Annotated in this window: 57 protein-coding genes and 2 tRNA genes (2 of these 59 cut by a window edge); 31 read left to right on the forward strand and 28 right to left on the reverse strand. The window is 43.5% G+C overall.

The window, feature by feature from the left end; all coding sequences use genetic code 11:
• From HYN46_RS10645 to HYN46_RS10655, 3 genes are all read left to right on the forward strand, one after another.
• Nucleotides 1-304: the final stretch of a LysR family transcriptional regulator gene (locus HYN46_RS10645; RefSeq protein ID WP_114899367.1), read on the forward strand. The gene continues 587 nt to the left of window position 1, outside the view; the window shows 304 of its 891 coding nt (coding positions 588-891); its start codon lies off the left edge, out of view; its stop codon occupies nt 302-304.
• 256 nt (nt 305-560) lie between these two features.
• Nucleotides 561-2,561, forward strand: coding sequence for a lytic transglycosylase domain-containing protein (locus tag HYN46_RS10650; RefSeq protein ID WP_114899368.1), 2,001 nt, complete (start codon nt 561-563; stop codon nt 2,559-2,561).
• Between the two features lie 330 nt (nt 2,562-2,891).
• Nucleotides 2,892-3,668, forward strand: a complete 777-nt coding sequence (locus tag HYN46_RS10655; RefSeq protein WP_162818159.1) for a T2 family ribonuclease — start codon at nt 2,892-2,894, stop codon at nt 3,666-3,668.
• 46 nt (nt 3,669-3,714) lie between these two features.
• On the opposite strand, the gene HYN46_RS10660 is transcribed toward HYN46_RS10655, so the two are convergent.
• Entirely contained in the window at nt 3,715-4,368 is a 654-nt protein-coding gene (locus tag HYN46_RS10660) for a class I SAM-dependent methyltransferase (RefSeq protein WP_114899370.1), read from the reverse strand.
• A gap of 5 nt (nt 4,369-4,373) precedes the next feature.
• Complete coding sequence (folD, locus tag HYN46_RS10665; protein ID WP_114899371.1) at nt 4,374-5,228, reverse strand: bifunctional methylenetetrahydrofolate dehydrogenase/methenyltetrahydrofolate cyclohydrolase FolD; 855 nt, start codon at nt 5,226-5,228, stop codon at nt 4,374-4,376.
• 152 nt (nt 5,229-5,380) lie between these two features.
• On the opposite strand from folD, the gene HYN46_RS10670 reads away from it, so the two are divergent.
• The 3 genes from HYN46_RS10670 to HYN46_RS10680 all read left to right on the forward strand — a co-directional run bounded on the left by HYN46_RS10670 (nt 5,381) and on the right by HYN46_RS10680 (nt 6,976).
• Nucleotides 5,381-5,454, forward strand: a tRNA-Cys gene (locus tag HYN46_RS10670).
• 62 nt (nt 5,455-5,516) lie between these two features.
• Nucleotides 5,517-5,601, forward strand: a tRNA-Leu gene (locus HYN46_RS10675).
• A 166-nt stretch (nt 5,602-5,767) separates the two neighbouring features.
• Nucleotides 5,768-6,976, forward strand: a complete 1,209-nt coding sequence (locus HYN46_RS10680; protein WP_114899372.1) for a tyrosine-type recombinase/integrase — start codon at nt 5,768-5,770, stop codon at nt 6,974-6,976.
• A 387-nt stretch (nt 6,977-7,363) separates the two neighbouring features.
• On the opposite strand, the gene HYN46_RS10685 is transcribed toward HYN46_RS10680, so the two are convergent.
• Nucleotides 7,364-7,612: a helix-turn-helix domain-containing protein gene (locus tag HYN46_RS10685; protein ID WP_114899373.1), complete on the reverse strand. Its 249-nt coding sequence runs from the start codon at nt 7,610-7,612 to the stop codon at nt 7,364-7,366.
• A gap of 171 nt (nt 7,613-7,783) precedes the next feature.
• Here HYN46_RS10685 and HYN46_RS10690 point away from each other — a divergent pair, with 171 nt between their 5' ends.
• Nucleotides 7,784-8,098, forward strand: coding sequence for a hypothetical protein (locus HYN46_RS10690; protein ID WP_114899374.1), 315 nt, complete (start codon nt 7,784-7,786; stop codon nt 8,096-8,098).
• A gap of 12 nt (nt 8,099-8,110) precedes the next feature.
• The gene (locus HYN46_RS10695) at nt 8,111-8,734 is read left to right on the forward strand and encodes a hypothetical protein (protein WP_114899375.1); all 624 of its coding nucleotides are present in this window, start codon (nt 8,111-8,113) and stop codon (nt 8,732-8,734) included.
• Nucleotides 8,735-8,855: 121 nt separating this feature from the next.
• On the opposite strand, the gene HYN46_RS10700 is transcribed toward HYN46_RS10695, so the two are convergent.
• The 6 genes from HYN46_RS10700 to HYN46_RS10725 all read right to left on the reverse strand — a co-directional run bounded on the left by HYN46_RS10700 (nt 8,856) and on the right by HYN46_RS10725 (nt 14,343).
• A complete protein-coding gene (locus HYN46_RS10700) occupies nt 8,856-9,497 on the reverse strand; it encodes a hypothetical protein (protein WP_114899376.1) in 642 nt (213 codons plus the stop codon).
• Nucleotides 9,494-10,819 carry an ATP-binding protein gene (locus HYN46_RS10705; protein ID WP_114899377.1) on the reverse strand — a complete coding sequence of 442 codons (1,326 nt, stop codon included), beginning with the start codon at nt 10,817-10,819 and terminating at the stop codon, nt 9,494-9,496. Before HYN46_RS10705 ends, HYN46_RS10700 begins: the two co-directional genes overlap by 4 nt.
• Before the next feature lie 171 nt (nt 10,820-10,990).
• Nucleotides 10,991-11,632 carry a DUF6988 family protein gene (locus HYN46_RS10710; protein ID WP_210009133.1) on the reverse strand — a complete coding sequence of 214 codons (642 nt, stop codon included), beginning with the start codon at nt 11,630-11,632 and terminating at the stop codon, nt 10,991-10,993.
• Nucleotides 11,633-11,898: 266 nt separating this feature from the next.
• A complete protein-coding gene (locus tag HYN46_RS10715; protein ID WP_114899378.1) occupies nt 11,899-12,207 on the reverse strand; it encodes a hypothetical protein in 309 nt (102 codons plus the stop codon).
• A 69-nt stretch (nt 12,208-12,276) separates the two neighbouring features.
• Entirely contained in the window at nt 12,277-13,224 is a 948-nt protein-coding gene (locus tag HYN46_RS10720) for a hypothetical protein (RefSeq protein ID WP_114899379.1), read from the reverse strand.
• A 543-nt stretch (nt 13,225-13,767) separates the two neighbouring features.
• Nucleotides 13,768-14,343: a recombinase family protein gene (locus HYN46_RS10725; protein ID WP_114899380.1), complete on the reverse strand. Its 576-nt coding sequence runs from the start codon at nt 14,341-14,343 to the stop codon at nt 13,768-13,770.
• Between the two features lie 225 nt (nt 14,344-14,568).
• Between HYN46_RS10725 and HYN46_RS10730 the strand changes: the two genes are divergently transcribed.
• Nucleotides 14,569-15,291 (forward strand): hypothetical protein, encoded by a 723-nt coding sequence (locus tag HYN46_RS10730; RefSeq protein WP_114899381.1) that lies wholly within the window; start codon nt 14,569-14,571, stop codon nt 15,289-15,291.
• On the opposite strand, the gene HYN46_RS10735 is transcribed toward HYN46_RS10730, so the two are convergent.
• The 7 genes from HYN46_RS10735 to HYN46_RS10765 all read right to left on the reverse strand — a co-directional run bounded on the left by HYN46_RS10735 (nt 15,288) and on the right by HYN46_RS10765 (nt 25,713).
• The gene (locus HYN46_RS10735; RefSeq protein WP_114899382.1) at nt 15,288-15,938 is read right to left on the reverse strand and encodes a YagK/YfjJ domain-containing protein; all 651 of its coding nucleotides are present in this window, start codon (nt 15,936-15,938) and stop codon (nt 15,288-15,290) included. The genes HYN46_RS10730 and HYN46_RS10735 overlap by 4 nt on opposite strands.
• 353 nt (nt 15,939-16,291) lie before the next feature.
• Nucleotides 16,292-18,115 (reverse strand): DUF927 domain-containing protein, encoded by a 1,824-nt coding sequence (locus HYN46_RS10740; RefSeq protein ID WP_114899383.1) that lies wholly within the window; start codon nt 18,113-18,115, stop codon nt 16,292-16,294.
• Between the two features lie 10 nt (nt 18,116-18,125).
• Nucleotides 18,126-18,377, reverse strand: coding sequence for a helix-turn-helix transcriptional regulator (locus tag HYN46_RS10745; RefSeq protein WP_228254798.1), 252 nt, complete (start codon nt 18,375-18,377; stop codon nt 18,126-18,128).
• Between the two features lie 917 nt (nt 18,378-19,294).
• Nucleotides 19,295-21,064, reverse strand: a complete 1,770-nt coding sequence (gene herA / locus HYN46_RS10750; protein ID WP_114899384.1) for an anti-phage-associated helicase HerA — start codon at nt 21,062-21,064, stop codon at nt 19,295-19,297.
• Nucleotides 21,061-22,299 carry a DUF4297 family anti-phage-associated protein gene (locus tag HYN46_RS10755; RefSeq protein WP_114899385.1) on the reverse strand — a complete coding sequence of 413 codons (1,239 nt, stop codon included), beginning with the start codon at nt 22,297-22,299 and terminating at the stop codon, nt 21,061-21,063. The genes herA and HYN46_RS10755 overlap by 4 nt, the downstream gene beginning before the upstream one ends.
• A gap of 321 nt (nt 22,300-22,620) precedes the next feature.
• On the reverse strand, nt 22,621-24,258 hold the full coding sequence (locus HYN46_RS10760; protein WP_228254799.1) for an OFA family MFS transporter: 1,638 nt from the start codon (nt 24,256-24,258) through the stop codon (nt 22,621-22,623).
• Between the two features lie 264 nt (nt 24,259-24,522).
• Nucleotides 24,523-25,713, reverse strand: a complete 1,191-nt coding sequence (locus HYN46_RS10765) for a GGDEF domain-containing protein (protein WP_114899386.1) — start codon at nt 25,711-25,713, stop codon at nt 24,523-24,525.
• A 285-nt stretch (nt 25,714-25,998) separates the two neighbouring features.
• On the opposite strand from HYN46_RS10765, the gene HYN46_RS10770 reads away from it, so the two are divergent.
• From HYN46_RS10770 to HYN46_RS10780, 3 genes are all read left to right on the forward strand, one after another.
• The gene (locus tag HYN46_RS10770) at nt 25,999-26,862 is read left to right on the forward strand and encodes an SDR family NAD(P)-dependent oxidoreductase (RefSeq protein ID WP_114899387.1); all 864 of its coding nucleotides are present in this window, start codon (nt 25,999-26,001) and stop codon (nt 26,860-26,862) included.
• 256 nt (nt 26,863-27,118) lie between these two features.
• Complete coding sequence (locus HYN46_RS10775; protein WP_114899388.1) at nt 27,119-27,607, forward strand: DUF3015 family protein; 489 nt, start codon at nt 27,119-27,121, stop codon at nt 27,605-27,607.
• Nucleotides 27,608-27,622: 15 nt separating this feature from the next.
• Nucleotides 27,623-29,422 carry an Lnb N-terminal periplasmic domain-containing protein gene (locus HYN46_RS10780; RefSeq protein ID WP_114899389.1) on the forward strand — a complete coding sequence of 600 codons (1,800 nt, stop codon included), beginning with the start codon at nt 27,623-27,625 and terminating at the stop codon, nt 29,420-29,422.
• A 29-nt stretch (nt 29,423-29,451) separates the two neighbouring features.
• Here the strand turns inward: HYN46_RS10780 and HYN46_RS10785 are convergent, their stop codons facing one another.
• Nucleotides 29,452-30,168, reverse strand: a complete 717-nt coding sequence (locus tag HYN46_RS10785; protein ID WP_210009135.1) for a DNA-3-methyladenine glycosylase I — start codon at nt 30,166-30,168, stop codon at nt 29,452-29,454.
• A gap of 111 nt (nt 30,169-30,279) precedes the next feature.
• Entirely contained in the window at nt 30,280-31,233 is a 954-nt protein-coding gene (locus HYN46_RS10790; RefSeq protein ID WP_114899391.1) for a LysR family transcriptional regulator, read from the reverse strand.
• A gap of 116 nt (nt 31,234-31,349) precedes the next feature.
• Here HYN46_RS10790 and HYN46_RS10795 point away from each other — a divergent pair, with 116 nt between their 5' ends.
• The 6 genes from HYN46_RS10795 (at nt 31,350) to HYN46_RS10820 (ending at nt 37,189) form a co-directional block, all read left to right on the forward strand.
• Complete coding sequence (locus tag HYN46_RS10795; RefSeq protein ID WP_114899392.1) at nt 31,350-32,594, forward strand: acyl-CoA dehydrogenase family protein; 1,245 nt, start codon at nt 31,350-31,352, stop codon at nt 32,592-32,594.
• Nucleotides 32,595-32,612: 18 nt separating this feature from the next.
• Complete coding sequence (locus tag HYN46_RS10800) at nt 32,613-33,446, forward strand: SDR family oxidoreductase (protein WP_114899393.1); 834 nt, start codon at nt 32,613-32,615, stop codon at nt 33,444-33,446.
• Between the two features lie 71 nt (nt 33,447-33,517).
• Entirely contained in the window at nt 33,518-34,585 is a 1,068-nt protein-coding gene (locus HYN46_RS10805; RefSeq protein ID WP_114899394.1) for a phosphotransferase family protein, read from the forward strand.
• 3 nt (nt 34,586-34,588) lie between these two features.
• Nucleotides 34,589-35,284: a histidine phosphatase family protein gene (locus tag HYN46_RS10810; RefSeq protein WP_114899395.1), complete on the forward strand. Its 696-nt coding sequence runs from the start codon at nt 34,589-34,591 to the stop codon at nt 35,282-35,284.
• Between the two features lie 25 nt (nt 35,285-35,309).
• A complete protein-coding gene (locus HYN46_RS10815; RefSeq protein WP_114899396.1) occupies nt 35,310-36,053 on the forward strand; it encodes an SDR family oxidoreductase in 744 nt (247 codons plus the stop codon).
• Between the two features lie 62 nt (nt 36,054-36,115).
• The gene (locus HYN46_RS10820) at nt 36,116-37,189 is read left to right on the forward strand and encodes an amidohydrolase family protein (RefSeq protein WP_114899397.1); all 1,074 of its coding nucleotides are present in this window, start codon (nt 36,116-36,118) and stop codon (nt 37,187-37,189) included.
• A gap of 89 nt (nt 37,190-37,278) precedes the next feature.
• Here the strand turns inward: HYN46_RS10820 and HYN46_RS10825 are convergent, their stop codons facing one another.
• Nucleotides 37,279-38,436 (reverse strand): acyl-CoA dehydrogenase family protein, encoded by a 1,158-nt coding sequence (locus tag HYN46_RS10825; protein WP_114899398.1) that lies wholly within the window; start codon nt 38,434-38,436, stop codon nt 37,279-37,281.
• 287 nt (nt 38,437-38,723) lie between these two features.
• Between HYN46_RS10825 and HYN46_RS10835 the strand changes: the two genes are divergently transcribed.
• The 5 genes from HYN46_RS10835 to fnr all read left to right on the forward strand — a co-directional run bounded on the left by HYN46_RS10835 (nt 38,724) and on the right by fnr (nt 43,283).
• The gene (locus tag HYN46_RS10835) at nt 38,724-39,446 is read left to right on the forward strand and encodes a Bax inhibitor-1/YccA family protein (protein ID WP_162818161.1); all 723 of its coding nucleotides are present in this window, start codon (nt 38,724-38,726) and stop codon (nt 39,444-39,446) included.
• A 36-nt stretch (nt 39,447-39,482) separates the two neighbouring features.
• Nucleotides 39,483-39,959, forward strand: coding sequence for a universal stress protein (locus tag HYN46_RS10840; protein ID WP_114899401.1), 477 nt, complete (start codon nt 39,483-39,485; stop codon nt 39,957-39,959).
• Nucleotides 39,960-40,059: 100 nt separating this feature from the next.
• On the forward strand, nt 40,060-41,778 hold the full coding sequence (locus tag HYN46_RS10845) for a SulP family inorganic anion transporter (protein ID WP_228254800.1): 1,719 nt from the start codon (nt 40,060-40,062) through the stop codon (nt 41,776-41,778).
• Nucleotides 41,779-41,914: 136 nt separating this feature from the next.
• Nucleotides 41,915-42,385 (forward strand): universal stress protein, encoded by a 471-nt coding sequence (locus tag HYN46_RS10850; protein ID WP_114899403.1) that lies wholly within the window; start codon nt 41,915-41,917, stop codon nt 42,383-42,385.
• 169 nt (nt 42,386-42,554) lie between these two features.
• A complete protein-coding gene (fnr, locus tag HYN46_RS10855; RefSeq protein ID WP_114899404.1) occupies nt 42,555-43,283 on the forward strand; it encodes a fumarate/nitrate reduction transcriptional regulator Fnr in 729 nt (242 codons plus the stop codon).
• Here the strand turns inward: fnr and HYN46_RS10860 are convergent.
• On the reverse strand, nt 43,242-43,748 hold the full coding sequence (locus HYN46_RS10860; protein WP_114899405.1) for a hypothetical protein: 507 nt from the start codon (nt 43,746-43,748) through the stop codon (nt 43,242-43,244). The genes fnr and HYN46_RS10860 overlap by 42 nt on opposite strands.
• Nucleotides 43,749-44,004: 256 nt before the next feature.
• Here HYN46_RS10860 and HYN46_RS10865 point away from each other — a divergent pair, with 256 nt between their 5' ends.
• From HYN46_RS10865 to HYN46_RS10875, 3 genes are all read left to right on the forward strand, one after another.
• Complete coding sequence (locus tag HYN46_RS10865; RefSeq protein ID WP_114899406.1) at nt 44,005-44,277, forward strand: DUF3562 domain-containing protein; 273 nt, start codon at nt 44,005-44,007, stop codon at nt 44,275-44,277.
• A gap of 202 nt (nt 44,278-44,479) precedes the next feature.
• On the forward strand, nt 44,480-45,259 hold the full coding sequence (locus HYN46_RS10870) for a DNA/RNA non-specific endonuclease (RefSeq protein ID WP_114899407.1): 780 nt from the start codon (nt 44,480-44,482) through the stop codon (nt 45,257-45,259).
• 29 nt (nt 45,260-45,288) lie between these two features.
• Nucleotides 45,289-45,537, forward strand: coding sequence for a hypothetical protein (locus HYN46_RS10875; protein WP_114899408.1), 249 nt, complete (start codon nt 45,289-45,291; stop codon nt 45,535-45,537).
• A gap of 90 nt (nt 45,538-45,627) precedes the next feature.
• On the opposite strand, the gene HYN46_RS10880 is transcribed toward HYN46_RS10875, so the two are convergent.
• Nucleotides 45,628-46,014 (reverse strand): lectin, encoded by a 387-nt coding sequence (locus HYN46_RS10880; protein ID WP_114899409.1) that lies wholly within the window; start codon nt 46,012-46,014, stop codon nt 45,628-45,630.
• 383 nt (nt 46,015-46,397) lie between these two features.
• On the opposite strand from HYN46_RS10880, the gene HYN46_RS10885 reads away from it, so the two are divergent.
• Nucleotides 46,398-47,168, forward strand: coding sequence for a hypothetical protein (locus tag HYN46_RS10885; protein WP_114899410.1), 771 nt, complete (start codon nt 46,398-46,400; stop codon nt 47,166-47,168).
• A 79-nt stretch (nt 47,169-47,247) separates the two neighbouring features.
• On the opposite strand, the gene HYN46_RS10890 is transcribed toward HYN46_RS10885, so the two are convergent.
• Together HYN46_RS10890 and HYN46_RS10895 are read right to left on the reverse strand one after the other, a co-directional pair.
• On the reverse strand, nt 47,248-47,685 hold the full coding sequence (locus tag HYN46_RS10890; RefSeq protein ID WP_210009137.1) for a hypothetical protein: 438 nt from the start codon (nt 47,683-47,685) through the stop codon (nt 47,248-47,250).
• A 181-nt stretch (nt 47,686-47,866) separates the two neighbouring features.
• The gene (locus HYN46_RS10895; RefSeq protein WP_162818162.1) at nt 47,867-48,361 is read right to left on the reverse strand and encodes a YMGG-like glycine zipper-containing protein; all 495 of its coding nucleotides are present in this window, start codon (nt 48,359-48,361) and stop codon (nt 47,867-47,869) included.
• Between the two features lie 403 nt (nt 48,362-48,764).
• On the opposite strand from HYN46_RS10895, the gene miaB reads away from it, so the two are divergent.
• Nucleotides 48,765-50,216: a tRNA (N6-isopentenyl adenosine(37)-C2)-methylthiotransferase MiaB gene (gene miaB, locus HYN46_RS10900; RefSeq protein ID WP_114899413.1), complete on the forward strand. Its 1,452-nt coding sequence runs from the start codon at nt 48,765-48,767 to the stop codon at nt 50,214-50,216.
• A 100-nt stretch (nt 50,217-50,316) separates the two neighbouring features.
• On the opposite strand, the gene HYN46_RS10905 is transcribed toward miaB, so the two are convergent.
• Together HYN46_RS10905 and HYN46_RS10910 are read right to left on the reverse strand one after the other, a co-directional pair.
• The gene (locus HYN46_RS10905; RefSeq protein ID WP_210009139.1) at nt 50,317-51,192 is read right to left on the reverse strand and encodes a pirin family protein; all 876 of its coding nucleotides are present in this window, start codon (nt 51,190-51,192) and stop codon (nt 50,317-50,319) included.
• 175 nt (nt 51,193-51,367) lie between these two features.
• Nucleotides 51,368-52,126, reverse strand: coding sequence for an alpha/beta hydrolase (locus tag HYN46_RS10910; protein WP_114899414.1), 759 nt, complete (start codon nt 52,124-52,126; stop codon nt 51,368-51,370).
• 290 nt (nt 52,127-52,416) lie between these two features.
• Here HYN46_RS10910 and HYN46_RS10915 point away from each other — a divergent pair, with 290 nt between their 5' ends.
• Nucleotides 52,417-53,514, forward strand: coding sequence for a PhoH family protein (locus tag HYN46_RS10915; protein WP_114900723.1), 1,098 nt, complete (start codon nt 52,417-52,419; stop codon nt 53,512-53,514).
• Nucleotides 53,515-53,573: 59 nt separating this feature from the next.
• Nucleotides 53,574-54,116, forward strand: coding sequence for an rRNA maturation RNase YbeY (gene ybeY, locus HYN46_RS10920; protein WP_114899415.1), 543 nt, complete (start codon nt 53,574-53,576; stop codon nt 54,114-54,116).
• Between the two features lie 62 nt (nt 54,117-54,178).
• Here the strand turns inward: ybeY and HYN46_RS10925 are convergent, their stop codons facing one another.
• Nucleotides 54,179-55,132, reverse strand: a complete 954-nt coding sequence (locus HYN46_RS10925) for an energy transducer TonB (RefSeq protein WP_114899416.1) — start codon at nt 55,130-55,132, stop codon at nt 54,179-54,181.
• A gap of 226 nt (nt 55,133-55,358) precedes the next feature.
• Between HYN46_RS10925 and HYN46_RS10930 the strand changes: the two genes are divergently transcribed.
• Nucleotides 55,359-56,075: a hypothetical protein gene (locus HYN46_RS10930; protein WP_114899417.1), complete on the forward strand. Its 717-nt coding sequence runs from the start codon at nt 55,359-55,361 to the stop codon at nt 56,073-56,075.
• Between the two features lie 54 nt (nt 56,076-56,129).
• Here HYN46_RS10930 and HYN46_RS10935 read toward each other — a convergent pair whose 3' ends face one another.
• Entirely contained in the window at nt 56,130-57,404 is a 1,275-nt protein-coding gene (locus tag HYN46_RS10935) for an MFS transporter (RefSeq protein WP_114899418.1), read from the reverse strand.
• A gap of 184 nt (nt 57,405-57,588) precedes the next feature.
• A protein-coding gene (locus HYN46_RS10940; RefSeq protein WP_114899419.1) for an SDR family NAD(P)-dependent oxidoreductase crosses the window boundary here: on the reverse strand, nt 57,589-57,671 show its 3' end. The gene runs 748 nt beyond the window's last position; only the last 83 of its 831 coding nucleotides appear in the window; its start codon lies off the right edge, out of view; it ends in the stop codon at nt 57,589-57,591.

Consider the following 57,671-nt stretch of genomic DNA (forward strand, 5'->3'; position numbering starts at 1 on the left):
GATTTTGCCAGCAGCAACCACCTATACCAGCCAAATTACCTTAGACGCTTTTCATCAAGCAGGGTTGAGTCTAAAAACAAGCATGAGTACAAATCCTCTGGACTCGATTCGTATGCTCGTTTCAATTGGTCTGGGTTGGTCGGTTTTACCCCGAACCCTTGTCGACGATGATTTGACGGTCTTGAGCATCGACCAAGTACAGCTCAATCGTACGCTGGGCATGGTCTGGCACCCTAAGCGCACCCTATCCAAAGCCGCAAGCATTTTAAAACACGAGTACTTCAACGCTTCGCACAATGTATGATTTTTTTGAAAGACATTACGGAAATGTTTGGATAAGATCACGCTGCGCAAAATTGGCCATTTTTTTACACGAGCCATCTTTTTATTTATTGTCCGAACACTTTAGACTTGAGATGTGATCAGGTCATGCTATAAGTAGTCGGCTGATGGTGTGATCATGATGTGCGACTCTAATCACTTTACAGACATCACGGCGCAGTAATAACGACTTATTGTCTTTTTATTCATTATATTTATACCCTTTGAGTTGAGTGGCAATGCCTGAATTTCAAATCTCCACAGCGACACTGGCAATGCGTGCTTACGCGAATGCGGCAATGAAAGGTATTCTTTTACCCCTTTTCATCTGTACGGCATTACAAGCACAAGCTGCGGATAGTGACTTTCAAGCTGCGCAAAGAGCTGCGCAATCAGGCAATCTGACGGCGCTAGATATGTATCGCCAGCAGATGCAAGACAGCGTACTTGCCCCTTATCCAGAATATTGGCAACTCAATAAAGATCTCGTCTTACAGCCCGCAGATGCGATTCGTGATTTTGCGGATCGTTATCCAAATGCGGCGATCAGTGAAAAACTACTCGGGGATTACATCGAGGCAAAAGCACGTGCCGGTGATTACGCATCCATCCGCCAAGTTGCATCCCGCCTGACCAATCCCGACAGTGATGAAAGCTGCGCAGTCGCTCAAGCCACGGCAACAGGGGGTGATGTACTCGCCTTGTCATCATTACGCAATGATGTCTGGCTAAAAACCGGTAAAATATCTGACCTTTGCTCAACCATTGCCGATCAACTGCTCAGCAGTCCTTTAATCAGTGATGATGATCGTGTGCAACGACTCCGCACAATGCTTCGAGCCGGTTTAGTCAATCGCGCACTGCCCGTAGCGAGTCGTTTAAATATTCCTTTAGATGCCAGCAAACTCGCAAGTATTGCGACATCGCCTTCGATTTACCTCGCAAGTGCACCAATTGTGACACTCCAAGATCAAATGTATTACTTTTATGCGCTGGGGCAATTGGCTACAGATAATCCAGACGCAGTGAATGATCAGCTGACACGCGATCAAAGTCGCCTCCCTCCTGCAACATTGCAATATGGCTACCGAATTCTTGCGATGGCTTATGCAACTAACATCATGAAATTTGGCTTTGATCAGCGTGTCGTCACTTGGTTTGATCGCAGCGTGGGCATGCCCTTTAGTGATGAAGAAGCCGAAGCCTACGCTCGTACCGCTATACGTTTTAGTCAATGGAATAGCCTACTGCGCGCATTAGACGCGATGGGCATCGAAAAACAAAATGAACGGATTTGGCGCTACTGGTTTGCACGCGCTACAGAACAACGCGGCGATGCGCAGGGCAAGCAAGTTTCTAAAACATTTTATACCGCACTCGCCACGGACGATGACTACTACGGACTACTCGCTCGCGATAAACTGGGGCTGGCATTCAATGAGCTTCCCCCTAGTTACCAGCCTTCTTCCGCTGACTATCGCCGTATGCAGAACGATATCCACTTCCAGCGTGCATTTGCCCTGCGTGCGATCAATGCTGATCCGCAGTACGCAAACCGAGAATGGAACTGGGCCGTTCGCCAAGCCTCGCTTAAACAAGACGATGGCATGATTTTGGCGGCGGCAGACCAAGCCAACAAAATCAGTTGGTTTGACCGCGCCATCTACGCTGCAGAACGTACATCGACACTGCACAATGACCGTCTGCGTTATCTCACCCCATTTCGCGATCTCACCGAAAAATACAGCAAGCAAATCGGACTTGATCCAGCTTGGGTATATGGCCTAATCCGTCAAGAAAGTCGTTTTGTCATTAACGCACGCTCCAATGTTGGTGCTGGCGGCCTAATGCAAGTTATGCCATCCACAGCACGCTGGGTTGCTGCACGGATTGGTGAACCTTTCCGCGCGGCACAGCTCGGCGATATGGATACTAATATTCGCTATGGGACGTTCTATTTGAACCATATTTTTGGTCAATTGGGTGGACAGGCTGTCTTGGCCACCGCAGGCTATAATGCCGGACCATTACGCGCAAAACGCTGGCAGCCGCCAAGCTCTCCGCTTGCAGCTGACCAATATACCGAGACCATTCCCTTTTTAGAAACCCGCGACTATGTAAAAAAAGTCATGACCAATGCCGTTCATTATGGTCTGATTTTCAACCAAGGACAGCAGTCCTTAAGTGCTCGAATGGGGACCATTGCCGTTCAAAATGGTCAGGAGATCGTCGGGCCCTGATATTTCAGTGATTTAAGACCCTCTGATGCAACACATGAACCGTCAATAAAACAATATTGGCGTTCGGAGATTACGGTTTAAAAACAGGGTGATGAGAAGTGTACTGTTCATCAACAAACCCTTGCTACTGTTTAACAATGACATATCTTAGAATACGCATAGAAGTTGAGACCACACAAATCGAACGGAACGCGACAAGGAGGTCTGCGAACTATGCGTGATAGGTGTAATGAGACCTGGTGCTATATGCGACAAATTATGCAGCAAGCTTTGCAAACATCTATGCATCGACACGTGCAAATACTTAGGCGAGAGGTAATGAGGTTTTTTTTGCATAACAATCCACTGTTCGTCACTCAAGGCTTAATCACAGAGCAACCGCTGCTGTCGATCGGTCAGATGATTGCGCGCATCCATAACTCATTCGACCCTTTCAAAGAAGGTATGCGGACTCACGCCTTATATCTTTTATTCATTAGCATGTTGTGTGGTTTGGTCACGATTAAAGCCTATGCTGAAGATAACAATCAAAATACACCATCAAACTTTACCCTGATCATCACCATGACCCCAGCAGCCTGTGCGCTGGATCCTGAATTACAAAAACTGCGCCAATGTCAGGATGGATTCACCCTTACGATTTCAAGCTTACAGGCCGAATGGCCCAATGGAAAACGCCTAGAGAACTGTAGCCGAGAACCGACTAACCTCTCGCCGCTGCAAGAGCGTGTGGTAGAGCGTGTGATGCCGGATAAACAATTGCGGGATGAAGACTGGCAGCGTAATGGTTCGTGTACAGGGATGACCCCCAATGTATACTTCCGTACCATCGCCACCTACGCAAAACGTTTGGTTGTACCACCAGAACTGGCGACACCGCGCGATACGGTATTGGCTAAGAGTTTTATTATCAATCGACTCCAGCAACTCAACCCTGGATTGACAGAGAAAAGTTTGCTGTTACGTTGCACGCCCTATGCAGGTCATGAACTGCCAATCCTGACGACTGTACGCTCATGCTACAACAATCAAGGTCAATACGATGCGTGCTTTGCAGCACCGAAATCAAATTGCCCTGCCAATGTTATCATCCATGGGGCGCCATAAAAGCGGCCCATGCAAATCTGCATACTTTAGTAAAGAACCTACACCTTTAAATCGTGCGATAAAAACTCACATTCCGAAACTCATGTGCCTCATCCAGATCAGGCCATGTAGAGGCGCTACGCTCGCCTTCTTTGACATACTTTGCATGGCTAAAGTTTTTGACCCGCGAATCAGCAACCCATACCTCATGCCCAAAACGCAAGAACTCATCCAAGAAGAAGCGATTACTCTGGTCATAGAGCACATCGGCGGCCAGCAATACATCAACCTGCCCTTGCAAGGCATAAAGATCATCCAGATACTCAAGTTCAACACCATTGAGTAAGGCATTCTCACGGCAAGCCGCTAAGGACACTTGATCAATGTCACAGGCGATCACCCGCGCCGCACCCGCAAGCTTCGCTGCAATCGCAACCACACCCGACCCTGCCCCAAAATCAAGGACTGTCTTACCGCGTACCCGCTCCGGCTCAGCCAGTAACCACTGCGCCATCGACAAACCCGATGCCCAACAGAAAATCCAATAAGGCGTTTCATTCCAGATCCGCCGGATGACCTCGTCATCCATTTTCTCGGTTGGCAAATTAGGCGGGATCAACCATAGCTCAAGTAAAGTCTCAGGCAACACCTGACGCGACAACCCTGCATCAGGGATGACCGCGTGCAATGCATCAAGAAGATGTTGAGGCGCTAAAGACATATAAGTTAAGCTGAAGCGAGGGCTTTTTCAGCAGCTTCTACCGTTTGACGAATCAAAGTCGTGATGGTCATCGGTCCTACACCACCGGGAACCGGCGTATACGCGCTGGCAATCTGTTCTATACCAACCAACTCGATATCCCCGACGCCGCCGCCTTCACGTGGGTGGAAACCGGCATCGACCACTACAGCGCCAGCCTTAATCCAATCTTTTTTAATCAACTCTGCTTTACCGACGGCACCGACTACGATATCGGCTTGCTTCACCAGTTCAGGTAAATTCTTGGTGCGTGAATGACAAATTGTCACCGTGGCATTGGCAGCAAGCAGCATCATCGCCATCGGTTTACCCAAGATTGCACTACGTCCAACTACAACTGCATGTTGGCCTTCGATTTGAATCTTGTTTTCAGTCAAGAGCGTCATGATGCCTTGTGGCGTTGCTGAGCCATACGCCGGCTCATCCATGCTCATACGACCAAAGCCAAGGCAGGTTACCCCATCCACATCCTTTGCCAATGCAATTGCATCAAAACAGGCGCGCTCATCGATCTGTGCAGGAACGGGGTGCTGCAATAAAATTCCGTGCACATCTGGATTGGCATTCAATTTTTCAATTTCAGCCAAAAGTTGTTCAGTCGTGGTCGATTGTGGCAACTCGACTTTAAGCGATTGCATACCAACACGTGCACAAGCATTCCCCTTCATGCGCACATAGGTTGCAGACGCACCGTCATCGCCGACCAGAATCGTTGCTAAAATTGGAGTACGGCCTGATTTTTCTTTTAATGCGGCGACACGCACCTTTAAATCCGCTTCAATTTGTCCTGCAAGCGCACGACCATCTAGCAACGTTGCCATGAAAAACTCCAATAAGCTCAAAATTTGGAACGTATAATACCGCATGCGGCTCACGATTTAATGCGATTCTGGTGCGAAGGTTGTTTTTTTGGACGATTTTAGACAAGGAGTCCCTTGTTTTTTTGAGATCTCCTGCTAATATGTGCCTCCTTGGCTGGATAGCAAAATGGTTATGCCGCGGATTGCAAATCCGCTGACGCCGGTTCGATTCCGGCTCCAGCCTCCAAAGTTTTGATTTTAGTGTTGAATGAAAATTCAACATAAAAATCGGTGGCAAAAAACCCATCTGCCCAGATGGTGAAATCGGTAGACACAAGGGATTTAAAATCCCTCGCCTTCGGGTGTGCGGGTTCAAGTCCCGCTCTGGGCACCATTTTATAGTTCAGACTCGTTCAAAGCAGTTCACAACTAGATAAAAAATAAAGACTTATTTCAAATAAGCAAATCACAGTAGTTCGCAGTAGTTCATTTTAATCCCTCTTCTATTGCGGTATGTTATACGGTATAAAGCATTTACTGCAAAACAGATACCGTAAAAAATGCCAAAACTCGTTGTACCTCTAACAGACCCCCAAATAAAAAAAGCCAAGTACGATAGCACTGGCTCTAATAAGCTACGTGACGGTGGTGGACTCTTTTTACTACTCGACAAAAATGGTAGCAAATATTGGCACATGGACTATACGCGCCCCGTGACCAAAAAAAGAAATACGCTGGCATTCGGAATATATCCTTACACCACACTAGCTAAAGCAAGAGAACTTCGTGATAGCGCACGAAAATTAATTGCTCAAGGCTTAGACCCTTCTGATCAGAAAAAGCAAGATGCAGCAGAAGCACAAATTAGTTTAAATAATAGTTTTGAAGCCATTGCTTTAGAGTGGCTTGAACGGCAGCAGATAGCAGATGTAACCAAGAATAAAGCTTTATACTTATTGAAATTCGCTTTTGCAGGCTTTGGTAAAAAGCCTATCCGAGATGTTCTACCTATTGACGTTCTAAAAGTTTGCCGTGCAGCAGAAGCCGAAGGACATTTAGAAAAAGCTCATCGCATTAAATCAAAATGTAGCCAAGTATTCAGATATGCCATAGCATCTACAATCCTAGAAACTGACCCAACTCGTGATTTACGTGGAGCATTAAAATCTGTCGAAGTCACACATCATGCCGCTATTATTGACCCGCTTCAAGTAGGTCAACTACTAAAAGCCATTGATAATTATTCAGGTCAACTCGTCACTATCGCAGCCCTAAAACTTGCCCCTCTGACCTTTGTTAGACCGGGGGAATTAAGAGCAGCTAAGTGGGCAGATATAAACCTAGAAAAAGGTTTATGGAGCTACACGCCACCTAAGACGAAAAAGCAAACCAAAGTTGAACTGATCGTACCGCTATCCACACAGGCACTTTCAATATTGAAAGATATGCATCTTCTTTCGACCAATAGTGAATATGTCTTCCCTTCCCTTTACACCAATCTAAGATGCATGTCCGAAGGTACAATTAACCAAGCCTTAAGACGCATGGGCTACGGCAAAGACGAAATGTGTGGTCATGGCTTTAGAGCAATGGCACGTACCATCCTTGAAGAAGTCTTAGAGTATCCAATAGAGATCATAGAACAACAGTTAGGGCATCAAGTCCGTGATATGCACGGCAGAGCATACAATCGAACTAGGCACTTAGATAAACGTAAGGATATGATGCAAGCATGGGCTAACTATCTCGACTCAATAAAATCTATATAATAATCAACAACGAATAGGAACCCCTAAAAATCAAACTCAAGCTAAAAATATTGATTTGCTAGTCAATCTCTATCAAATATTGATTAAATACACTGTATTTAATTGATTTATTAAGAATCAACTTGTTTGTATTATTGAAAATTTAGATTGGTAAAAATTAAATTTATTACACAATATCAATTGGTTACTATATAATAAATTTAAATTTTGAACTTTTCAGCACAAAATTATTATATAAATTAAACTCTTAATGTGCATATAGTATTGAATATCAGGTCATAAATCATCGTTAACCGCACCGCCCACCCTAACAACTCAAACGTATTTATATACAGGTATCAAAAAGGCTCATAGAAGCCCTAGATTTGATTTAAATGAATAAGGTGGTCATTCGCCACTCTTTTGTGTAGGTGGCTCTAATAGGCGTGCTGGCTCAATCTTTAACGCTTCAGCTAATCGATGAATATTCAAGATAGCAATGTTTCTATTCCCACGTTCAATATCCCCTAAGTAACTTCGAGCTAATCCACTGACTAGAGCAAGTTTTTCTTGAGATAGTGGCGGAGTCATTTGTAGTCTTAATTCTCGTACTCGATCCCCAAAAGCTTTTAATTTTGCTTTGTCTGAATCTTCCATTGTCATATCCCTGCAAATAAAAGCATGGTATGGCTACCCGTTCTTTCAGGCTACGCTGTATAAAGACACCCTTTTTATGGACACCCTATTTAATTACACCTGTTTTAAGTGACATTATTTAAATTTTAGAATATGATCCTTCTTGAAAAATAACGGTCTTTGGGAGGACATATGAATAAATTATCTAGTTTGATATTTGGTGTGGTTTTAACAGTTCTAGTTAGTGAGCATGCAGTGGCAGATCAAGCTCCCCCACCCGCTGCTCCACTTGAGCAAGGTGCTGGGGTAACAGAGAGTATGAAAAAACAGAAGAAGTTTTTAGCCTCTATGGTAGAGATGGTTCGCTCATACGGATATCGCTGCGATTCAATTAGTGGTGTTGTGCCATTTGCATTTAGTAAGGGCTATAACTTGTGGTGCAATCATTCCGACTATCATTATGAAATAGCGGATAAGGGCGGTGAATGGGTTGTGACGATTGATTAAAAGGATTTGATAATGAATCTACGATTAGCACTCCCCTTCGCTTGCTTGGTATCGATGACCGCATGTTCTGACCGTAATGAGAGCACTCAAACAACAAGCAATGACAATACATCTAATAGCTATGCTTCTGCTGTAAATACAGTGGCTGCACCAAAAGAACCAACGTTATCGCAGCTTGTTACACCAAATGATGTGTGCAAGCTATTTGCTACATTGAGCATGCCTACGCCCCAAGGTTGGGTGGATGATACCAGTGGTAGTGATACATCATTTGGGTGTATTGGAGATCCTATCTTTATAGGAGATCAAGCCGAAGGTGCAAGCAATCCTAACTCAGTTGAGTCTGCTGCTGTTGGAAGTGCAGTTGATGTGAAAGGTATAATGGTTGCCATGTGGATTCGTAATCGTGATGAATCTGACCAAGCTGTAAAGGTGTTCTTAAATAAGAGCACTGCTGTATTGAAGAGCACTGTGAAAGTTAATCATTTACCTAAAAAGATTGTTCAAGCGATACAAGATAATAGCAATATTAGTGCCGAGATACATGGTATCAATATCCAAGTTAAGTATGAGGAATGGACAAGTGGTCGAGGATATACTACTTATTTTATTATCGGGCAAGACCCTAATAATTAAACTAATGCACTGTTTAAGTTATGCTCCTTAGACTAGGAGCATTTTTAATGCAAATTAGTCTGTTTTATTTTTACCATTCACCTTTCTAAAATTTAAACATTCATTTCAAACATGACTCACATCACCTAATTGCAAATGCTATACGCACTATGGTTTTGAGATGCTCAGAGTTCTCCCCTAATGTATCTTTAAGATCTTCGGCTATTCTTAGAAGCTTATCTCGCTGTGTATTCAAAAGCCCACTATAACCACCGTATATCAAATGGAATCTAAAAAGGTTGCATATAGTAAATGTTTCAGAACCTTTCTTAGTTTTTGGGCATAATAAGTACTTCCCACCCCCCAAATCCTGAACATCTATATGATCCAAATAAACATCAAAAATTGGATGCACGATCTTATATCTGGCAGACGAACGAGGCAGTCTTGTGAATGAACGACTAACAGGTACCAACACATCAGTTTGATGTTTGAACTGATTGCATTCCTTACAAGATGCAGCTAAGTTTTTAGGCTCAAGCAAAAATCTTGAATAGCCTTCTTTATATAGAATATGTTCTATATCCCAGATAGCATGATGGTTAGATGCGTAATAATGATAACAGTAGCAGCACCTATTGGATTGAACTCTGATATAATGATCTTTGATTTTTGATTTTAAAGCAACGAACTCTGTATCTGTACATGCCCATCCCTTCCCTTGGTTTATATGATCACTTATATATTGATTTTCTTGATGAGAGAATGTCACATGAGCAATCACAATGGCACCTCCTTTACTGCCATGAAATTACCCATCTGTTTAATTAGAACCGCCGCCGTATCACTAGCATCAAGATTATCAACAAGTTTAAATAGCATCCGAATTTTTTCTTTTTCTTCTTCTTCAAAACTAACGAATTTATCATCTATAATCATAGCAATATAATTCATTGCCAGTCGAATTAAATATTCATTATTATAGCCTGGATAACCAAAAACCTCTGCAAGTTGGACATCTGCCGAACATTTATAAGAATCAGCTCTATGCAAAATGTCCGTCTCCAAGTCCAAAATAAAACCATTATCATTACGCAACCCAGAGACTATTTGAGGGGAATGTGTCGCAATTATGAAATGACATCCCTTATAATGACTGAAGTACTTTTGCAATACATACATAAAGTCCAATTGCCATTCAGGATGAAAGCTAATTTCAGGCTCATCAATACAAACTAAAGCATTATTCTCAAGAAAAACTGCCAAGGTTAAGAATATGCCAAGGAAAGAAATTTGCCCAGAACTTAAATCTGCTAGACCGATTCTGCTTTTAGTTTTTTTTTCATAAAATGATATTTTAGAAATACGTAAAACATTAATCTCGACCAGATAGATAAATAAATCTTTTGTTGAGCGAAGAAAGCTACTAAATCCATGACGAGATTCAATATTTACTGAAAAATTCTTATCCCTTGTCAAAAAAAATTCAATAAATTCAACCCTGATATTTCTGGGAACATCCTTCAATTTCGCTGGTTCATAGAAGAAGGAGGAGGAGCTATCTATCTCCTCTGATGTTTTAGATCCATAAATTTCATCAAAATATTGATCAAAAACTACTGAATTAATATTATAGGACACATTAAAATTTTCTGTTAACCCCAAGTGAGACAATATTCCCGATATAGCTTTGAAATTATATCTTACAAAATAATCCTCCAAAGCAATATAGTCAAAAATACGTTCTAAATGCAAGAAATCAGTTTTGAATAGAGGATTTCTTGTTGATAAAGGTCGCTTAGCTCGATCTATTTTATTTCTTGGACTATAAAACAAATAGCTTGTATTAATATCTGAAACTCTTGGAAACTTATCATTAGCTCCAGTAGAAATAGCAATTATCTTAGACGGTGGATAATATTGATAACGATCGGCACTTTTCTTGAAATCAGTAATAACAGATGCAAGCAACCGACTCTTCCCAGATGAATTTTTCCCTACTAATAGTGTAAAAATATTATCATCATTACTAACATATTTAGATAACTCAAGAATCTTAAAGTCCCCTCTATTTTTTACATCCTTATTAACAATCTGAAACCTCATATCCCCTTTTACTCCCTAAATTTATTTAACTTTTGCTTGACCCTATTGATAGCTCACAATTAAATATTTATTTTTATATATAAATCATAATACTTAGACTATTTAAACATAAAAACAGTCTTATCTGCATGCCACACAATACTCACTTAGATCAATTACCACCAAACATCATTAATCTTTGGAAACAGGAAAACAATCTGCATAACCCTTATAAAGCTTATGAATTCTTTCCATCATTTGCGGGACTCCTGTCAAAATAATAAACATTTGAGCTACCATTGCCAGCATACCATTAGAGTTTTTTAATACTTGTTCCAATAGACCGAGTGGATATCCTTCGGAGTGCCTATTTCTAGCATGAAGCCCCGCATGTATAAATGAGCTACTTGGCTTCCAAGAGTAATGTTTAATTTCAAGCAACTTTTCTAAAAGATGCTGTGGTGCTTTCCCCTCAATTTGCTTGAGCATGTCACCTAGCATCGGCAATTTATTCGCCTTATTTTCCGATTCTATTGTCAATTCATTTGAAATGATTTCTATTGATGCATCCAAAGCAGCATAAAGACACCATATACTTCTAACCAAAGATTCATATTGAAGCCTTATTAAGCAAATTGCAGAAGTGAAGCAGTCAGATGTTAATAGAACTGTAAAGCTAATAGCATGTTCTAACGAAATCTCACACATAACTCTGCTCGTTACAATCCTTTTAGACTGATCAAAAGTGCTCAACGACAACAAATCTATGATCTCATTTTGGAAATGAACAGATTTATTTAGCAAATTTTCAAATTCTAATGTAGTAATACTCATCAATCGTTTTTCAAAGGACTTTAAAAGGATAATAATTCAATCCTAACGAGATAGGCAATAGTCTATTCTTTTCTCATTCAGAATCCTGAATTAGCGCCCTTCTCACTCTTTTTTGGAACTAACCAAACAAAGACAACTTAGTAAGGGAAGTCATGTATTTCAAAAAAATTGGATATTACTATAATAGTTTTGATAGCTATCTCTTTACAGAGCTAGTTATTTCAAGACTTCCTATATTACAAACATGACATCGACATCTAAAGCCTTTACACATATTTCAAATAGAGACCAATAATTAAAAGTGCAATTGCTGCAATATAAGATAGATGTCTAATTTTCTTTGAATCTTGGTCCTCCAACTCCTGAAAGCTATTAAAAATAGCATCTGCTGTCTTATCATATAGTTCTGAGTTTTTAAATAGTGTTCCAATGTAACCAATTAAAATCGATAAATAGATAATGGCAGACCCAATTTTAGAATGACTTGATTCATCTATAAAACCAATGAAGAGTATTGACAATAAAAAAACATCTAAGTAAGTAAATTTAATTAGTTTATATGAAAAATACTTCATTTTATTAAATCCTCAAAACAACTTAAGATTAAATTAGCTCTTTACCCAAAGATAAAGAGCCAAGGGATATCAAAAACATGGTGTTGCATTTGTGATAACACCCACTCTGTTTGGTAAGGCATCATCAGGGTTGCAATTTGCCCCACCCATAAGAATAAATGACTCCATCGCCCCCATCACGCCATAGTCACCGCCCAGAACACCACTATCTTGAATCCAGCCGCCAAATACATCATCTACAGCCTTCTCATATTGTCCCTGTTGAAGACTAGTTGCTGCATTGTTCAAATTCCTAAGCGCAGAATCAAGCGTTCCTCCTATTTTGTCATCAATATCTGGGTCGTATGTTTCTATCAATTGATGAACTTGATTTCCTATGTAGTTGCCAACTCCATAAGCCCCAGCAACACGCACACCGACAAATGTTGCAGTTTCAACTAAGGCTCCGCCTACAGAAAGACTACCTACAGGAGCAGTACGGTATTCAAGATAGATTTCTGGAATTGTCATATCAATTGTCGGGCTTGCTAATGTATGCACACCACCAGTTTGAGGAACGCTCAACCTTTTTGCATTGACCTCAAAATAAGAGCGGACTTCAGGGCTGGCTTGTGCCGATACTGCAACTGAAACAGGCAAATAGCCAAAGGCTTTTTCAAGACGCAATAGACGTTTTCCATCTAATTTTTTTGCAAACGAATCAAGTGTATTTGCATGCTTACCATTCAATGCATTGGTATATGCTGTTGCTAAATCCTTTAGCTCACGATCAGATAAGTTATCAAATAACTTTCGCAAATGTGCTGGAGTTGCGTTTCCAATATTTTCATCAATCACTGCCGTAAAATTATTATGGATGGTTGTATGCAGTTGATCATATGACTGAAACTTATACGGAAGAATATTCGCACTAAATGCAGAGTTTTTGGGAATTTGAGTAATTGATTCAGCATGCCCATACGTAGATGAAAAAATTAGCGCGGGAATAATTGCAGCAACATATTTAAGTTTTAGCATTTAGTTTTCCACCTATAGTGACTAATGAATTGATGTATTAAAAACCATCGAAGCAAGTATTATTTAAAAATATATTTAATTGTTATGAAATTTAAATATATATTTATTAATTTTATTAAATAGTAACTAAATGATAAAAATAATTTAATTTTTCTTGATTTTTTAAGCGCAAATACTTGATAAAACTACACATGGAGATAATGTGTAGATTATTAATTTTTGATGTATATTTAATTTTTATCTAGACTCCACAGCTCTATATGAAAATAATATAGACCAAATGAAAAAATATATTTCAACAAATAGAGGCGTCCCAACAAAATTTATTTGATCATGATATTGGCTTTTATTAAATATAAATGCTGATTTTTCCAAAATTAATATGTACAAATTTTTATAAAAATTAGAGCCATATCAAGTCTTAATCTGACTTAAACTGGTAGTTTCAATGTGAAGAAAGCCTAAATCGTGCAAGTATCTCGTCTACTGGCTAAACCCATCACAATAGACAGAACAACCCATCTACGATTATTCCAAAATATCCTAAGCCGCATCTCGAACACGCATGATGGTTTGACGTGTGGTCTTAAATTCCCTAGCCACACTGGAAACATTCTCTCCATTCGCTAGTTTAGCCTTTACTTGCTGCTTTTGTTCACAGGTAAGGGCACTAGGTCGCCCTAATGTCTTTCCTTCTGATTTAGCGCGTTGTAGCCCAGCTTGAGTACGCTCAATCAATAAATCACGTTCGAACTCAGCCACAGCCACAATAACTGACATTGTCATTTTGCCACTAGCGCTTGTTAGATCAACCCCACCAAGTGCAAGACAAACGACCTTTACACCTGAGCGCTCTAGTTGTTCAACAGTGGCTCGTACGTCCATTGCATTACGTCCAAGTCGATCAAGCTTAGTCACGACTAAAACATCATCATGCTCTAATCGATCTACCAGTTTTCTGAATTGTGGACGTTCACTTGCAGCGACTGAACCACTGATACTCTCTGAAATGATGCGAGTGGAAGCAATAGTAAATCCTGCTTGTTTTATCTCTAAGATTTGATTGTCAGTGGTCTGATCAGCAGTTGATACTCGAACATATGCAAAAATGCGTGACATTGTTATTCTACACTGTACTAAAAGGATGTACTTATTATAAGTAGTGTACGTAATTATGTAAAGCTATATTTTGGACACCCAAAAACAAAATGTCCGTAAACGTTCGTTTTAGTACATCATCAAATCAACGCATAAGAGGGAGATTTAGATAGACTTACCTAATGATTATTTTAAGATTTAAAGGTATATTCTTATAAATTAATTATATTTTAGAGATCTCATAGTATGTCTAAAGATGAAAAGGAAGCACCTAAAGCAAAAGCTTATGGCAAAACTACCTATATAATTTTAATAACAATTTTTCTTTTACCAGTGCTCTTTTGGGGAATGGCATATGAGTTTTCATATTTTTATGTTTTAGGGATAGATGTATCAAACGTATTCACAGGTCTATTTACTCCTTTTTACTACCTTTACACACCACTGTCTTATATTTTAACTTTATTAATAGGCATGGTGGTAGTTACCAATATCAGTAAATTCTTTTCAAAGAATATTCAAAGAGATGAGTGGAAAAATGCAGTCGAGCAGTTAGAACAATTAGATATAAATGCATCTATTTTACAAGCTAAAACCGCCTCCACAATATGCTTTATTTATTGGGTATACGTCTTATTGGCTCTCCATTTTGGGTGGAGTACTCGAGTTGGTACGGTATTTCTTACAATGATTTTTTATTGTATTGGTTTCTTCATTGCTGGATTTTATAAATCCAACATTCACGGAAGAGTTCCTTTGATTCTAGCATTTATCATATCAGTAGGATTTTGCTTTTCTGCGGGAGGAATAGCTATAGCATCAATGGATAAAAAAAACCTAGGGATTATTAGAAGTGACATGGTGGTGATAGTCAAATCTGATGGCAAAAGCTATACAGCAAATGCCAATCAAATTACACCAGAAATTAGAGCGATAATTAAAGCACTCAGCCCGATCAAACTACCCTAAAACTTCAATGTATTGAGTTCTACAAATTCATGGATGATTCGTACATCTCTTCGAGAAATCTTATATCTCTGATCCAGTTTACTACACCCGAAACTCCGCTCTTTAAAGCTTAAATTGACTTTCTGATTCATCTTGGCTTGGTACGTGAAACGTTTAATAGCATCAACATACTCAGCATCATCTGTTAAATCATGAAATTTTCCTAGATTATTATGACGAGGCTTAATAGCTGCACTGACCACCCCATCAAGTTGACTCAGTCGCCTCTGTAACACTCGCCAATGCGTGAATGGATTGAACTCGTCTCGACTAAAGATAATCATGATGTGGATGTGGTAGGTATCTTTCTTTGAATGCTCTATTGTCCAATGGTATGAATAAGAGTCGGCTATCAAAACGGTTTTTAACGACTTAACATCAAAGTTTGATGGCTGAATAATTTCATCCATGACAAAGGGAGGTTCGAGTATTAAAGTTGCTTCATAAACGCAAGGGCGGGAAATTGTGTCTCTCGCTTGAGTGAGCAGTCCTATAATATTATCAAGTTGATTGGTATCGTATTTATAATTCTCCTTGGCATTGCCTTTGTTTAATTTAAAACCTAAATACATTGGATTGTTACCGATCAGGTACGGCGAAGTCATCATTTCTCCTTATGAATTGATTAAATTTTTGGGACAAAATTGAGTTTTAAAGCATGCGAAATGTGTTAAGTTAAGATTTGGCACGAAGAAATTAGTATGTAAAAACGCATCTATAAATGCTCTGCATACTACCGATTTTCTCTATCGCAAATTCAGACATAAATATATGTTTTATATACTTATATAAAATTTAAACTCGCAACTTTTTGGCAAACTTACGCCCTAATACCGATAATATTCAGGCGTAAAAATTCCATAAATCAGATAGAGATTTGAAAAGTAACTGCTTACTGATTTTATGTTTGGGACATTGGGACAACATAAAAATGTCATCCCATTGATGAAACAATTAAAGATTAACCCTCCCCTTCTTCATCCCAAGCTTTAGGAGTCAGCACATACATTCTGGTTGGATTATTATGATCAGGAATCCTTATCTTTCTGGTTGCAACTCTCTCATTCTCAGGCTTTAACCAACCACGCTTGATCAACACCCTTTCAACAAGTTTAGGATCTAATCCTTTACAAACTTCATTTCTAAATGAATTCGGAAAGATACTATAAGTTGTTTCATAATCTTGATCAGAATGTGGAACTGGGAAAGTTGACTGAATACCCTCTTTAAGCTCTGTGCTATAGAAGCCTACTCGGTTATAAGTAGACTTAGTAGAGTCGCTTGTCATACTCTGAAAACGACTAGAACCATGAACTTGAATAAAAGACAGGACTTGTCGCAATATCTCTGTTTCTTCAAAGCTATTGTCACGACCAAAGCCATCTAACCAATCCTGAAAACAACGTGCAGTTGCCTGCATTGCTTCACCAAATTGCCAGCCTGTTATATTCGCTTCCCCTGCCATTTCGCCACCCGCAGCAACCACGGCAAAACGACGAGCAACACGCATAACTTGCCCATTTGATCCACTAGGGACATGTTCTTCCATAAACCGCCTTATAAGCTCATGAGCACGCCGTGTAGCCCCATTTAGATCTGAAGTGAGATATTTAAGCCATGCTTTCCCAGCAAGCCCGTAGTAACTTGCAGCGGCGACTTTCAAGTTATCAGCAAAAGTACTCGGACTTTCCGTACCGTGTAGTTGTTCAAAAATACCTAAACCAGCTCCAGCATCAGCGGGAATATCAGCTAAACGAATTTCCTGTCCTGCTTTAATAGCTTGCCGTCCTTGGCTCATTATCGATGCTAAAGACTCTTCGCCATTTGATAACACTAGTAAACGCCATGCGCTAACAGCTTTTGCTGAACCCTGTTTGGTTGCTCTGGTCTTTCCTTGACCATTCATCAACATATAAACCGCGTCCCCAATTGAACGCTGATCACATTGTTTAATCTCATCAAGGATAAGTAAGCCATCATTATGAGTAACAGCCAATCCTTCTAATCCATTATCTGTTGCTCGCCACTGGCGGCGGTATTTCTCTGGATTGCCCCAGACACTGGATGCAAGATCAAGAGCGACACTTTTGCCGATAGAACTAGACCCGCGTAAATGAAATCCACCATTACTCTCACTCACTAAATTCAATAACGATCCAGCAAATGACACCGATAAAGAAAAGATCAAACGACTATTGCCTTGAGATGGCTTAGATACATGCTCTATCCACTTATCTAAAGTTCCAGATTCAGCAAAAGCACAAACTACTCCTAGGGAACTCTGGAAAATAATTTCCTCCTCCCCACCAATCACACAATCAGGCAGTACAAATGCGCCGTCACACCACCCAATACGATCAACGCACAAAATATGCTGATCTGTAGGGTAGCCTTGCAAGTAGTTGACAAATTTATTAAGATCGGAGGGTCTTTGACTAATATGTAAGCCTTTACTCAATAGCTCACGACTAATTGCTGCGGTCGTGCCTGCCAATAGCTCAGTGGGCATTACCCAACGATGAATTGACCCTTGGGTGTCATGCCATTGCAGAATACGCCCCCAATTGTTTCCATCTTTACTACATGTTGTTGCAATGATTTGGACAGGAGAAGATAGCCACACAGTTTGTTTGCCATAAGTTGCATAGACTCCTTGATTTTCCCCATCAAGATGTAACTCATACGCTATCCCATTAATTGTAAAAGGACAAAATCGCTCTAGCTTCATTAGCTCAGAAAGAGTAATTTGATTAGAAATATCTGTTGCTGTCGTTGAAATCGTCATGTCTGTCAAATTACCGCCCTCCACTCATTGAAACTTGCCCAACGACTTGTTGATCAATCCATTGGTAAACTTCATCGTTTTTCCATGCAACCATATTCGCACCTAACGAATAAGGGGCTGGAAACTTCCCTTTTGCGACCAAATCGTAAAGCTTGGTTTTTCCAAATGGCAATAATGGCAAAATGTCTCTTAATCGACTCATTCCCCCTTTTGCTAGTTGCTTTACCTCTCCGTTTTGTGTATGATTCATACGATTATGCATAAATTGTTCTCCTTAGAGTAATTTTGGTTGAGTCCCTACAATCACCCGCATAGTGAAAATAGGGATATAAAACGCAAAAAAAAGCCAATGCCTATCAATAGGTGGTCTATTGAAGGGAATTGGTTATATTTGCGGTAGTTTTAGTTAAGTATCAAAATACAGAAAGTGTATCCAAATTCATGCATCACAATAATGTGACTTGATCTTGATTTACGCCCCCATACAGTAAATATTCAACTAAGTCTAGCATTATATCATATTTTTATAAAAATTTGAATCATTTTCTTACCATGACTAATGCCTGTCTACAACAACAAAAGAATATTTAGTTGTTTTTCAAAAACTTAATACATTGTCTCTACGAAACTTTATCTAAAAAAGATAAAACGGGCATCGTGTACTATCTAAAGTTACAAAATGGAGAACAGTAGCCTTGACCTCGCCTATATGTGCAGGTTCAATTCCTTCTTTAGAATTTTGAGGCTCTTTTTTTTGCTACATACAAAATATTAGCTCAAACGCTACAATAGGGTGATACTAAAAATACTCAACTCGATTTGTACGAAAATCAATCAAACGATCTATTTATTTCTATACGGTATTTAATGCGGTACTTTTCAGTTTTTAAATTTTATTTTAATATATATAACATCACCTTAAGTTAAAATAAACAGTCCCGCTCTGGGCACCATCTTCTGTTGTTAAACAAAAAGCCCCAATTCATAAAACATTGGGGCTTTTTGTTGTTCAATCCATAATAATGAGTACAGCTAGAAAAGAAGACCTATCCGCACAAAAAGATAAAACTTTAAATACTCCTAAACGTAAATTAATTCTCTTAGGTTTGCGCCCCCATCCTATGTATATTACGACAAAGCCAACTTGCTTTTATCCGAGTGATACAAACGGCATGCAAGCTATATTTTAAGCCATGCCTTTTTAATCGCCTCGAAATGTACATTTTTCCATTCTTCTTTCCATAGCTCAAAGTAAGGGATGTCGTTGGACGATGGCACTGGAAAACATGTAGCTATTTGAACCAACGATGGCATTACAACGGCCTCTCCAATAAGCAAAGCCTCTCCCGCTCCTAAGGTCGGTAACTTCTCACACAAATTTCCAAGCGTGTCTGGCAATAGTCTTGACACGTAACGTTGGTCATTCGAATTAGTCAAACGCATAGCTAAAAAGTTACTGCATTGTGAGAATATTGTCTCGGATATTTCAGAAGGTCTCTGGCTTGAAAGCAAAAGTGTGACTCCGTATTTACGACCTTCTTTCGCAATTCGCTCGATTGAAAGCTTGGATGCTCTAAATCTGGCTAAATCACTGTTAGGTACATACTTATGCGCCTCTTCATAGACAAGTAAGATCGGAGCGTCGGTATTTACAGTTTCTCCAGCAGCGCTTCGCAATACCTTATAATGATAGCCATATTCAAAGACTATTCTCGAAATGAGGGATACGGTGATACTCAGGACCTCAAAGGGTACGCCACTCAAATCAATAATGGTAACATTTGAGTTTGTCTCTCCATAGCCCATTAAGGTCATCAATGTGCTTTCTAAGGTCGCAGCATCAGCCGCGGACCCAAACAGAAAATCCAGTCTTTGTTGCGCAACCTTTGACTCGAAACGGGTGAAGAATTTATCTAGTGTTTTATCAGCATAACTGCCATTCGTGATATTTTGTGATTTAGTGGGATGGAATTCTAAACGACTCTCGAAATATTTATTAAGGCGCTCTTCTGTTGTTAATTGCAGACCGTGGGAAGTATCCGTTTTACCATCTGCTAATAAGCTGTAGGACGGGTCTACAATCATATAACGCATCTCATTTTTTGCGTTTATTGTCTCATTCTTGATATTGTATAATGCATTTAATACTTGATGAATATTAAATTTTAAGGGGCTGTCGTAGAAGACTGATGTCATTCCAGGATTGTGCATTCTTTTATTTTCAGTAATTAAATTACGAAACACAGATGATTGGTTGTAATTGTCTCGTTCCCCTGTATCCAATAGAACCTCTTCAAGCTCCTCACTGTTCAGCAGCCAATAAGGAAGATGAAGACTTGCTACGTCAAGAAAATTAGCGTTTGGAAATGCTGTTTTGTATTCGGAGTGAATATCAAATATAACAACATGGGAGTTATTCAGAGAAAAATTACCAGCCTTCGCCGCCACCGCATTTTGAATGATCTTAGTGATAGTGTGGGATTTTCCAGAACCTGTTGAACCGACAACAGCAATATGCTTATTGAAAAAACGATTTCCGTCTACTGGCACGGGGATACTAGAATTAGAAACCAATGAGCAAAACTCAAATTTCTTTTCTGGAGCAACGGAATCAGCAAAAATCATTCTGATGTCATCCTCCGTTGCTGGGGCCACTCCAGTCGGTGGAATGGTAAGTGTGTCACCGCCCCTAATGAACCTCCCCTCCTTAATAATGCCGAGCGGTAGGGCCTCGATGATGTGCCTACGCTCAAAATTACTTGTGACCTCGATACAGAAGTTTTCGATGATTGCGATAAGAGCACAATCCTCAGTGTCTGTAATTCGAAGATAGGATCCAACTTTGATACTTTTGCCATCGGAAAAAGCTGCTATGTCATCAACAGATATTTTTACCCTGTCTGGAAACACCGCAATTACTTCGGCTGTTATCTCTGGAACTTTGCTCATGATCGGAATATCTCATTAATAAAATAGGTATAGGGGATCTGAATCTCGTTGTAAGCTGCCCCTGCAGGTCTGAATTTACTTTTAATCGGCACCGTTTTAAAAAAATCGAAGAACTCTATACTAGAACCGTGTATGCCATTGAAGCATGTCACTAGATGATCCACTGACGGTATAAATTTTATTTTTATTAGGAATCTTTTTGACGGAAGAATAGCCAATTGATCTTGGTAAAAGTCAGCACCGAGAAACGGGTATCCATCTTGAAAAAGTACGCCTTGTCTGTACATTTCATTTTTTAATTTTGCCATGTCTATGGCTTCGATCCCATGCAAAAGTACATAGGGACAAAACCGATCCTCATCTGGAGTACGCGAGCGCTCCTTATGGGAGAAACGCTCCCCTATTTCACGTAAAAGTGTCATGGCCTCTGAAAGTTTGAAATCCATACTGATATCAATAATAAAAACGCGGGAAATTTTTGGAATATTGATACCATGGAAAGTGAAATATTTCCTTTTTATGCTTTTTGCATAGTGTTCCTTTCCAAACCTTTCTAACAGCCATCTGCTAAAAACGATTTCCTTCTGATCGACAAGAGATATGAAATCCCCCTTCGTTATTGTTCGCTTGCTCACATCGGCTTGAATCGCTAGTGTCTGAATGGCATTTATAGCTCTGGGATAATAGAAAGCCTCCGTATCAGCAACCTCACTATGCGGTAAGCAACGTTTAAGTGAGGCATGCACTAGCCTCTGTTGCTCGTTGTATTCTGGCGCCAGTAGATCGATCTTTAATAAATTTAAAAAAAGGATAAGTTCAGCATCGCTGACACCAAGTTCGTTATGAACTTCATGCCGAACACTTTTTTCCGTATAGCTTAAAAAATGTTTTTTGAGGAAAATCAAATCAAGGCTAGTAGGGAGCTTATCTTGACCTTCCTTATAATGCCCGTAGATGCAATATCTAAAGGTCTGGCTAGCAGGACAATTTGCTGCTTTAAAGTGGCGAAGCATGTGGATTACTGCGTCTTTAATTACTGAATGGACGTACTCCGTGCCTTCGTAGTATTTGCATTGGATTAGTGAGACAGCATGCCCATCATTTATATCGATATCCTCTATACCTTCTATGACAACTTTCGCGACCAGTGATGTTGCCTCAAGAATTTCTAGTATCGTTTTATCAAACTGGTAAAAATAACCTTTGATGGTTGCATGTGCTGAACGGTTGGCCATGTTCTTGATCTAATGTCTGGGTAAATTATAGAAATATCATAGAAATATTATTTAGAACTTATAACAAATATCGCTCTGTTTCAGAGCTCAGTAAAATTGACCAAAACTTCTTTTTTTATTCTCATTATTCCCTCCTATATCTTTAGGAGGAAACTTGAATTCAACCGACTCTATTACATCAAAGTAAGTTCGGCAAGTCTTTAAAGAAAAAATGAAAGCTCATTATTCATTCTCTGTGGTATCTCTATCATCTTCTGCAGCGACACATCCCCAATGCTTCAAACATTGGGGATTTTTATTGTCCAAACCAATCACTCTAGATTAATGAATCAGCACAATCGCCTTCTGAATCGTGATCCATATGCCAACCGCCAGCGGAATACCCACAGCCAGCCATGCCAGTAAAACAACAATCGCGGGTGTCGTCGTAGCTGAGCCATCAATAGTCACGGCAGTAGAAGAAGGCTCTTGAACACGGTCATGGGCAGTTTGTCGCTCACGTGCCAACTCTTCATCCGACATATACTTATCTTCACTCACAGGTCGAACCATTAAATTCAGGATAAAGCCCACAGCCAACAAACCCGCCAAAATATACATGGTGATGTCATAAGAATCTGCCTTGGCGACTCCATGCGCGAGTTGGTAATCGCGAATATTGGTAATCAATAGAGTGCCCAACACACCAGCCACCGACCATGCTGTTAGCAGGCGACCATGGATGGCACCGACCATTTGCGAGCCGAAGATATCGGCAAGATAAGCGGGAACCGTGGCAAAACCACCGCCATACATCGACAAGATAATGCAGAAGCACAGCACAAAAAGCGCCAAATTACCGGCATGGGTGATGCTTGGAATAGCGACGTACAGCAGTACGCCGAGGGAAAGGAAAATAAAGTAGGTGACTTTGCGACCAATCACATCAGAGAATGAGGCCCAGAAGAAACGTCCGCCAATATTGAACAAGGATAAGAGCCCTGTGAATCCAGCAGCGTACGTGGCAATTTGTTTTTTCTGATCAGCATTTAACTCATTGATCGATAGGTTCAAGCCGATCAAATGCCCGCCAAAGACCTCCTGTAGAAGTGGCGATGCCATGGCCAGAATGCCAATGCCAGCGGACACATTTAAACAGAGTACCCCCCAAATCAGCCAAAACTGTTTGGTTTTCCATGCCACGTTGAGATGTACGTGTTTGGTCGTGGTCAGGCTCTGTTTTTTGCTACTATACTCACTCCAGCCACTGGGTTTCCAGCCGGTTGCAGGAACACGATAGCCAAAGGCACCGCCAACCATGAAGATAAAGTAGATACCAGCCAGCACTAAGAACGTTTGCCAGACTCCTACAGAAGTTGGCGTTGCAAAATGACGCATGAGAAAATCTGCGAGTGGCGCACCGATCATCGCCCCGCCGCCAAACCCCATGATCGCCATGCCCGTCGCCATACCCCGCTTATCAGGGAACCACTTGATCAGTGTAGAGACGGGGGAGATATAACCAAGCCCCAATCCAATCCCACCAATCACTCCCCCACCCAACCACATGAGCCAAAGTTGATGCTCATAGACGCCCAATGCAGTCAGCAATAATCCACCACACCAACAAACCGCCGCCACAAGTCCAGCTTTACGTGGACCAGCATGCTCAAGCCAGCCGCCAAACAGAAAAGCCGAAGAGCCTAGAAACACAAAAAATAAGGTATACATGATACTGAGTGTGGAGACACTCCAATCGCACGATTGGGTAAACAACTGTGTCATTAAGCCACTGCCCGTGGGGCATGCTACTGCTTTATCAATGCCAATGGCCTTGGACAAAGGTAGCCAAAAGACTGAGAAACCATATGCCATACCAATGCACAAGTGAATCGCCAGCGCCGCTGGCGGAACCAGCCAGCGGTTGAATCCGGGCTTTGCGATGGTCCGTTCTTTTGAGAGTAACGTGTAATGATTCAAGATGAACTCCTTGTACAGGATTAAGCCGTTATTGTTTTCAATTGCCGATCCAGCAATGACGTTTATTGAAGACTGCAGATGAAACAAAGAATAGGGAGGTTGAAACAGAATTGCGTAAAAAGCGAATGACTTACTCAGAGCATGATCTGCAGATTAAGTTTAACCATTTGGAATATAAATTACCATTTTCAGGCGATCTTTCAACCTTCAAATAGTTCGGCTTAAAATTCTATTTAAAGGCGTATAGTTATTCTCTTTTAGCTCTCAAATCTCCGCCACGACAAAACCATTGCGCCCTTGGCTTTTTGCTTTATATAAAGCCTGATCGACCTTTTTGATGAAATCGACAGGTCGTTGGCCCATCTGGGGCACTGTGGAAGCCAGACCAATACTGATCGTGACTGACTTCGATATCGTACTTACAGGATGTGGAATCGCAAGATCATTGATCACCTCTAATAATCGTTTAGCCTGAAGTATCGCCTGTGCTTCCTCAGTCATGGCAAATAATAAAAAGAACTCCTCGCCGCCATATCGCGCCACAAAATCATCACTGCGCGTCGCGATTTTTGCGATGCCGTCTGCGATTAACTTAAGGCAATAATCCCCTTCGATATGACCTAAATGATCGTTGTAGTTCTTAAAAAAATCAACATCCACCATCATAATGGCAAGTGGCGTTTGATGTCGCATTGCACGATCCCACTCACGCTGCATGACCATATCCAGATAGCGCCGATTGGCAAGACCCGTTAGCACATCTTGATGGGACAGTACTTCCAACTGTTTGGCTTGCACCGCATTCAGCAGACCTTGTAAATAATTCTGTCGATGACGATGATCGGTAGCAAACACCAGACTCATCCCCAAAAAACTGCTGAAGGTATAAGTGCGATGCAGAATCGTCCAATCAATTGGGTGCTTAATATAGTGCGTCACCAAGATCCCCAGTAAACCACCGGACCACCCTGCTAACGTTGCCGTATAAAAACGCATGCCGACAAAACCATAGACGATCACGACCGCGTACATCATCGCAGCATGATAGAGAATGCTGCTTTCACCCGAGGCGAGAACAACAGTAATGACAAAGGTAATGGCGATCGCCAGTGAGCAGCATACACAGGTATAAACATCAAACCACTGCGAGAATCGCTTAAACAGGGACAAGACCCATCCGACAAAGACGCAGCTCCCCACCCAGCTATAGAGCACAAACCAATTCCAAACTTGAGAAGCTGGCAGTAGCTGATAAATCCCTAAGGACAGAAGAACATACAGCAAAAAGATGATCACACCACGAGTACGAAACTCCCGAGCAGCCTCATTTTGGTAGTGATAGCGGTATTCTTTTTCAAGTTTGTGCGGGAAACGAAGAAAATATTTTCGGCTATGCAAGAGTTTGGTGATTTTTTCATGTTCAAGCGTTAACACATCCGTGTCATTTAATTTCATGCCTTAGATCCTTGCGGCGAGGCGCCGCGTGTTTCTTATTATTTATTGGATGTTACTGTTTTGATTGTATTGCGTCTGAAGCTGAACTATGCCTCATTTTTCTAATGATGTTTCTACTCTTTTGTATCGTTTTATATCATAGCGAGCACTGATCTGATTTCCATTTTTTGCATTGTCTACTGATCACTTACGCCAATGCTGCAACGAACTCCCTCATGTTAGTCTTAAATTCTCAGACCATTAAATAACGTCGTTATATTAACAACGTCAATTCGGGAATATTGCATGAAAAAGCTTGACCTCAAAGACAAGGTAATTCTGATTACAGGGGCGTCTGGGGGAATTGGTAAAGCCGTCGCTGAAGGATTTTATAAATGTGGCGCGAAACTGGTATTAACGGATTTGTCTTTGGAAGCGCTGAATACCACTTTTGCTGAAATGGATCACAGTCGCGTTTTCATCGCAACGCTAAATGTGGTCAACATGGCCGAAACCAAAGCAGTTGTGGCAGAAGCCATCAAACGATTTGGTCGAATTGACGTGGCATTTGCTAATGCTGGAATTGGCGCAAAGACGCCTACCACGATGCTCGCTATTACGGATGACGAGTTTCAGCAAATTGTCAATGTAGACCTGTTCGGGGTTTGGAATACCATCAAAGCCACATTACCGCATATCATTGATGCTCAAGGACATATCCTTATTACTGCCTCTATTTATGCTTTCGTGAATGGCATGGCGAATGCGCCCTATGCGGCCTCAAAAGCAGCGGTTGAATCATTGGGCAGAGCTTTGCGCACCGAACTGGCTGGAACTGGCGCAACCGCTGGGGTCTTGTATCCGGGCTGGGTGGAGACGCCGATTGCAAAAGTTGCTTTTGGAGGACATCAAGAAGCGACCACACTTGTTAAGCATGCCATGCCCGGTCCTTTTGGTCGTGCGGTTCAACCTTCTGTAATCGCTGATGCCGTCATCGCAGGGGTTGAATCTAGAGCATCGCGTATCATTGCACCGAAGCGATGGATCCCTATGTCACTCCTGCGCGGCTTATTAAATGCAACCAGCGATGCCTTGCTTGATCGCGATCGTAAAGTTCATCAGCTCATTCGATCGCTTGAAAAACGGGCAATCGCTAAACACCTAGACTAATCTAAACAGGGCGATCGATCCCGTTGAATTGGTGCTCTTTTTTCCAAAAGAAATGCTAGTCCCCATGTTTTTAATTATGGGGATTTTTTATGGTCTTCAATTATTCAAATTTCACGATGACGCCCCATCTGCCCGTCATGACATTTGGTCATATAACTCAATAAGGTTTTGTTTTTTTAGTATAGTATGCGCATAAAATTTGCGTAAGTAATGATTACCACGCCTGATTTTTCAATTTTTAAACCCGGGGAATTCAATGTTAAAAAAAGCTTTTGCTTTACTAGTTATCTCTGCTGCGCTATCTGTAGCCGCACCTGCTCAAGCTAAATCCAACTATAGCCTGCAACACATCTATACCCAATGCGGTATTGGCGGCTTGATATTCGGAAAAATCAGCCCTGTTCTTGCAGTCATTTCGAACGTGACTTGGGACTTGGGTACAACAGCAGCACTTTCAGACTCACTGTCCCCAAACCTTTGTGGCGGTCAAATCGTTGCCAGAGCCGTGTTCATTAAAGAAAACTTTCCATCCATTGAACAAGATCTGGCAAGTGGTCGCGGCGAACATTTAACCGCGCTAAACGGCTTGATGGCATGTCCAGCAGCGAATAGCCATATTCGTGATGACTATGCACACTACACGCTAAGCCCAGCTTATCAGCAAGGAAAGACCACTGAGAACAGCGAAGAGTTATTCCAGATTGTGAATGACAATATGGAAGCAGCTCATTGCTCAATCGCTTAAAGTCTTTCACACAGAATGCTAACTAAATCATATGCCATATCTTTTTACGTTAGCATTCTGCTGTGCTGTTTACCGCAAGCCCATGCAACAGAACCCGTAGCGAGTATACAAAAGCTTCAACAAGAAGCCCGCGATCGGCATTTAGCCGACGCCCCGATCTGGCAGAAGCTGATTTTGTTTAGACAGCATGCCGAAATCACATCTCCAAACTTTTATTTCAGTGATTTGGCCGCAGCACACCTCAAACAGATCACCCCACAACAGGAGTTAGAAGCAACAATCGAAGCGCTACATGATGACCCAAAACTCATCTGCCAATACCCTGCACGCTATTATTGGTTAAGCCATCAATTAAGGGGGATGCCTTCTACGGCTTTAGACAGCTGTAAAAATCTGCCTAACCCAGAGCAAGACATCCGACTATTATTAGTCAGCGGCTATTTAAAAAATCCAGTCTCTACATTTGGACATGTTCTTATCACCATCGGTGGACAGGATGAGCGGCAAAATCTATTAGACAGTGCCTATAACTACGGCGCACAAATACCCAATCACGAAAGCAGTATGAACTATATCGTTAAAGGCTTATTCGGCTTTTATCATGCACGTTTTGCAAATAGTCAATATTTTAAGCAGGATGTGGTTTACGCTAAGACTGAGCAGCGGGATATCTGGGCCTACACTTTAAATCTCACAGCTGAACAAAAAGCGCTGTTGATTTATCACTTGGCAGAGATCCAGTCTCACTCGATAGACTATTATTTTATTAAGCAAAACTGCGCGTATCGTTCAGGCGAGCTGTTAGAACTAATTGCGGATATTCAAATCACCAACCGCATTACGCCTTGGTATGCACCGGAGTATATCTTTGATCAGATTGAGGAATATCGACACCTTCATCCTGATTTTATTAAAAGTGTGGAGTACCTGCCCTCCGATCAAAATAAGTTATATTTTACTTTCTCTAAAATGCCAAAACGGTATCAAGATGAAATTAATAACTATATCAAAACAGGTGAACTTCATCATATCGAACAGTTTGACATTCCAGATCAAGAAAAAATATTAGAATTTTTAATTGCTTATCTGAATTTAAAACAAATTGAAAAGAACAAAAAAGAGTATGACACGCAGAAAAAACAATTGGTCAGAATGCGCATTCAGCTTCCGATTGGTGAGGATGAGCAAGAGATGATACCCTCTCGTGCCTCTCCGGCTCTGGGTGAGAAGCCCAGTAAACTCGCACTGGGTCTAGGCGGTGATCAGGGATATCTGAACTTCATCGTGTTTAATAAAGATATGCTCAGTGCAAATAGTAATTTGCATGACGAGTTCAAAATATTAGATTTTTCTTGGAGATATCAGCAGCAAGAGCTCAAGCTACAGACAGCCGATTTCATTCATATTTTAAAGATTGAAGATCTGAGTCAAAAGCTGGCAGGAGAAAAAAAACTGTCATGGGAGCTCGCTGTCGGTGCCAAGCCTGATATCTATACGGGAGAGTTACATCGCCCTTATACCCGTGGCAGCCTAGGTGTCGGTTATGACTTTGCTCCGCACTGGGTCGGATATAGCTTACTGGGCGCGGAGCTCAATGACAGTCCTGACAAGTTAGATGCCGTCAGTGAAACGGCTGTGGTCTATCAGCAAGAGCCCTTTGCTGTGAAGCTTAGTCAAACTTTTCAGCAACGACGAGACCATGCTTTAGCGCATGAGACGCGCTTTGAGCTGCGATATCGGGTAGCAAAGAATATGGACTTCAAACTACAGCTTTCTAATCGCGATAATAATCTGGCCTATCAGTATTATTGGTAAGACTCTAAAAAATTAGGTTTAAGCTTGACTTAACTACCACCCATTCGCTCTACCACATAATCCGCAGGATAATTCTCTCCGACCGAATACGCAGCAATCTTACTCAAGTGACTATAAGGTAAGTTTGTTTCTACATGCCATTGGTCAAAACAACTTTGGATACGCTTTAAATCTTTTTGGCTGCTGGGCTCATCCGCGATATCAAGTCCCGCATGCTGTAATGCCAGTATCACATCACGACTCAGCAGATACATATCCTTGCCCATACGACGTAAAAAATAACGCCCCGTCATGCCACCTAAACGGCTGCCATGCTTTTTCAAATATTGCAGCAAGCCTAATTGATCCTGTTCATCCCAATTGGCAAAGAAATTAGCAGCACTGCCATGTTCCTCAGCAAGCTCTCGCAAAAAGACGGCATTCTTATAGACAGCTTCAATCTTTTGCCAATTACGCACAACTCTCGTATCGAACAGATAAGCATCCCAGACGGTATCGGGTAAGAGCGCTAATTTTTCCACATCAAAACCCAGAAAAGCTTCCTCAAACTGCGGCCATTTATTCTCGATCACTTGCCAATTAAATCCGGCTTGATTAATGCCTTTAGCAATCATTGAAAGATAGCAAGAGTCTGGTATTGCCGCGAGCTCATCACGGCTTAACACAACAGGCAATAGCTGATTCAATGCTTCGACGCCACCTTTGCGATCCAGTGCACGTTCATAGATTTTACTAAATGCTTGCATGAGTGTACTCCACAAGAACAAACGCTTTATTTAAATACGCGGGATGACTTAACACTTTCCCGATCCGTAGCTTTAAGGATAGTTTTATTAAATTGAGTGCGAAGAAGAATCTCATACCTCACTACTGCCTGCAATCTCATCGACTTTCTTTTCTTCTTTCTGATCAAACAGCCCCATCAACTCCCCTCTTAACCACTGATTCGCCGGATCGGCTTGCCGCTGTTGGTGCCAATACAGATGCAGCTCAATGCCGGGCAGAGATAATGGGAGCGGTAGGATGACATTCCCCAGCGCAGTATTCATGGTCATGGCTTGATGCAGGGGCATCGTCAGCAACAGATCACTCTGAGCAACCAAGCGACAAGCCGCCTCGTAATATTGGCAACGCACCACCACCTGACGCTCAATGCCTAAACGTGATAGAGCAATATCTTCAACCGACTTGCCTGAACGGCGTGAAGACACCGTGATATGACGCGCTGCCAAATATGCACCAGCATCAAGCTCACGCGGCTGTCGACTCACCACCGCAAACTCATCCTTGAGTAAGGACACATGACAAATATCAGGCGACGTTGGCTGCGCAACATCAATCGCAAAATCAATACGACCTGCCACAAGATCTGCACGTAAGTTCTCACGGTCTAGGCGGATACTGGAAAGCTCAAGATTGGGGATTTTGGCGTGCAGTGCTTGGGTGATGACCGGCAGAATGCTGGGTTCTAACTTGTCATTCATGGCCAGTGTGATATGGCTTATATCACGTGCGGGTTCAAAGCTTTGATTGCGCAGTACTGCTTGACGAAAGAGGGCTAATGCCTCTTTGACATCTGGCCAGAGGCGATCAGCAAGCGGTGTTGGCACCACCCCTTGCCCTTCCCGCACAAACAAAGGATCACCGAGGCTGACACGTAATCGCCCGACAGCATGACTGACTGCCGACTGACTTAAAGACAATATTTCAGCGGCATGGGTCAGATTACGTTCACGATAGACCGTATCAAAGACGCGGAACAAATTGAGGTCCAGACGATCTAATCGATTTAATTCATTAATTTCATGCATGACATACCATGAGAAATGATCATTTTCTACATCGTACGACAAACCTTAAGATACGGATATGCCTTCAGCGTGATAAATAACAAAGACGCATCATAAAATTTCCAAGGAGAGTATCCATGCAATTCGAACTGAGCAGCCGAGGACAGGACGTTTTAGAGCGCGTTAAAGCGTTTATTCGCGATCATATCGAACCTGTCGAACCTGCATTCTGGGCAGAAGTTCGTGCCACCAATCCCAGCGGTGACTGGCAACACTGGAAAGTTCCTACGATACTTGAAGACCTGAAAAACAAAGCAAAAGAACAAGGTTTATGGAATCTCTGGCTACCTGATGCTGAGCTTGGCGCAGGGCTTAATATTCAAGAATATGCACACATCGCCGAGCAAACGGGTCGCAGCCTCCTCGCTCCTACCGTATTTAACTGTAACGCTCCCGATACAGGCAACATGGAAGTGCTGTGGCGCTATGGCAGCGAAGAGCAAAAGAAACAATGGCTCTCCCCACTATTAGCCGGTGAGATTCGCTCCGTATTTTTTATGACAGAACCTGATGTTGCCTCTTCGGATGCGACCAATATGCAAGCCACGGCCATTATCGATCACGATGAAATCGTACTGAATGGTCGTAAGTGGTGGTCGAGCGGGGTCGGTGATCCGCACTGCAAAATCGGTATCTTCATGGCGCACACTCCTAACGAAGGAAGAGGTCGGCATCACCAGCACTCTATGGTTTTGGTACCACTCGATACTCCGGGGGTCAAAATTGAACGCATGCTGCCTGTCTTTGGTGAATATGATGCTCCGCATGGTCATGGTGAAGTCAGTTTCACCAATGTACGGGTACCGATCAGCAATTTTATTGTCGGCCCGGGTGAAGGTTTTGCCATTGCCCAAGGGCGTCTCGGCCCCGGTCGGATTCATCACTGTATGCGCTGCATCGGCGCTGCGGAAAAAGCGCTGGAACTTATGATTGATCGCGGTACACAGCGTGTGGCTTTTGGCAAACCAGTCATTAATCTAGGCGGCAATCTTGAGCGTGTCGCTGATGCACGCATCGCCATTGATCAAGCCCGCCTCATGACGCTCTACGCGGCATGGAAAATGGATACTTATGGTACCTCAGGCGCGATGACCGAAATTTCAGCTATCAAAGTGATAGCCCCGAATGTCTTGCAACAAGTCGTCGATATGGCGATCCAGATACATGGCGGTGCAGGCGTATCTCAGGATACTCCCCTTACGGGCTTCTTTATTCAAGCCCGTAGTTTAAGACTTGCGGACGGACCCGATGAGGTGCATAAAGGAGTCATCGCACGTATTGAGCTTGCCAAACGAAACACTGGCGAGACAAAATCTAAATAAGCAAAGGGATCATTGCGCATGTCAACACTATCATCAAAAACTAAACGCGTCTTTATTACTGGCGGTGCAAGTGGCTTGGGCCGAGCACTCGCTTTCCACTATGCCCATGCAGGTTGCCAGGTCTGCATCGCGGATGTCAGTGACGCACGCGGTGAAGAGACCCGTCAAGAACTACAGCGTATCAGCCCTTCGACGGAGATGCTTTACCGTCATGCAGACGTGACCCATGAAGAAGACCTACAAATCATCGCTGATGAGCTCAATCAACGTTGGGGAGGTCTGGATGTCCTCATCAATAATGCGGGCGTCGCTCAAGCGGGTGCGATAGAAGACGTGTTGCTCAGTGACTGGGAGTGGATTCTCAATATTAATCTGCTGGGTGTGGTACGCGGCTGCAAGGTCTTTACACCGATTTTCAAACGCCAAGGTCATGGTCATATCGTCAACATTGCTTCCATGGCAGGTTTACTCGATGTTCCTCGTATGGCCTCTTATAACGTTTCCAAGGCAGCCGTGGTCGCTCTTTCAGGAACGCTTGAGCAAGAGCTCATGGATGCAGGCATCCATGTCAGTGTCGTCTGCCCGTCCTTCTTCCAAACTAATCTTGAAGAAACCATGCGCACGACTGACCCAAGCCTCAAGAAAATGATGGGCAAGCTGCTCAGCAGCGGCAAGCTCTCCGCTGAACAAGTGGCGGAAAAAATCGTTCTTGGTGTGGAAAAGCATGAATCATATATCTTGCCGCATATTGCTGGTGAGCGCCTCTGGTTGGCTAAACGCTACCTGCCCCAGCGGCTCTACAGCAAACTCTTTCAGCGCAGTGTTAGTCGGATGAAGCCGCGTAAAAACTGACTAAACGTTACATGTATCACTACGCATTCAAATAAAAATGAAGATCAAAACGATCCATAGGAAAGAAAAAAATGGCACTCATTGATCAAGGCGGCTCCATCCGTCATGGCGAAGAACTGGATATCCAGAAAGTTGATCGTTGGTTACGGCAGCATTTACCCGATCTTGCGCAAGAACTGCCTGAGGTCACTCAATATTCTGGCGGCGCATCAAACTGGACCTATCATCTGAAGTACGCCAATCACGATCTGATTCTGCGTCGCCCACCTGCTGGCACCAAGGCCAAAGGCGCACATGACATGGTGCGCGAATACAATATTCAGAAGCAGTTGAAAGACGCTTACCCTGCAGTACCTGAGATGATTGCGCTCTGCCAAGATGATGCAATCATTGGCTGTGAGTTCTATATCATGCGCCGCATCGAAGGCATCATCCCGCGCGCTAACCTGCCTAAAGAATTGACGATGACCAAGGATGAGGTACACACCTTATGTACCAACACACTCGATCAGCTCATCGCTCTACATCAAGTGGACTATCGCGCGGCAGGTCTTGAATCGATCGGCAAAGGGAGTGGCTACTGTAAACGTCAAGTCGATGGCTGGAGCGGACGCTATGAAAAAGTAAAAACATGGAATGTCCCGTCCTACAAGGGTATTCGCCAATGGCTCGCAGACCATACCCCCGAGGACTCTGCAACCTGTGTCATCCATAACGATTGGCGCTTTGACAACGTTGTTCTTGACCCAACCCAGCCAACACAGGTGATTGGTGTATTAGATTGGGAGATGGCAACGCTTGGTGACCCACTGATGGAACTGGGTAATGTGCTCGCCTATTGGATTCAATCGAATGACGACATTATTCTGCGCAAGATGCGTCGCCAGCCAACCCATCTTCCTGGAATGCTCACCCGATCAGAAGTGGTCGATTACTATCAGCAAAAAACTGGTGTCGAAATCAAAAACTGGGCGTTCTATGAAGTTGCGGGTTTATTCCGTGTCGCCGTCATCGCCCAGCAAATCTATTACCGTTATCACCATAAACAAACAGATAACCCAGCGTTCAAAAACTTTTGGCTCATCAACTGGGCCATCTGGAGACGTTGTCGTCAAACCATCGCGGCAAGTCGAGGTTAAGCCATGTCTACCATTACCCTGATTCGCCATGGTCAAGCTTCGTTCGGAAAATCCGATTACGACCAACTTTCAGATATCGGTTATGACCAAGCACGACGCCTTGGTGTAGCCCTTGCCGAACGCGAGGAGTCGATTGATACCGTCTTCATTGGCGGCATGTTGCGTCATCGCCAAACTGCAGAGACTTGCCTTGAGTCGATGGGGCTCGACTTACCCTTACAAGTACTACCCGATTTCAGCGAATTTAACCACGAGCACATTCTTGAAAAATCTGAGCCGCGCTATCGTGACCGGGAATGGATTATTCAGCAAGCCATGCAGCAATCTGTTCGGCCTGAAGAGGTCTTTATGCAAATGTTTAAGGCTTCGATTACCCGTTGGGTCGATGGTCAACATGAGCAGGATTACGATGAGACATGGCCCCAGTTTCAACAGCGTGTGAAGTCAGGATTGGACACAGTCGCTGCATTGCTGAATCAATCCCAACATGCGCTGGTCTTTACGTCGGGTGGATGCATCTCGGTCATTGCTCAAGCGTTATTGGAACTCAACAATAGCGCGACCTTCCGTACCAACTGGACTCTCGCCAATTGCGGATTGACCCGTATCGCCCAAAGTGCTCGACATCGCAATCTGATGAGTCTCAATGAATATGGACATTTTAGCGGCCGTCATCACTCGCTTTTGACATTTCGCTAATCACTCAATCAAGGAATAATAAATCATGCGCAAAAATATCCTCATCACCGGTGCAAGCTCTGGAATCGGCGCGGGTATGGCTCGCGAGTTTGCCGCCCGTGGACATAACCTTGCCCTGTGTGCACGACGTATTGAACGTTTAGATGAGCTCCAGCATGAGCTGACCGAAAAATATGGCGTCAAGGTGTCGGTACGCGTGCTCGACGTGAATGATTATCCGCAAGTTTTTGAAGTCTTTGAAGCGTTTGCTGCTGAATTTGGTCAACTAGACCGCATCATCGTCAATGCTGGCGTGGGCAATGGGCGACGCATCGGTAAAGGTCATTTTGAGATTAATCGTCAGACGGCCGAAACCAACTTCATCGCAGGGCTTGCACAGTGTGAAGCTGCTGTCGGTATATTCCGCCGCCAGAATGCTGGTCATCTGGTGACGATCTCATCCATGAGTGCATTCCGAGGATTACCCCGCCACCTGACCACGTATGCTGCAAGTAAAGCCGCGATCGCCGCACTGACCGAAGGCATCCGTGCAGAACTCTTTGACACGCCGATCAAAGTCAGTACGATCTTGCCCGGCTACATCCGGACAGAACTCAACGCTGGAGCCAAAAAATTACCTTTTGAAGTCAGTGAAGAAGTCGGAAGTAAAGCCTTAGTTCGCGCAATTGATCGTGAACCGAGCACGGCATGTGTACCGGGCTGGCCTTGGACATTGGTCGGATTCTTTATGAAGCATTTTCCGCTCAAATGGGTAATTAAATTAGGCTAGCCTCTACAATGCTGATAACGATCATTCAAATCAATTAACGCCATTAGAACGGAATCTGTAGTATGAGTGTACTGTCCTTCCCGATCATTGATCCGCACATTCATCAGTGGAACCCTTACCATACCCCGCATAAAGCCGCGCTATTGGTGAAATTACTCGGGCGGTTTCCACGCCTCATGGACCGTACTGCACGTTTGGCACTGCCTCAAGCAACAATCGACTTTATCGGCCTGACCGAGGGGGCATTGTCGCCATATTTACCTGCCAACTATATGAAAGACAGTGCGCCATTTGCGGTTGAAGCGGTTGTTCACATTGAAGCCGATTGGCATCATCATCACGGACTAGGCGTCGTTGAGGAGACAGCATGGGTCTCCAAGCTGCCTTTTGGTCACGGTCATACGCCAAAGCTCGGCGCGATCATTGGTAAAGCCGATCCGCTGAGTCCTCACTTTGACGACATCCTCAAAGGACACATCGCCGCATCGCCTTTATTTCGTGGCATCCGCTGCATGGCTGCGCATCACTCAGACCCGGGTGTACATGGTTTTAGTGCCTACCCTCACATCTATACCAATCCTATATTCTTAAAGCGTTTTGAGAGACTCGCACACTATGGCTTGAGTTTCGATGCATGGGCTTACTCAACCCAACTGCCCGATGTGACGTATCTAGCCAAACAATTTCCTGAAATCAAATTTGTGATTGACCACTTAGCCACCCCTGTCGGCGTCTTCGGTCCAGTGGGTCGTTCAACCGGATACACGGTCGCACAACGTGCTGGGATATTGAGTCAATGGAAAGATGACATCGCTGAGCTTGCAGCATTGCCCCATGTCCAAGCCAAAGTGTCTGGGCTGCTCATGCCAGTATTAGGACATGACTTTCATAAACGGCATGAACTTGCCAGTGTGGAGATGATCGTGAATCTTTTAGGGCCATTGGTTGAACACGCATATAAAGTCTTTGGACCCGAGCGCTTGATCTTTGCATCCAATTTCCCGATGGATAAAGTCACAGCACGCCTGCCTGATGTTATTGAGGCGTATGCTCAGCTTATTGCGCCTTATGGAGAGTCAGCATTGAAGGCGGTTTTTCGGGAGAATGCGATTCGGTTTTATGGTCTTAAAATATAAGTCAAACTCTCAATATGTCAAAATCAAAAAAGTCCTCAAGCCAATCGCTTCAGGACTTTTTGATGATTTATAAAAATCTATACGATTGATTAACGCTTACGGCTCGGTAAAATATTCATATATTTGCAAATAATCCCCAGCATGATTTCATCTGCACCGCCGCCTATCGAGATCAGACGACTATCCCGATAAGCTCTAGCGACGATGTTGTCCCACATAAAGCCCATGCCGCCCCAGTACTGTAAGCAGGAGTCATTGACCTCCCGCAACAAGCGACCCGCTTTTAGCTTCGCCATTGATGCGAGACGCGTGACATCCTCCCCACTGATATGCGCCTCGCAGGCTTGATAGGTCAAAGCGCGTAATGCTTCAACCTCTGTCATGAGCTCAGCCATACGAAAATGAATGACTTGATTATCAATCAGTGGCTGACCGAAAGTCGTCCGCTCACGGCAATAATCAATGGTGGCATTGATAACCGTCTCACTACCCAGTAATGCGCCCGCCGCCGCACACAAGCGCTCCTCTTGGAACTGCATCATCTGCATCATAAAGCCCATGCCCTCAGCACCGACACGATTGCGCTGTGGCACGCGAACATTGTCAAAGAAAACTTGCGCAGTATCTGAGCTACGCATCCCCATTTTGTCCAGTTTCTTGGACAAGGTGATCCCTGGTGTCTTAGCCGGAACGATGATCATCGATTTATTGACATGGGGTTTGTCGTCGGATGTATTCGCAAGCAAACAGAAAAAGTCTGCTTGGGTAGAATTGGTAATCCACATCTTGCTGCCATTGATGACATAGTCGTCACCATCTTTCGATGCGTAGGTTTTAAGCGATGCAACGTCCGATCCACCACTCGCCTCACTCACGGCAATAGCCGCCACATAGTCTCCAGCAATTGCAGGTGTCAAAAACTCATCGCGAAGCTCTTTAGACCCAAATCGTGCCAATGCAGGCGTCGCCATATCGGTCTGCACACCGATAGCCATCGGCACTCCACCACAGGCAATACGACCAAACTCCTCAACAACCACCATTTGATAAGAATAGTCCAGACCCAAACCACCATTCTCGACAGGCTTATTGATGCCAAGTAGTCCCAGATTACCCATTTTTTTAAAGAGTTCATGGGCAGGAAAAATATCGGCATTTTCCCAGTCATTCACATGAGGATTAATTTCTTTGTCAACAAACTGTCGTGCGGTGCGGCGCAGCGCTTCGTGTTCAGCCGTAAATTTCATCACTCATTCCTTTAATCTGAAAATGGATTTCGCATTTGACTGTTCTTTCGCTGACAACACAGCGCGCAATCTTAAGAGGCTTCTCTTACACCATGCTTTAAAAATGCTCTTAAGTATGGACACAGCTTTAGCAAAACCACTCAGCAAAAAACAACAAATTGATATGTCTTTTTTTGCTAATCCATTTATCAAAAAGTGCCTTGAATTTGATCTGGGTCAATACCACGTCATTCATAAGGGGTAATCTAAATAGCATGCAGGATAAGCTGAAGCATTTGGAGGCGGCGATGAACATACTTCACGAGAAGCTATACGATCACCAAGAAGATGAGCCTTGGGGACTAGCGTTTGATGATGGGTTCCCCGAATACCTTTATGCCATTTATCGCTATATGACCTTTGGTTTATGTATGAGCGGGCTAGTTGCTTATTTATGTGCCAGCAGCTCTTTATATCGCACCCTTGCAACTGAGCCTTTTATTTTACCCACGCTGCTTGCCATCCCACTTGTGGTGGTCGTCACTTTAAGTACCCAAACTGAGCACATCCGAATATCCACCGCCAAGTTTTATTTCTTGATGTTTGCCGTGTTGATTGGATTCTCATTTGCTGGCATTTTTCAGATTTATCTGGGCGATAGCGTTGCCAAAGCATTCTGCGCCATTGCGGCCGCATTTTTTATTTTAAGTATCGTCGGCTTTTTTACCAAGCGTAGTTTGACCCGTATGGGGACCTTACTGCTCTTAAGTTTTGTCGGCATCTCCGTATTGGGTTGTATCAATGTCTGGGTGACCTCCCCCCCCATTGACCTGATCATTTCATCAGTTGGAATTGTGATTTTTTCAAGTCTGACTGCTTTTAATACTCCAAAAATTGAAAAACGTTACTACACCGTATGTCCTGATTGTGAACCACGAAATCGTGAACCGATTTTAGGCGCACTCGGTCTTTATCTCGATTTTATTAATGTTTTTCTAGCACCCTTGAGATTGACTTATTCCAAGTCATAAGTGTTTGCACGGATCCTCACTCAGGAGATCTAAATCATGTACAAGAATATTCTACTGGCTATTGATGGTAGCACGACATCTGATCTGGCACTGCACGAGGCGCTAAAGTTTGCAGGAACTGGCGTCATGATCACAGCGGTCACCGTACTCGACAATCCGCTACAAAGCTACAATACGCCAGATGCACTGGCATTCAACTTTGAGCAAGCACATGCTGAATTTGCAAAACAAGCAGAGCATATCTTAAAAAATGCCGAAACCTTAGCGTTACAGCACGCTCAGGTTTCACTCAAAACGCAACTGATCGATCTGGGTTTCAAGTCTGGACATAATGATATTGCTCGCGCTCTTTTGCAGGCTGCTGATGATATGAAAGCCGATTTAATTGTGATCGGCACACATGGTCGGCGTGGGATTAAACGGCTCTTCCTTGGTAGCGTCGCCGAACAAGTAATTCGTCGTGCAAATCAACCAGTATTGCTGATTCGCAGCCCTAATGATGCTACAAAATAGTTTAGATTTAGAATAGTTTTCGGGGCCATGCCGTAAACAGATACCAATCATCCGAAATGATGCTAGGCTGCTTCATGCTTATTTTTCGCTCAGGAGCAGTATGATGACTGCACCGATCTCATCCTTGCTCTTAGATAAAATCATAGATTGGTTACCTGGGCTATCGATGCTACGCCGCTACGAATCTAGATGGCTGGTATCCGATGTCAGTGCTGGACTAGTGCTCACAGCAATCCTTATTCCTGTGGGTATGAGTTATGCAGAAGCTTCTGGGTTACCTGCCATTTACGGGCTCTACACAACAATCTCTACCTTGTTGATCTATGCCCTTTTTGGGCCAAGTCGGATCTTGGTCTTAGGACCAGACTCTGCACTTGCTGGACTGATTGCCACTACGATCCTGCCCCTTTCCAACGGCTCCACAGACAAGGCGATCGCACTGGCCAGCATGCTGGCTCTGATGACAGGTGTGCTGTGTATTATCGCGGGTCTGCTGCGTTTAGGATTCATCACCGAACTCTTATCTAAACCCATCCGCTATGGCTACCTCAATGGTATTGCGCTTACCGTGTTGGTTAGTCAACTGCCTAAACTGTTTGGACTTGAAACAGAAGGGGGTAATCTGATCCAAGAGTTGATTGCATTCATCGATCAGCTCGTATCAGGTGAGGGGCATTGGTTGGTCGCAGCTATTGGTTGTAGCTGTCTTGTGATCATCAAATTGGGACAACGCTTTTATCCGCGCCTACCTGCCATCCTCATTGCGATGCTACTCGCCACCTTGTTCGTCAATCTTTTAAGCCCTCAAACCCAATCAGAAATTGCGGTCGTAGGTCGCCTACCTCAGGGGTTTCCTGCTTTTGTTTGGCCAATCTTATCGATGCCAGAAATACAAACCCTATTTGCTGCTGCAATCGCAATCACACTGGTCGCTTTTGCCGATATGAGCGTGTTGTCACGCACTTATGCGCAGCGTTTGGGGGATCAGCCTAAACCCAACCAAGAACTCATTGCCTTGGGTCTAGCTAATTTGGGATCTGGGCTTTTTCATGGATTCTCGGTTAGTAGCAGTGCATCACGGACACCCGTTGCAGAGTCTGCGGGTGCCAAAACCCAATTAACCAATGTGATTGGAGCAATCGGTATCGGACTTGTACTTTATTTTAGTCCAGCTCTACTTCAACATGTCCCACGTGCCGTGCTTGCCGCAATTGTGATTGCGGCCTGTTTGTCGTTAGTCGAGATTGACGGGCTCAAAAGACTCTATCGTATACGCCCCAGTGAGTTCTGGTTGTCGATCATTTGTTTTTTGGGCGTTGCGCTGATCGATGTGGTGCAAGGGATCTTTTTAGCCGTTGGCGTAGCGCTTATTGCTTTTGTCTGGCGAGCATGGCGACCTTATGATGCCGTATTAGGTGTTGTAATGAATCAAGGGTATCGTGATATACGCCGTCACCCCGAGGCTGAACAAATCACAGGTTTACTGATATTTCGCTGGGATGCTCCACTTTTCTTCGCCAATCAATCCACCTTCGATGAGCATATTCAGCAAGCTATTGAGGCTGCGAAAACACCGACTAATTGGATCATCATTGCCGCAGAGCCTATAACCGATATTGATGTAACTGCCGCAGACATGCTGCTTGCACTGAATACTCGTCTAAACAATCGACATATTGAATTGAACTTTGCCGAGATGAAAGGCCCCGTCAAAGACCGCCTCAAGGATTATGGCTTGTTTACTCTGATTGGTGCGGAGCACTTTTTCCCAACTATTGAAAGTGCAATTGCGCATTATCTGGCACGTCCGCAACGCTAAATTTCCCTCAAAGCCTTGATCTAGGTCAATACCGTACTTATGTATAACTTGTAGCATCATAAATAAGCACAGGGTTATTTCGAACCTCAAATTTGGTCCTGTATCCATGCAATTCCAACGGAAGACTTGGAGGTCTATGATGTATAAAAATATCTTGGTAGCTGTTGACGGTAGTCCAACCTCAAAACTAGCGCTACATGAAGCCTTGAGGCTTGCAAAAGAGGGGGCTCAAGTCAGGGCGGTGAATGTGGTCGAGAACCCTCTGGCCGGTTATATGACACTGACGATGGTGTATAGCTATGAGGTGATGCACGGCGCTTTCCTTAAAGTCAGTCAGGATATCCTCAAAGGTGCCCAAAAAGATGCTGAAAATCTCGGTCACATTAAACTGGAAACCAGCCTAATTGATTTAGGCGCGACTGCGGACTTTGATATCGCTCCCGCTCTGGTCAAGGCAGCGACAGACTTTCAAGCGGATCTGATTGTTATCGGAACGCATGGCCGACGCGGTATCAAACGACTTTTTCTCGGCAGTGTCGCAGAGAATGTCATCCGACAATCTCTGGTACCTGTTTTGCTGATTCGGGACGCTGAAAAAACGCATTGAGCGCATATCCCCCCCCCTTAAAGCGGGTCGCTCTGTACTATCCCCCTAAATGCTCTTCTTGACGAAAGGGCATTTAAAGTGATTTAAAGGATAAAATTCGATAAAAATGATAAGATGGTTCGGTTACTGATCAGCAAGGAGTGCTGGTGAGGTCAATGGGATCATCTTTATGGATATTAAACATTTAAATCTTCGTGAATCACGCGCAGCGCATTGTTCAGATTGCGCGCTTAATCCTATTTGTCTCCCGCCAGCATTAGCCGATGAAGATCTAGATCAATTAGAAAATATCATTGGTCGTAATCGCCCCATCCCTCGCGGTGGTGTTCTATTTCGCCAAGGCACCCCATTTGAAGCAATTTATGCTGTTCGTTCTGGGGCCATCAAAACATACTCAACTGCGGCAAATGGCGCAGAGCAAATTACAGGATTTTACCTCCCCGGTGAGATCGTAGGTCTGGATAGTATCGGAAATCCTGCCTATGAAAGTACGGCTACCGCACTGGGTACAACTGCCATATGCGCCATCCCATTTGATGCGCTGGAAGTGCTATCTATGAAGCATGTTAGCCTGCATCATCATCTATTTAAACTCATGAGCTCCGAAATCCGCAATGACCATCAAATCATGCAGATGGTCGGTAAACGCCCTGCAGAAGAAAAAGTAGCCACTCTACTATTGTCCTTTACCACCCGACATAAACGTCGCAAACTCAATGAAAATCACATTTATTTACCCATGTCTCGTGCAGATATCGGTAATCACTTGGGTTTAGCACTCGAGACAGTCAGTCGGATCTTCACCCACTTTCAAGAGATTGGGGTGATTGCCGTAAATGGCAAAGATGTTACGATTCTAGATCGAACGACGCTTTGTGCGTTGGCTGATCCTGTTTGAAGGTTGAGGCAGTTTGCTCACCTGAACCATCGGATGATATCCTCTGTACATCAAATACCCGCCATACATGATCAGCCCAACACCCAAGCCGTACCAAAGCAAAATATAAGATTGATCAAAGACAAAGGGATGAACAGCCAGAGGTTCAGGCAGCACCGCTTTCAGTGGACGAAGACCTGCAAAATTCTGCCAAGCTAAATCACCACCGCGTGCCCAGCTCTCCCAAAGTTCACGGCTCATAAACCATAGAAAACCAAATCCAACTGACAAAATCCCTACAACCCCCTGAATCGAAAATTCCTCTCCGTAGAAATACAAAAACGCCCCCACAGTCATGATAATCACCAGACTCACCGGACATAAGAAGTGAATGATCATCGACATACTGACACTCGCAAAATTGGCAATCGCGATACTGACTAGAAACAATATAGCTGCCAAACTCACCACATAGGATTTGCTCATGATTGACTCCAAACATTATTCTTCTCATGATCACTATATGAAAATCGAACAACTGGGTTATTGATCTAAGTCAATGTTAAGCAGAGATAGATCACCCATTAAAACAAGGGGGGAGTGATCATATTTCTTTAAGCGTCAGTGCTATTGATCTAGATCAATGCTGTGTGTCTGCCAATGACTAAAATACCAATGAACCAATCTTGTTGTGATTTGGATTTTTTATAAAAGCATAACGACATCATTTTGGAGAGAGAACATGAGTGGTCTTGATGATGTATTTCTGACAGAGATTGCCAACCATAATCATGTCAGCATTGATGAAGTGCGTGACACTTATGAAATGGTGATGCAGGGACTACATGAGAATGCAAAAATCCATGACTTTATTCCCGTCTTGGCGATGAATACTGTCCGGCAGTATTTTCATGACCGAGCCGTCAATATCACGTTTCAAGCAAACACGATTGAGCACCATTCAGACTCTATCGCGAATGATTTCATGTATTTTCAGGAAACCTTCGCTCGATAGCGAATTGAATAGAAACAGTCTACTAATGATTTATATATGATTTTATTTTTATCACTTAAAAAACCAATCAACCAACGCATATAAAAAAAAGATGTCATATATGAATACGGATAGTCATATTCACGAACCCGTATAAAGCTTGTCACGCCTCAGAAACATATGCCATATACCATGCTATAAATTTTATCATTTGGTATAAATTATGATTTCCCTACTGAAGACATCCACGTTTAAAGTTTCGTATAAAACTCTCCTCTCTGCTGCCCTGCTCAGTGCCTCTCTGGGCACTTATGCATCCTGTTTAGAGGATTATTATGGTGGACAAGAACCTGTCCTCGTCAACCAGAAATTAGCAACCCGCTTTACTGACCTTTGTTTCTCTGCGTTTGGCATCGGCTATTCTGGAGTCACCAAAACACCGTTATGGTCTGCAGAATACCTAACTCAAGCACACGTGCAGCAAGCGGCATCACTGGTTCGTGTTGATAGCTTTCATGAGGAAACAGCCCTGCCTGTCGCTGACCGCTCCACGCTTGCCGACTATAAAGGCAGTGGTTATGACCGAGGTCACAATACCCCGAATGGCGACATGTACGATACCACTGCTCAGCATGATAGTTTTTCTCTAGCCAACATCGTGCCGCAGGTTCCTAAGAACAACCAAGGTATCTGGGCGACACTTGAAAAACGCACTCGCGATTCGGTCACTAGAAATGGTAATGCCTATGTCATTACGGGCGGTGCTTATATCGGTAGCACACTGCAAACCATCGGCAATGGCGTTACCATTCCCACACATATGTATAAAGTCGTGTACTTTCCAAACAAGGATGCAGCAGGCGTATACTGGTCAACCAACGATACCAGTGGGACTTATAGCATCATCTCACTTGCTGATTTAGAAAGTAAAATTGGTATAAATTTAATGCCCACCCTATCTAATACGGTTAAGCAAACCGCATTAAACCTTGATGGGCTATAATCTCAAGACCGATAAAAAAAGGGATCAACATGACTGATTTTATACCTTATGCAGACGAAAGCTCGGTTCTAACCATAGGTGAGTTTACTGCTGAAAACCGGACGGATCGCATTAGTCTCTACGGTTCACTTACACTGACCAAAGATAAGGTGGGCTTAGGATATGCAAAGACATTACAAAGTCTGCTCAATGACATTGTGACGCAGCTCGAAAAGTCTGATCTACCTGATGAGATAGCGATTAAACCCACCAAAACGATTGCCAATCCGTTTAACTGATTCGTTTAATTAGCACATTAAATATTTTGGGCTTCGAAGATTTAAACGCATTGAAAGAGATATAGCAGATATCAATTCAGAAGACAGGGCTTATGCTCCTGTCTTTTTTGTTCTCACCAGTCCACCACTACTACTCCACACTGGAGTCGCATCCTCACTATAAATAACCAGATTACCGTCATCTTGCAGTACGATCTGCATCAGTGGGGCTGCATTGGTTCGTCCAGACTTCGAATGCCAAAGCGCATGATCACCTTTGCTGTTATACACGACAAAGTTCCCATCACTTTGTAAAACAGCCCAATTTCGATCACCCGAGGTATTCGAATTCCATTTTACGTTTCCATTTGATTGGTTATAGATCACCAGATTACCAGTCGGGTGCATGATCAAACGATACAGATCTTGTGGGGATGTCAGAAAATCACCCATGTACAGGACTTGCCCTATATCGAGTTTACTACGTTTAGCAACCATATTTCATTACCCCTAAGGCCAATAATTGAAGTCTCCTTTTTGGTTATCAATCGTTTAAGTTTTATTGTTTGATAAAATATCCTCGCTTTCGCTATTGACTCTACCTCAAACAAAAACCTTAATATTTAAGAATCGTTAAACAAAATCGATTTTCTTTAAACTCTAAAAACATTCCCCTTTTTTAAAGGAAACATCGCATTATTCTTGAATACAATCCTCTGGAATTAATCGATAATCCCGAGAGAGTCATTTGGGTATATCATCGACACAAATGCCTTTTCGCGCGATCTTGACCTAATAAAAATGATTAATTATTCAAATACTTTACATCAAGATTAAAATTGAACTTAAAATAAAATAGGAATACAAAAAAGGACTCTGCAATGACTCATATCAGCCTATTGCGCATCTCTGGCGCAGGTCTACTTCTTGGTCTCTCTCAACTGGCTGCCGCAGAAAGTGATTTGCAAGCAAATCCCTATCGTCCCAGTGTTGGTAGTCCTGCCACACTACCCGTACCTGGATATCTCGAAGTTGAATTTGGTGTTGCAAATGCCAATACCAGTGGCTCAAATACCAAAACCTCTCCCTTACTCTTGAAGTATGCCTTCAATGATCGAATTGGAGTGACCCTAGGCTTGGATCCTTTAACGCAAGTCAAAACAGATAGCGGTCGCACAAGAGGTTTTGGCGATGGTAATTTAACGTTGAAGTTAGCCCAGCCGATTGCAGAAGGCTTTAACATTGGCGAAGAGTTCAGTACCACCTTACCGATAGCGACCCATGATTTAGGGAGCAACCGCGCTGATCAGACCATTAATTTTATTGTCAGTAATGACTTCTCGGGCTTTCACAGTGATATCAATTTGAATATGACACACTATGGTGATCATCAAGATGAAGGGGTTTCACAGAATGCCTGGGGCTGGTCTGCTGGCTTATCACATCCCATTGTAGGTAAATTAAGCGGTGGAATTGAATTGTCCGGAACAGGTCAACGTGGCACAGACTCAACCATCCAAGTGCTCGAGTCTGTGGGATATAGCCTCAGCAATAAGACCGTCCTCGACTTTTATTTAGCCCAGCAGAAAATCAATAGTGATACCAACAACTATAGTTTCGGATTTGGGATTACCCACCTTTTTGCAAAATAATTTTTTTAAATAGCCCTCTACAATAAAAAAAAGCCTCAGATTCTGAGGCTTTTTTTGCTATCACTAGGAGTAGACTACATTAGTCATCCCAGCGATGATGTTTACGATGATGATGCTTATATCCACGATATGAACGACGGTTTTCGTAACGTGAATTGACTTCGGCATTATGACTCTTGGTCATTTCATTACCGATGGTTGCACCACCAGCACCGCCCAGACCCGCACCGATCAATTGTCCATTACGGCTACCACCACCCAGCGCCGCACCACCAGCACCGCCTAAGGCACCACCAATTGCTGAGCGACGACCGCCAACCATTTCACCACCTAAACCGCCACCTACACCAGCGCCAATAATACCGCCAGTTTTACCGCCCAGTTGCTGGCCTACAGCCGCACCCGCCACACCGCCTAATCCGCCTGCTACTGCATTACGCAAGCTGTCATCCGCAAAAGCAGACTGCCCAATCAAAGCAGCTGCACTTAAAGCCACAGTCACTAGAATTTTTTTCATAAGATTTTCCATCCAACTTTTCATTAAAACCGCATCGTATCAATCAATATTTGAATTAATAGGTCTGCACAGCACCGATTGCTATCGAATATATGATGTACATCCAGCCAATCTCAAAAAACAGCGACTACAAAATCGCTGCTGAATCTCTATAGGCTACTTAAATCAACTTAGAAATGACTTAGTAACGGTCATATCCGCGATTCCAGCCGCGATCGCCTCTATCTCCACGATCCCAACCACGATGCCAACCGTTGTCGTGATTATAGCCTCTATAGTAACCACGGTCTCGATAGCCGTCGCCGTAATAGACCACTTGGCGGACGGGATATGCAACTTCACGAACTGGGTAGTACGCTGGTGCTGGGTAATACGCAACCGGCGCAGGTTGGTTGTAAACCACCTCAGGGCGTTGATAAACTACCTCAGGACGTTGGTAAACAACACGGTCACGACCATAGTAGCCATCTCGTGAGTTCGCTGCGATAACTGCACCACTCACCCCGCCGATGGCTGCACCGACCGCAGCACCATTACGACCACCGACAGCATGACCAATCACCGCGCCAGCTACACCGCCTAAAACAGCAGAACCGACAGTGTCATAGTCTGCAAGCGCAGGTTGTGCAACTGCAGCACTTACCAGTAAAACACTAGCAATCATTAACTTATTCATCTTCGTTACTCCTACGAGCGATAATGACTCGCACAAACTACAATCAAACTGACGGCGAGATTCCATGATTGAAGATTAAGCGGATTATCGCGGGGTAACTACACATAAATTGTAGAAGCCTGTTACATCTCGAAACATTTGTATGCCCTGCACCATTTTTCCAGTCAAATATGGAGAAACGATGAAGGAAAGCCATGTTTGGTCAAATAACAGCAATACATTGATTTTAATTTTTCGCGAATCTCGCGCACAAAAAACAATCTTTCTGATTCCAACGTTCAAAAAATGCTAAAATATTCGTTTTCCTATTTCAAGCGGATTAGCTTTTGAATCAGACTATGATCTGATTACGAAGTTTTCAGCGCTTTTGCACTTTTGGTCACAACATTTTTTGGTAACACGCATGACTGTACAGACGTTTGATCCAACAACTTCCACACTCCAAGCAACCCACTCCGCCTCGCCAGCGCAGTTGCTTGTTGACGACTCTAAACCGGTTAAACGTCTGTATATCGAAACCCAAGGTTGCCAAATGAACGAATACGACAGTAGTCGTATGGCCGATCTATTGGGTGACTCCCATGGTTATGTTGTGACCGATGATCCAGCGCAAGCCGATATTCTGCTGATGAACACCTGCTCAATCCGTGAGAAAGCGCAAGAGAAAGTGTTTAGTGAATTGGGTCGCTGGCGCAAACTAAAAGAACAGAATCCAGAATTGATTATCGGTGTGGGTGGTTGTGTCGCATCACAAGAAGGCGACGGTATTCAAAAACGTGCACCCTATGTCGATATGGTTTTTGGACCTCAAACACTACACCGTTTACCGCAGATGCTGAATCAGCACAACGCTAATAAAGCAGACAAAACCACCAATCAAAAAATCTCTCTGGTCGATATCTCCTTCCCAGAGATCGAGAAATTTGACTTTTTGCCTGAACCCAAAGTGGAAGGCTTCAAAGCCTTTGTATCGATCATGGAAGGCTGCTCAAAATATTGCTCCTTCTGCGTTGTTCCATACACCCGTGGTGAAGAAGTTTCTCGGCCACTGGATGATGTGATTGCTGAGATTGTTAGCCTCACGTCACAAGGTGTACGTGAAGTAACACTGCTGGGTCAAAATGTGAATGGCTATCGCGGTGAAATGCATGATGGCGGTGTCTGTAATTTTGCTGACTTATTGCGTTTGGTTGCAAAAATCGAAGGCATAGGTCGTATCCGCTACACCACCAGTCACCCACTTGAGTTCTCCGATGAACTCATCAATGTCTATGCGGAATTACCACAATTGGTCTCTCATCTACATTTGCCAGTACAAAGCGGTTCAAACCCCGTTTTGGCCGCGATGAAGCGCAACCACACCATTGATGTCTATATCGAGAAAATCAAAAAACTACGTGCAGTACGTCCAGATATTCATCTCTCCAGTGACTTTATCATAGGCTTCCCCAATGAAGGCGATGCAGAGTTTGAAGACACACTGCAGTTCATCCGCGATTTAGACTTCGATCACTCTTATAGCTTTATTTACTCAAAACGTCCGGGTACCCCAGCCGCAGAACTGCCTGATCACACCCCTGAGGATGTCAAAAAAGAACGCTTGGCGCGTGTTAAAACCGTAATTAAGGCCTCTACCGTTGCCAAAACCGATGCGATGCTGGGTCAGACCTTAAAGGTGCTGGTTGAAAAGACATCTGATCGCGAAGAAGGTGCATTGATCGCCAGTGCAGACAATACCCGTTTGGTGCAATTTGTTGGCGATACCTCATTGATTGGCCAGTTTGTAGAGGTCAAAGTCACTGGCATTCGCAGTATGAATTTGGTACAGGCAGACTTGGTTGCGGTATTGGGTTAATTCAAGGTTAGAAATATAAACCCTGATTAAAAGCAGAATCTAATTAAACGAGGTGTATATGAAAGCGATACACCTCGTTTAGGATATAACGTCAAGCGCTTTAGATCACACCCATCCGTCCAGCATGATAGTCTCGGAATGCCTGCTCAAGTTCCGAGCGAGTATTCATCACAAATGGACCATAACGGACAATCGGTGCATCCAGCGGATCGCCGCCGATCAATAACAGCTCTGCAGCCCCTTCAGGATTAATGATGTGGAGTACATCTCCAGCTGTCAGTGTCGCAATTTGCCCAGCTTCAAGGTGTTGTCCTGAGTCTCCGATCTGAACCCTACCCGTCATCACATAAAGTCCGAGTTCCGTGGCTTGAGGAGTCGGGATCGTGAACTGCCCCTCTCCCAGAAAACTCGTATGGGCAACAACAGGATGACCATTTGATCGTACTGGCCCCGTCAGGCCAGCAACTTGCCCAGCAATGACACGCGTCTTGCTCTTTCCATCCTCGCTGACAAAGACTGGAATGACATCCGCACGGTAGTGTTGATACTCAGGCGCATCATGCTTTTTGCCTTTAGGCATATTAAACCAAAGTTGTACGCCATGATTTCGCCCACCCGTTTTTAGAAGCTCTGGATCAGGGCTTTCATCATGGATGATGCCCGCACCCGCGCGCATCCATTGGACTTCACCTGGGCGCATACTGCTCGTATTGCCCATACTATCCTTATGGACAGAACTGCCTTCTAAAAGCAGAGTCAGTGTCTCAATCCCTGCATGAGGATGAGCGGATGCACCTTTTGCTTCACCAGCCTTAAATTCGATAGGTCCAAAATGATCCAAAAAGATCACGGGACCTACTGACTCTGATGTATGCGATGGAATTGCGCGTAGTACATCAAAGCCATCGCCTTCGATAGTTTTGAACGCATCAGTAACTTGCGCGATTGATGTTATTTTTTGAACGATATTAGTCATCATCATCTCCTAAAAATGAACCCGTCTATAGTGATAGATTCATTGCTTATGAGGCATGATACTCGCTAATGATCATAAACATAGATAGGACAACTGCAACGCGTCGTTGCAGTTTTAATCCCTTTAAAAGATAAAACAGATGACATTCAACATATTTAGAACAACAAAGATAGCACTAATGCGCCTTCAACCACTCCGCCGCATACCCTGCCACATCCTGCCAGCCCTTCTCATGCAAGACGGAATGGGTATGATCTTCAAAGACCTTATAGGTTGCTTTATATTTCTTTGCAATATGACGCACGACTGATTCAGGCACAATACGATCAAGTCCTCCTGCGATCACCAGAACTGGGCATGTTACTGCATTCGTGTCTACAGAAGATGCTTTCTTGCGATCAGCGATCCAGAATGCAATTTCATATGCCGCCTGACCCGACTCAAAAGAATACTTGTCATAAGTTGCGCGTTGTTCTTCTGGAGACAAAAGCTCCAAAATTCCATACTGTGCCTCTTCAAACGTAATGCGCATCGGCTTACGCCAAAAACCCCATTTCGTGAGAACGGACAGGAAGGTTTTGGTTGAGGATGGACGCAGCGCCAGAATACCTGCCGGTGGTGCGCTGGTCAGGAGCACCAGTGACTGAGCCAATCCGCGGCTCGCCAAAATCTGAGCCAACAAACCACCCATCGAGTGCCCCATCAGAATCGGCTTTTCATCCAGTGCGCGAATCTGCGCTTCTAAATCTGCGACATAATCCAACAAGCTCACAGTGCCCAAAGCTTCTGGTGCAACTGTACGATACTGCTCTTCATGGAAGCGTAACGTCGGCGTTATCACACGATAGCCCTGTGCCTCAAAGAAGGGTTTGTAATGATCCCAGACATGGCCCCCACCCCACATGCCGTGAATCATAAAAATTGTTTTAGCCATTGTACGCTTCCCTTTTTTTAAAATAATCGACTGAAAAATCAACCCATGATAGACGCACGATAAAGTAAATCTAGATTGCCGTCTAGCAATGGATAATGAATGATCAGTTCGCCAAAAATATTTCCTTGTCAATCCAATCGTTGCTAATTTTATGCATAATATTATCGTGAAAACCACAAAAAAGACGCGCTGACCATGCTATAACATGCATGAATGTTGCATCATAAAAGATGTCACCAGATGCAATGATTGTGATCTTCCTCATCACTCATTTAGTAAAAGGAAATGCCTTGGTCGCATCCATCAGTCGTACCGTCGAATTCTCTGGCATTACGCTAGAACGTCTCAAAGCCATGGTTGGTGGGTACAACGCCCACCTTAAACTCATCGAACAACGTATAAACGTCAAAATATCCCATCGTGGTAGTTTGTTCGTCGTTGAAGGCGAATTAGACGCGGTGGAACGAGCGGAAAGCTTACTCGAACGGCTGTATCAAGAAACTGAAGAAACCCGAAATCTAACGCCTGAGCACCTGCACCTTTTGATTCAAGGCAGTCAGACGGATCGGACTTCGCACGTCGATGAAGATGACGACGATGAGGATCCAGAGGTTTTCCTCAACACCCGTAAAGGTAAGATTCTGCCCCGCGGTGCAAATCAGCGTCGCTATGTACAGCGTATATTAGAAAGTGACATTTCTTTCGGTATAGGTCCAGCGGGAACGGGGAAAACCTATCTTGCTGTGGCTTGCGCCGTTGATATGTTGGAGCGTAATGAAATCCAGCGCATTCTTTTGGTGCGACCAGCCGTTGAGGCGGGTGAGAAACTGGGTTTCTTGCCAGGCGATCTTTCACAAAAGATTGATCCTTACTTACGCCCACTCTACGATGCACTGTATGACATGCTGGGTTCTGAAAAAGTCGCAAAGCTGATTGAGCGACAGGTGATTGAAGTTGCACCGCTCGCCTACATGCGCGGTCGCACATTGAGTCATTCATTTGTGATCCTAGACGAAGCTCAAAACACCACGCCGGAGCAGATGAAAATGTTCCTGACGCGGATTGGTTTTGGTTCACGTGCAGTGATCACCGGCGACATTACTCAGGTCGATTTACCACGCGGACAAATGTCAGGTTTAGCACATACGTTAAAGGTCATTGAGAAAATCGAAGAGATTCATATCACCCGTTTCCACTCACGCGATGTGGTACGTCATTACCTTGTCCAGAAAATCGTTGAGGCTTATGAAGATCACGACCTGAATGAAATGGGCGAAAAAATCTCTGCACGACGCGAGCGTTTAGCGCTGCAAAAAGCTGCGATTGATGCCAATGACAAAGCCAGCGATGCACAATACCAAGAGCTCCTTGAAGAGCCCGTGGTATGAACCGAAGGCGCCGTCCTGTGTCATAATGCAGGATGGCACCTTTATGCAACGAGCGCTTAATGACAGCAAAACGTAAAGACGTCAGCACGAAAGACCGTGCCTCTAAACGTCGAAATAAAAAACTCAATATCTTACTGCAACGGGTATGCGAATCCCCTGCGCTCCATGTGCGCAAGCGAGATTTACAAACGTGGATTTGGGAAACGCTATCTGTCGTTGGTATCAAGAAGAAACGCAAATGCGAAGTGGCCATTCGTATTGTGGATACGCCTGAAAGCCAGCAGTTAAACTTTGCTTATCGTGAAAAAGACAAACCCACCAATGTCCTCTCCTTTCCTTCAGACCTACCCAAAGAAATTTTACTGATCCTTCCCAATAAACCGCTGGGAGATTTGGTGATCTGCCTACCAGTGGTGTTGAGTGAGGCGGATGAACAAGGCAAGACCCCCAAAGAACATCTGGCTCACCTCGTGGTGCATGGCGTATTACATTTACTGGGTTATGACCATGAAACCAGTGCAAAAGATGCTGCTGAGATGGAAGCGCTTGAAATTAAAATCATGCATCATTTGCACTTCCCTGACCCATACGCAGATCGCTAAGCAAGACACTTCAATCGACATCAAGATGGGTGAGTTGTAGCCCCATCTTGATATCTTGATCATCAAGTGCCAACATCCAGCTCATTTTCATCAGAAAAACGCCATGTACGAATAATATGCAACTGACTATAGCCCTTCATGGCGTCATCAAAACGGCCATAGGGTGCACCTTCTCGTACCGAAGCTTTAGCGGCTTCATCAAGAATGTGGTAACCCGAAGTCTGCATTAAACGAATCGCCCGAATCGAGCCATCACGCTCCAAAATTACCATCAAGCGAACATCGCCTTTGATTCCCCGATTTCGCGCTTCAATCGGATAATTATGATTACCAATTTTTTCAACTTTCCGGCGAAATTGGTTCAGATAGACCGCGCTTGGGTCGGCTTTGGTCGAAACACTATCAACCGTATGGATCGAACTAATCTTACTGTATTCTTGCTTTTGCGTCGCGTATTGCGCTTCAAGGGTAGCGATCATCGACGCTGTAGACGACGATGATTCTTTTTGTTTTTGCGCTTTGCGCATGCGGCGATTTTTCTCTTCCTGAGTCTCGGCTTTCCAGCTTGCTGCGGTCGTTACGGTACGCTCTCCCGCTGCGCTAGGTGTTAACTCTTCTTGTTCTTCTTTGATGATCTGAATCGTTACATTTTGCGCTTGGATCGACTGATTCTGATTTTGAACCTGTGCAGGGCTGGTCAGACGATGTGCAGAGCGCAATACACCCGAGCCCTCTTGGTTTGCTTGGGCAAGATAGTCCGCATCGGGATTATCTTTTTTTGAGTCACTCACCGCCAGCGCAATATCTTGCATCACCGCTTGGTCATCATGCGGTGCAGAAAAAGTAATGGCAAAAATAAAGAAGACATGAACAGCAACGGCCGCGAGAATGGATATCGTTAAAATACGATCAGTACGGCTTTTTTCAATCATTTGAGATGTTAGTTCAGAGAACCACTGCCCTATGACCTGAATTGGCTTTGATAAATAAAAACGCTTTAACTGCAGCTCAACCATGATCTGCCCTTCCAATTGGCTATTTACTGAATCGATTTAATCAGAGTGAATTAATTTGGCACTAATATAGGCGATTTCTGATTGAATCTACACTCACAAATGCATCCTAAAGTGTAAAATCGTCCTAAGTGAGTTCAATTTCACCTTTTTCAGACACTTGGTTATGCTAAATTCATATACAGTTTAATCAACCACGGAAAGTAACAAGATTGATGAAGAGCGTATTATGTTAAATTTTCTGCAGAAACTGGTTGATGGTGTGAAAGACATCTACCAGAAAGCTGAAGACATTCTTGAGGAAGAACGCGAACTTCCGCTTTCTCAAAAACTACTCAATGATACGATTGAGCGCTATGTCACCAATAATGTTGATCAGATTCAAGACCTTCATGCTGAAATTTATGATGGTTGGCTACGCCTTTTCGCCACGATTAATGTCAAGGGTGTGAGCGCTCAGCTCTATGTGGATCTCTACCTTGCTCAACTGCAACTCAATAGAAACATTCAACAACTCGTTTTTGAACAAAAAAGTGAAACCCATGTGGTTCGCGTTGATTTTGATAAAATAATCAAAAAAGTCGCCTTCCAAATGGTGGTCTTATATTACAAATTTAAAGGCACAGACCCACTTGGAGACATCCTGAGCAGGCTTGGGATTATTACGGTACATAACGGACTGCTTTATTTAGATCTGGGCAAATATCTGGCGGATAACCAAAAAGTCATGCGTGTACTGCGTCGCGTTGAAATCAATCGTGCGGAATTACGCGAGAATTTATTTGTGCTGCAAGCGAACTTAAATTTACGCGCATTGTTCGGCAGGAATGCTGAGCGACTGATTGATGAATTCACGAATGATGGTGATGATCAAGAGGAAGTAGACATCACTATCATTGAAGGACAAGTACGAACGATTTATCCTAACGAAGTTGATTCAAAATAACCCGATCACCAACAGGTAGTTTTTACCCCATGCCTGTTGGTGAGGTCATGCGCATTAATCCTCGTCTTTAACTACATGTGCCTTTGCTGAAGCGACATCGACAGCAAGCAAGTCGCGTGTCCGCCACCAAGTCAGTGCCAGAATAATCATTGTCAGTGAACCACCAAAGATCACAGATGGAATTGTTCCCATGAGACGTGCCATCACCCCAGACTCAAAAGCACCGAGTTCATTACTCGACGACACAAACATGCCATTCACCGCCGCGACACGACCACGTAAGTTTTCCGGAGGGAACACTTGCAATATCGTCTGACGAATCACAACGCTGATGCTGTCAAATGCACCGATCAATGCTAGTGCTGTTAGTGACAACCACATGACTTTGGACAATGCAAAAACTAAGGTAAATACGCCAAAACCCGCAACTGCAAGGAGCATGTTGCGCCATGCATGATGCGTGGGTGGATAGCGCGTCAAGACTACCATCATCAGCAATGCACCCACGGAAGGTGCCGCGCGCAGCAGTCCTAAACCTTCCGCCCCCACCTTCAAAATATCATCCGCAAAAATCGGCAATAACGCGACAGCCCCTCCAAAAAGCACCGAGACCAAATCCAATGAAATCGACCAAAAAATGATTTTAGTTTTAAAGACAAAATCAAAGCCTTCTTTTAAATTGAGTAAAATACTGTCGTGATGTACCGTTGGAAACGTTCTCTTCTTAAGCACGACCAAGACCGCAGAACAGACAAGCAACAAGATAAAAACCAGATATAAGGTGTCATGCAGACCAAATGCCGCGTACAAGAAACCTGCGCTGACAGGACCCAATACAACGCCGGCATTCCAAGCCACCGTAGTCCATGTCGCTGCATTGGTGTAAATCTCACGAGGTACAAGGAAAGGCTTCAAAGAGCGCGATGCAGGGCTATAAAATCCTTGCACCATGCCGAGGATAAAAATCACCCCATAAGATGACCAAACCAATTGGGCTTGACTGAGTATGCCCGCTTCATGCGCTGTAAATAATCGACTAAAAATCAGCGGTAAGGGCAATGTCAACACCAGACAGATTTGCATAACTCTCTGACGGTTAAACTTATCTGCAACGTAACCACCCCACAACGACAAAAGAATAAATGGAATGGCCTCTGCCAATCCAATCATCCCCAGTGTTAAGGGGTCATGAGTGAGCTTATAGAGTGAATACGCCACCACGATTTCCTGAATCAAAATCGCAACAGCCATACAAAATTGATTAATCGTCACCAAGGTAAAATCACGATGACGTAATGCGGCAAACGCATCATGTTGCTGAGTAGACATGCGGTGTATCAACAAAATAGCGGATGGTAAGACTATCAATTATCGACCAAAAAGTCATGATTAACGATAACGTGGATTTTGCAGATAAACAGAAAAGCTTATGAACAAATACTGAAAAAAAGCCCACCGCAATGTGGGCTTTTTTTAAATTCAAATGATCAAAGTTGCAATGCAGCAATCCTAATTAGATTGAAAATTTACTGCCCAATGTGAATAAGCGCTGATAGGCTGTTGGGAATAAACGCTGTAAGCCATCCACCGCATATG

Source organism: Aquirhabdus parva, assembly GCF_003351745.1.
Taxonomy (GTDB): domain Bacteria; phylum Pseudomonadota; class Gammaproteobacteria; order Pseudomonadales; family Moraxellaceae; genus Aquirhabdus; species Aquirhabdus parva.

What these genes read in the sequence shown, in the direction of transcription:
- HYN46_RS10650 (WP_114899368.1), top strand. Translation starts at nt 561, where the DNA reads ATGCCTGAATTTCAAATCTCCACAGCGACACTGGCAATGCGTGCTTAC.
- HYN46_RS10660 (WP_114899370.1), bottom strand. Translation starts at nt 4,368, where the DNA reads ATGTCTTTAGCGCCTCAACATCTTCTTGATGCATTGCACGCGGTCATC.
- folD (WP_114899371.1), bottom strand. Translation starts at nt 5,228, where the DNA reads ATGGCAACGTTGCTAGATGGTCGTGCGCTTGCAGGACAAATTGAAGCG.
- HYN46_RS10680 (WP_114899372.1), top strand. Translation starts at nt 5,768, where the DNA reads ATGCCAAAACTCGTTGTACCTCTAACAGACCCCCAAATAAAAAAAGCC.
- HYN46_RS10685 (WP_114899373.1), bottom strand. Translation starts at nt 7,612, where the DNA reads ATGGAAGATTCAGACAAAGCAAAATTAAAAGCTTTTGGGGATCGAGTA.
- HYN46_RS10690 (WP_114899374.1), top strand. Translation starts at nt 7,784, where the DNA reads ATGAATAAATTATCTAGTTTGATATTTGGTGTGGTTTTAACAGTTCTA.
- HYN46_RS10695 (WP_114899375.1), top strand. Translation starts at nt 8,111, where the DNA reads ATGAATCTACGATTAGCACTCCCCTTCGCTTGCTTGGTATCGATGACC.
- HYN46_RS10705 (WP_114899377.1), bottom strand. Translation starts at nt 10,819, where the DNA reads ATGAGGTTTCAGATTGTTAATAAGGATGTAAAAAATAGAGGGGACTTT.
- HYN46_RS10710 (WP_210009133.1), bottom strand. Translation starts at nt 11,632, where the DNA reads ATGAGTATTACTACATTAGAATTTGAAAATTTGCTAAATAAATCTGTT.
- HYN46_RS10715 (WP_114899378.1), bottom strand. Translation starts at nt 12,207, where the DNA reads ATGAAGTATTTTTCATATAAACTAATTAAATTTACTTACTTAGATGTT.
- HYN46_RS10720 (WP_114899379.1), bottom strand. Translation starts at nt 13,224, where the DNA reads ATGCTAAAACTTAAATATGTTGCTGCAATTATTCCCGCGCTAATTTTT.
- HYN46_RS10725 (WP_114899380.1), bottom strand. Translation starts at nt 14,343, where the DNA reads ATGTCACGCATTTTTGCATATGTTCGAGTATCAACTGCTGATCAGACC.
- HYN46_RS10730 (WP_114899381.1), top strand. Translation starts at nt 14,569, where the DNA reads ATGTCTAAAGATGAAAAGGAAGCACCTAAAGCAAAAGCTTATGGCAAA.
- HYN46_RS10735 (WP_114899382.1), bottom strand. Translation starts at nt 15,938, where the DNA reads ATGATGACTTCGCCGTACCTGATCGGTAACAATCCAATGTATTTAGGT.
- HYN46_RS10740 (WP_114899383.1), bottom strand. Translation starts at nt 18,115, where the DNA reads ATGACGATTTCAACGACAGCAACAGATATTTCTAATCAAATTACTCTT.
- HYN46_RS10745 (WP_228254798.1), bottom strand. Translation starts at nt 18,377, where the DNA reads ATGCATAATCGTATGAATCATACACAAAACGGAGAGGTAAAGCAACTA.
- herA (WP_114899384.1), bottom strand. Translation starts at nt 21,064, where the DNA reads ATGAGCAAAGTTCCAGAGATAACAGCCGAAGTAATTGCGGTGTTTCCA.
- HYN46_RS10755 (WP_114899385.1), bottom strand. Translation starts at nt 22,299, where the DNA reads ATGGCCAACCGTTCAGCACATGCAACCATCAAAGGTTATTTTTACCAG.
- HYN46_RS10765 (WP_114899386.1), bottom strand. Translation starts at nt 25,713, where the DNA reads ATGAAATTAAATGACACGGATGTGTTAACGCTTGAACATGAAAAAATC.
- HYN46_RS10770 (WP_114899387.1), top strand. Translation starts at nt 25,999, where the DNA reads ATGAAAAAGCTTGACCTCAAAGACAAGGTAATTCTGATTACAGGGGCG.
- HYN46_RS10775 (WP_114899388.1), top strand. Translation starts at nt 27,119, where the DNA reads ATGTTAAAAAAAGCTTTTGCTTTACTAGTTATCTCTGCTGCGCTATCT.
- HYN46_RS10780 (WP_114899389.1), top strand. Translation starts at nt 27,623, where the DNA reads ATGCTAACTAAATCATATGCCATATCTTTTTACGTTAGCATTCTGCTG.
- HYN46_RS10785 (WP_210009135.1), bottom strand. Translation starts at nt 30,168, where the DNA reads ATGCAAGCATTTAGTAAAATCTATGAACGTGCACTGGATCGCAAAGGT.
- HYN46_RS10790 (WP_114899391.1), bottom strand. Translation starts at nt 31,233, where the DNA reads ATGCATGAAATTAATGAATTAAATCGATTAGATCGTCTGGACCTCAAT.
- HYN46_RS10795 (WP_114899392.1), top strand. Translation starts at nt 31,350, where the DNA reads ATGCAATTCGAACTGAGCAGCCGAGGACAGGACGTTTTAGAGCGCGTT.
- HYN46_RS10800 (WP_114899393.1), top strand. Translation starts at nt 32,613, where the DNA reads ATGTCAACACTATCATCAAAAACTAAACGCGTCTTTATTACTGGCGGT.
- HYN46_RS10805 (WP_114899394.1), top strand. Translation starts at nt 33,518, where the DNA reads ATGGCACTCATTGATCAAGGCGGCTCCATCCGTCATGGCGAAGAACTG.
- HYN46_RS10810 (WP_114899395.1), top strand. Translation starts at nt 34,589, where the DNA reads ATGTCTACCATTACCCTGATTCGCCATGGTCAAGCTTCGTTCGGAAAA.
- HYN46_RS10815 (WP_114899396.1), top strand. Translation starts at nt 35,310, where the DNA reads ATGCGCAAAAATATCCTCATCACCGGTGCAAGCTCTGGAATCGGCGCG.
- HYN46_RS10820 (WP_114899397.1), top strand. Translation starts at nt 36,116, where the DNA reads ATGAGTGTACTGTCCTTCCCGATCATTGATCCGCACATTCATCAGTGG.
- HYN46_RS10825 (WP_114899398.1), bottom strand. Translation starts at nt 38,436, where the DNA reads ATGAAATTTACGGCTGAACACGAAGCGCTGCGCCGCACCGCACGACAG.
- HYN46_RS10835 (WP_162818161.1), top strand. Translation starts at nt 38,724, where the DNA reads ATGAACATACTTCACGAGAAGCTATACGATCACCAAGAAGATGAGCCT.
- HYN46_RS10840 (WP_114899401.1), top strand. Translation starts at nt 39,483, where the DNA reads ATGTACAAGAATATTCTACTGGCTATTGATGGTAGCACGACATCTGAT.
- HYN46_RS10845 (WP_228254800.1), top strand. Translation starts at nt 40,060, where the DNA reads ATGATGACTGCACCGATCTCATCCTTGCTCTTAGATAAAATCATAGAT.
- HYN46_RS10850 (WP_114899403.1), top strand. Translation starts at nt 41,915, where the DNA reads ATGATGTATAAAAATATCTTGGTAGCTGTTGACGGTAGTCCAACCTCA.
- fnr (WP_114899404.1), top strand. Translation starts at nt 42,555, where the DNA reads ATGGATATTAAACATTTAAATCTTCGTGAATCACGCGCAGCGCATTGT.
- HYN46_RS10860 (WP_114899405.1), bottom strand. Translation starts at nt 43,748, where the DNA reads ATGAGCAAATCCTATGTGGTGAGTTTGGCAGCTATATTGTTTCTAGTC.
- HYN46_RS10865 (WP_114899406.1), top strand. Translation starts at nt 44,005, where the DNA reads ATGAGTGGTCTTGATGATGTATTTCTGACAGAGATTGCCAACCATAAT.
- HYN46_RS10870 (WP_114899407.1), top strand. Translation starts at nt 44,480, where the DNA reads ATGATTTCCCTACTGAAGACATCCACGTTTAAAGTTTCGTATAAAACT.
- HYN46_RS10875 (WP_114899408.1), top strand. Translation starts at nt 45,289, where the DNA reads ATGACTGATTTTATACCTTATGCAGACGAAAGCTCGGTTCTAACCATA.
- HYN46_RS10880 (WP_114899409.1), bottom strand. Translation starts at nt 46,014, where the DNA reads ATGGTTGCTAAACGTAGTAAACTCGATATAGGGCAAGTCCTGTACATG.
- HYN46_RS10885 (WP_114899410.1), top strand. Translation starts at nt 46,398, where the DNA reads ATGACTCATATCAGCCTATTGCGCATCTCTGGCGCAGGTCTACTTCTT.
- HYN46_RS10890 (WP_210009137.1), bottom strand. Translation starts at nt 47,685, where the DNA reads ATGAAAAAAATTCTAGTGACTGTGGCTTTAAGTGCAGCTGCTTTGATT.
- HYN46_RS10895 (WP_162818162.1), bottom strand. Translation starts at nt 48,361, where the DNA reads ATGAATAAGTTAATGATTGCTAGTGTTTTACTGGTAAGTGCTGCAGTT.
- miaB (WP_114899413.1), top strand. Translation starts at nt 48,765, where the DNA reads ATGACTGTACAGACGTTTGATCCAACAACTTCCACACTCCAAGCAACC.
- HYN46_RS10905 (WP_210009139.1), bottom strand. Translation starts at nt 51,192, where the DNA reads ATGACTAATATCGTTCAAAAAATAACATCAATCGCGCAAGTTACTGAT.
- HYN46_RS10910 (WP_114899414.1), bottom strand. Translation starts at nt 52,126, where the DNA reads ATGGCTAAAACAATTTTTATGATTCACGGCATGTGGGGTGGGGGCCAT.
- ybeY (WP_114899415.1), top strand. Translation starts at nt 53,574, where the DNA reads ATGACAGCAAAACGTAAAGACGTCAGCACGAAAGACCGTGCCTCTAAA.
- HYN46_RS10925 (WP_114899416.1), bottom strand. Translation starts at nt 55,132, where the DNA reads ATGGTTGAGCTGCAGTTAAAGCGTTTTTATTTATCAAAGCCAATTCAG.
- HYN46_RS10930 (WP_114899417.1), top strand. Translation starts at nt 55,359, where the DNA reads ATGTTAAATTTTCTGCAGAAACTGGTTGATGGTGTGAAAGACATCTAC.
- HYN46_RS10935 (WP_114899418.1), bottom strand. Translation starts at nt 57,404, where the DNA reads ATGTCTACTCAGCAACATGATGCGTTTGCCGCATTACGTCATCGTGAT.